Source organism: Mesorhizobium norvegicum (assembly GCF_004919685.1).
GTDB classification, from domain to species: domain Bacteria; phylum Pseudomonadota; class Alphaproteobacteria; order Rhizobiales; family Rhizobiaceae; genus Mesorhizobium; species Mesorhizobium norvegicum.
On record NZ_SMYZ01000141.1, the window covers coordinates 1 to 44,069 of the forward strand.

Consider the following 44,069-nt stretch of genomic DNA (forward strand, 5'->3'; position numbering starts at 1 on the left):
CATCGGCGACGTCGCCGGCCCGCCGATGCTCGCCCATAAGGCCGAGCACGAGGGCGTGGTGTGCGTTGAGAAGATCGCGAACTTTCCCGGCGTGCATGCCATCGACAAGCTCAAGATCCCCGGCTGCACCTATTGCAATCCGCAGGTCGCCTCTGTTGGCCTGACCGAAGCAAAGGCCAAGGCGGAGGGCAAGGACATCCGGGTCGGGCGTTTCCAGTTCGCCGCCAATGGCAAGGCCATTGCGCTGGGCGAAGACCAGGGCTTCATCAAGACCATCTTCGACAAGAAGACCGGTCAGTTGCTCGGCGCGCATATGATCGGCGCCGAAGTGACCGAACTGATCCAGGGCTTTGTCGTGGCGATGAACCTGGAGACGACAGAGGAAGAGCTGATGCACACCATTTTCCCGCACCCGACGCTGTCGGAGATGATGAAGGAAAGCGTGCTCGACGCCTATGGCCGCGCGCTCAACGCGTGATAAATTGAAAGCGCTGGTACAGATGGAACCCGGCGGCAAGGTACTTCGTTTGCGGATGCATTTTCGTCCATCACACAAGGAGAAGGCATATGCACTTGAATGGCGTCGGCTGGATTGCAGCCATCATCATCGGCGGCCTGGCAGGCTGGTTCGCCGAAATGGTCATGAAGAGCAACACCGGCATCTTGATGAACATTGTTATGGGCATCGTTGGCGCGGTCGTGCTGAACGCCATTCTGCAGGCTCTCAATTTCGGCCCGTTCGGCGTCGGCTGGATTGCCTATCTGATCACCGGCTTTATCGGCGCCTGCCTGCTGATCTGGGCAGGGCGCCTGGTGCGTCGTTGACATCACTGAAGAGCTGCTATGCGAAAAGGCTGTTGCGGCATGCGCCGCGGCGGCCTTTTTCTTTGCGTTGAAAAGTCTTAGATGAACTTATGACAGCGAACGCCTGACTGGCGGTCGCGAATGAACCAGGTTCCCCGATGGTCACTGTCCTCGATACGATCGCCAACGCACCGCGCTTGCGGCATCCGGAAAAGGCGCACAAGCCTGATCAGGATGTGCTGCGCAAGCCCGACTGGATCCGCGTCAAGGCGCCGATGTCGAAGGGCTATGCCGAAACGCGCGAGATCGTCAAATCGCACAAGCTGGTAACGGTCTGCGAAGAGGCCGGCTGCCCCAACATCGGCGAATGCTGGGAAAAGAAGCACGCCACCTTCATGATCATGGGCGAGATCTGCACGCGCGCCTGCGCGTTCTGCAACGTCGCCACCGGCATTCCGACAGCACTTGATGCCGATGAACCGGCCCGCGTCGCGCATGCCGTCAAGCAGATGGGCCTGACCCATGTCGTCATCACCTCGGTCGACCGCGACGATCTCGCCGATGGCGGTGCACAGCATTTCGCCGAGGTCATCCACGCCATCCGGGCGGCGACACCGTTGACGACGATCGAAATCCTGACGCCCGACTTCCTGCGCAAGGACGGCGCGCTGGAGATCGTCGTGGCGGCCAAGCCCGACGTCTTCAACCACAATCTGGAAACCGTGCCGTCGAACTATCTGACGGTTCGGCCGGGCGCCCGCTATTTCCACTCGATCAGGCTGTTGCAGCGGGTCAAGGAGCTCGATCCGTCGATCTTCACCAAGTCCGGCATCATGGTGGGTCTCGGCGAAGAGCGGAACGAAATCCTGCAGCTGATGGACGATCTGCGTTCGGCCAATGTCGACTTCATGACCATCGGCCAGTACCTGCAGCCGTCGAAGAAGCACCATCCGGTGATCCGCTTCGTCACCCCGGAGGAATTCAAGTCCTTCGAGACGATCGGCCGGACCAAGGGTTTCCTGCTGGTGGCGTCGAGCCCGCTGACGCGTTCGTCGCATCATGCCGGCGACGATTTCGCCCGGCTGCGCGCGGCACGGGAAGCGCTTCTCAAGAAATCGCTCTGATGCCTGTCGCCCAAAGTGACCTCGGTTTTGGGAGAACGACATGCATGAAGACAAAGAACCTGAAGCGCGTTGCATGAATCCGCTTCGCCGCGACGCGCTTTAGAGCAGGTTCATGCCGAAATTCGAAGCCACCCGCCGCGTATCCCACACGCCGGATCAGATGTTCGCGCTGGTCGCCGACATCGAATCCTATCCGCAGTTCCTGCCGCTTTGCGAAGCGCTGACGGTTCGCTCGCGCAAGGAGCGTGACGGACGCACCGTTCTCCTCGCCGACATGAGCATTGGCTACAAGGCGATCCGCGAAACCTTCACGACGCAGGTGCTGCTGAAGCCTGACGAGAACACCATCGACGTGAAATACATCGACGGCCCGTTCAAATATCTGAGCAATGTCTGGCGTTTCGAACCGGACGGCGCCGGCTGCGCCGTCCGCTTCTTCATCGACTACGAGTTCAAGAGCCGTATTCTCGGCGCGGTGATGGGAACCATGTTCGACCGCGCCTTCCGCATGTTCGCCGAGGCGTTTGAGAAGCGCGCGGATGTCATTTACGGTGCGGCGCCCTCGGCCTGAGGCTGGCCAAGCGCGCGCAGACCCAACTCCAGTGCGTGCTTGACCGTTTCCCGGCGGATGAAGTCACGACCCTTGTCGGCGAACAGTTTGTGTTCGGCGGTCACGGCCCGGCCGTCCAGGCCGACGCCGAACCAGACCATGCCGACAGGTTTGTCCACGGAACCGCCGCCGGGGCCGGCAATGCCGGTGACCGCCAGGGTGAGCCCGGCGCGCGAACGGGCCAGCGCGCCTGTTGCCATTTCGGTCGCCGTCTCGCGCGAAACCGCGCCATGCGCCTCGAGCGTGGCGGTGGAAACGCCGAGCATGTCGATCTTGGCTTCGTTGGAATAGGTGATGAAGCCGCGATCGACCACGGCGGAGGAGCCGGCGATGTCGGTCAGCGCGGCGATGATCATGCCGCCGGTGCAGCTTTCCGCCGTTGCCAGCATGATGCCGCGCTTCTGGCAGGCTTGCAGCAGGGCATTTGCGAGCTCGTTGTTGCTCATTCCGGCACCTCGCCGGGAAACACCACGCTGGCGGTGGCGATCGCCGCAATGCCTTCTTCGCGCCCGACAAAGCCGAGCTTCTCATTGGTTGTCGCCTTGATCGAGATGCGACCCGGTGAAATTGCCAGCATCTGCGAAAGGGCTGCGGTCATCGCCTCGCGATGCGGGCCGATGCGCGGCGCCTCGCAGATCAGCGTGATATCGGCATTGGCGATGCGCCCGCCGCGCTCACGTACCAGCCTTGCCGCATGCTCGACAAAGATCCGGGAAGCAGCGCCTTTCCACTGCGGGTCGGACGGCGGGAAATGCGTGCCGATGTCGCCGGCGCCGCAAGTCGCCAGCAGCGCATCGGTCAGGGCGTGTAGGCCGACATCGGCGTCGGAATGGCCGGACAGTTTCTTGTCATGCGCAATGGCGACACCGCACAGGGTGACATGGTCGCCGGGCTCGAAGGCGTGGACGTCGTAGCCATTGCCGGTTCTGATGTCGGGAAAGCGAACGCGTTCGCCGGAAAGCCGCTGGTCCGCCATCGCAATATCCCGTGCCCAGGTGAGTTTGACATTATCCGGCGAGCCCGGAACGATCTTGACCGGAATATGCGCCCATTCGGCGATCGCCGCGTCGTCGGTAAAATCCATCTTTCCCAGATGATGGGCTTTCTCATGCGCGGCAAGGATGGGCCAGAACGGAAAGCCCTGTGGCGTTTGCGCCGCGTGAAGCCCGCTGCGCGAAACGGTTTCGCCAACCACACCAGAGGCCGACTCGCGCTTCAGCGTGTCGGCGACGGGCAAAGCAGGCAACGCGCCCTCGCGCTCGCCGATGGCGGCGATGGTCCGGTCAATCAACTCCGCATCGACAAACGGACGCACGGCGTCGTGAATCAGAACCTGCGCCGGCGCGTGGCGTCTCAACGCAAGCAGCCCGAGCCTGACCGACTCCTGCCTGGTTGCCCCACCCATGACGGCAGTGACGCGCTCGGCGTTGGCACCTGCCGCCTGTCGGAACAGCTCGTGGTCGTCGGCATGGATGGCGACGACAATCTCGCTGGTTCGCGGGTGCGCCAGAAAAATGTCCAGCGTGTGTGCGATGACGGCATAGCCGCCAATGTGTTGATATTGCTTCGGCCCGTTGGCCTGTCCGGCGCGCGCGCCACGGCCGGCCGCAACGATCACCACCGCGACCTTGCCATCCGCACTCGAAACGTGATTTTCACTTGCGTCAGTCATTGAAGATTGGTCCTAGTCGCGGCCAATCCCGAAGGCCAGCATTTTCCCAATTGCGCCTTAATGTGGCGTCATTCCGCGTTGCACATTGCGGCGGTTCTGGCTAGAGAATGTGCAACGAATGAACATGCTTGGTTTTTGTGCATGGTTAACTTGACCAAATTGGCCGCGCCGCTCGATGTCGGTGGTGTGAGAATCCGCAATCGCGTGTTCCTCGCGCCGATGTCGGGGATTACAGACGAGCCGTTCCGGCAGCGCGCCCACGCGCATGGCGCGGGCCTGGTCGTGTCCGAAATGGTGGCCAGCGGTGAGCTTGCCAAGGGCAGGGCCGGTTTCAACCTGCGCATACGCCACTCCGGCCTGCCGGTCCACATGGTCCAGCTTGCCGGCCGCGAGGCGGCGCACATGGCCGAAGGCGCGCGAATCGCCGCCGGCGAGGGCGCCGACATCATCGACATCAATATGGGCTGCCCGGCCAAGAAGGTCACCGGTGGCTATGCCGGCTCGGCATTGATGCTGGATCTCGACCATGCACTGTCGCTGATCGACGCCGTTGTCGGCGCGGTCGAGGTGCCGGTGACGGTCAAGATGCGGCTGGGCTGGGACGAAGGCGCGCTCAACGCGCCGATGCTGGCGCGCCGCGCCGAGCAGGCCGGCGTCAGCATGGTGACCGTGCACGGCCGCACGCGCTGCCAGTTCTATCAGGGCAAGGCCGACTGGCGCGCCATCGCCCGCGTCAAGGAAGCCGTGTCCATCCCGGTCGTCGCCAATGGCGATGTTTCTTCGCCAGAGGAAGCGGCTGCTATCCTCGATCAATCGGGTGCCGATGCCGTGATGGTCGGCCGCGCGCACTATGGCGCGCCCTGGATCGCCGGCGGCATCGCGGCGGCAGCGGCAGGCGAGACGGCGACCAACGCCCCACAGAGCCCGACGGCACTGGCCGACTATGTCGTCTCCCACTACGAGGACATGCTGGCGCTCTACGGCGTCGAGAGCGGCCTGCGCCAGGCGCGCAAGCACCTCGGCTGGTATCTCGATCGTCATGCCGGCGGTGTCGCTGACGACAGCCGAAAGGCCATACTGACCGCATTCGAGCCCGCGCACGTCATTGCCTTGCTGCGCGGTGTGTTTTCGAGCGATCCGCAACCATTAAACCTGCGGAGTGCGGCATGAACGCCAACGTCACACAGGGCAGCGATATGGCGGAGGCCGCCCATATCGTGCTCAACACCATCCGTCGCCCGGTGATCATGGTCGATACGGACGGGTTCATCACCTACGCCAACGCCGATGCCGAGGATTTCTTTCGCTCGAGTGCGAACATGCTCGCCCGCAACACGCTGTCAAAACTCATTCCTTTCGGTAGCCCTTTGCTGACCCTGGTCGACCAGGTGCGCGAGCGTCGGGCTCCGGTCAACGAGTACCGGGTCGACGTGTCGTCGCCACGCCTCGGCATCGAGAAGGTCGTCGATCTCTACGTCGCGCCGGTGCCGGAATATCCGGGCTCCGTCGTGGTGATGTTCCAGGAACGGTCGATGGCCGACAAGATCGACCGGCAGATGACGCATCGGGGCGCGGCACGCTCGGTCACCGGCCTGGCGGCGATGCTTGCCCATGAGATCAAGAACCCGCTCTCCGGCATCCGTGGTGCCGCCCAGCTGCTCGAACTGTCGGCTTCCGACGAGGATCGCGCACTGACGCGGCTGATCACCGACGAGACCGACCGCATCGTATCGCTGGTCGACCGCATGGAGGTGTTTTCCGACGAGCGGCCGATCGATCGCTACCCCGTCAACATCCATGTCGTGCTCGACCATGTGAAGGCCATCGCTAAGAACGGTTTTGCCAAGAGAATCAAGATAATGGAGGATTATGATCCTTCATTGCCTCCGGTGTTTGCCAACCGTGACCAACTCATCCAGGTGTTCCTCAACCTGGTCAAGAATGCCGCTGAGGCGATCGGCAGCGACCCACAGGGCGAAATCGTGCTGTCGACGGCCTTCCGGCCCGGCATCCGCGTTTCCGTTCCGGGTACGCAGGATCGCGTATCGCTGCCGCTGGAGTTCTGCGTGCGCGACAATGGCTCCGGCGTCTCGGAAGATATTTTGCCGATCCTGTTCGACCCGTTCATCACCACCAAGCCGAACGGCTCTGGGTTGGGTCTTGCGCTGGTCGCCAAGATCGTCGGCGAGCATGGCGGCATCATCGAATGCGAATCGACGCCGCGCGGGACCACATTCCGCATCCTGATGCCGGCCTGGAAAGAAGCGCCATACGGCGCCGATGAAGACGGTGAAGGAGATCGCAAATGACGGTTCGCGGCAATATTCTCGTCGCCGACGACGATGCGGCGATCCGCACCGTCCTCAACCAGGCGCTTTCGCGCGTCGGTCACGAGGTGCGTGTCACCTCCAACGCTTCGACGCTGTGGCGATGGGTGGCGGCGGGCGAGGGCGATCTGGTCATCACCGATGTGGTGATGCCGGACGAAAATGCCTTCGACATGCTGCCGCGCATCAAGAAGGCGAGGCCAGAACTGCCGGTTATCGTCATGAGCGCCCAGAACACCTTCATGACGGCCATCCGCGCATCCGAAACCGGCGCCTATGAATATCTGCCCAAGCCGTTCGACCTGACCGAGCTGCTCAACATCGTCAACCGGGCACTTTCCGAGCCGCGGCGGCCGAAGATCGATGCGCGGCCGGAAGAGCAGCCCGACGCAATGCCGCTGGTCGGCCGCTCGGCCGCCATGCAGGACATCTACCGCATGCTGGCGCGCATGATGCAGACCGACCTGACGGTGATGATCTCAGGCGAATCCGGCACCGGCAAGGAACTGGTGGCGCGCGCGCTGCATGAATATGGCCGCCGTCGCGGCGGCCCGTTCGTTGCCATCAACATGGCGGCGATCCCGCGCGATCTGATCGAATCGGAACTGTTCGGCCACGAGAAGGGCGCCTTCACCGGCGCGCAGAATCGCTCCACCGGCCGTTTCGAGCAGGCCGAGGGCGGTACGCTGTTCCTCGACGAGATCGGCGACATGCCGATGGAGGCGCAGACGCGCCTGCTGCGCGTCCTGCAGCAGGGCGAATACACGACGGTTGGCGGCCGTACGCCGATCAAGACCGACGTGCGCATCGTCGCCGCCACCAACAAGGATCTGCGCACGCTGATCAACCAGGGGCTTTTCCGCGAGGATCTGTTCTATCGCCTTAACGTCGTTCCGCTCAGGCTGCCGGCGCTGCGTGAGCGCTCCGAGGACGTGCCAGACCTCGTCCGCCACTTCTTCAAGCTCGGCGAGATGGAAGGCCTGCAGACCAAGCGCATCTCGTCCGGCGGCATCGAACTGATGAAGCGCTATCCATGGCCGGGCAATGTGCGCGAACTGGAAAACCTCGTTCGCAGGCTCGCCGCGCTCTATTCGCAGGACGAGATTTCCGCCGAGATCATCGAGGCGGAACTCAAGACCGGCGAACGTCCGGTGGTGCCGGGCGGCGGCAACCTCATTCCCGACGACCTGTCGATTGGCCAGGCGGTCGAGCACTTCCTGCAGCGCTATTTCGCCTCGTTTGCCGGCGATTTGCCACCTGCCGGGCTTTATCAGCGCATCCTGTCCGAGGTCGAGTTCCCGCTCGTCCTGGCCTCGATGACGGCAACCCGCGGCAACCAGATCAAGGCCGCGGAATTGTTGGGGCTCAACCGCAACACGCTGCGCAAGAAGATTCGCGAACTCGGCGTCAACGTCTACAAATCATCGCGCCAGGGCTGAACCGTCGGGCTCTTTTCGGGGGACGGCTCGCGAAAGATTTCCGTCTCGGTCACACTTGTTGCATAATCGCCACAATGCGTTGCATACATCCGACGCAATCATGGCACTAGACGGCGACATGGCTCCGCAGGCACCGACAGCAAACCAACCGCTTTTCAGCGAACCCGGCACGCATGACGGGCGCCGGCTGCTTGCACTGCCCGGCGTGGTCGCGGTCGTGGGCGCGCTGGTAACGGCGGCGATCTCGTTCACCATTCTTGTCGGCGCCACGCCGATCACGCCAAACGAATCGACCACGCTGGCGCTGATTGCCCTCAACGCCGCTTTCGTCCTGTTCCTTATCGCGCTGGTCGGACGCGAAGTGCACCGCATCCTGATGGCGCGCCGGCACGGCAAGGCCGCCTCGCGGCTGCATGTGCGCATCGTCGCCATGTTCGCTCTGGTCGCCGCCATTCCCGCCATCATGGTGGCGATCATCGCGTCGATCACGCTCGACATCGGTCTCGACCGCTGGTTCGAGATCCGCACCAAGACGATCGTCAATTCGTCGCTGTCGATCGCCGACGCCTATGTCCAGGAAAACGCCCGCAACCTCCAGGGCACGACGCTGTCGATGGCCTATGACCTCGATGCGTCGCGCACACTCTACGGCCTTGATCGTACTGGCTTTCTCGACCTGATGAACAAGGAAGCCGTGGGCCGGTCGCTGGCCCATGCAGCGCTGATCAAGTCGGACGGCTCTTTCGTCATGAGCGCCAAGACCAAAACGGATTTCGCCATGCCCGAGCCGCCGGAAGGCGCCGTGGCCAGCGCTACCGACGGCAAGCCGGTGCTGATCGAGCCGAAAACGCGCAACATCATGGGCGCCATCGTCAAGCTGCGCGAGATCGAGGGCCTCTATCTCTACACCATTCGCCTCGTCGATCCCGAAGTGATCAAGGCGCGGCAGATCGTCAGGTCCAACACCGACGAATATCGCGGTCTCGAAGATAACAGGCGCACCTCGCAGGTTGCCTTCGCGCTGCCCTATCTGTCGCTGACGCTGATCATCATCCTGTCCGCGATCTGGACCGGCATTGCGGTTGCCGACCGTCTGGTGCGGCCCATTCGCCAGCTCATCGGTGCCGCCGACGAGGTGGCGACCGGCAATCTCGACGTGGCGGTTCCCGTCAGGCCATCGGACGGCGATGTCGCTTCGCTGGGCGACACGTTCAACAAGATGCTGCTCGAACTGAAATCACAGCGCAACGAAATCCTGTCGGCCAAGGACCTGATCGACGAACGGCGCCGCTTCTCGGAAGCCGTGCTTGCCGGCGTCACCGCAGGCGTCATCGGCGTCGATCCCTACGGCATCGTCACCATCGTCAACCGCTCGGCCGAGGCGATGCTGGCCATTTCCGCCAGCGCCGCCCTTGGGCAGAACCTGTCGGCCATGCTGCCGCATGTCGGCCGCGTCTTCGAGATCGGCCGCAAGTCCGGCAAGCCCGTCTATCGCGAGCAGGTGACCTTCTACCGTGCCGGTGCCGAGCGGACCTTCAACGTGCAGATCACTATCGAGGCCGGCGACGACGGCTCGGAAGAAAAATCCTATGTCGTGACGGTCGACGACATCACCGATCTGGTTCAGGCCCAGCGCTCCTCCGCCTGGGCCGATGTGGCGCGGCGCATCGCCCACGAGATCAAGAATCCGCTGACGCCGATCCAGCTGTCCGCCGAGCGCATCAAGCGACGCTTCGGCAAGGTCATCACCGAGGACCGCGAGATTTTCGATCAATGCACCGACACCATCATCCGGCAGGTCGAGGACATCGGCCGCATGGTCGACGAATTCTCCGCTTTCGCGCGCATGCCGAAGCCCGAGATGAAAGCCATCGACCTGCGCGAATCGTTGCGCGAGGCCTCGTTCCTGGTTGAAGTCAGCCGCGCCGACATTGCTTTCGAGCGCGTGTTCGGCAACGAGCCGCTCAAGGGCACCTTCGACAGCCGCCTGATGGCGCAGGCTTTCGGCAATGTGATCAAGAACGCGGCCGAAGCGATCGATGGTTTGGAACAGAAGGACGGTTCGCACGGCATAATCCGGATTCAAGCCGGGCGCCAGAATGGCGCGATTCGCATCGACGTCATCGACAATGGCAAAGGCCTGCCGCGCGAGAATCGCCAACGGCTGCTCGAGCCCTATATGACCACGCGCGAGAAGGGCACCGGGCTCGGTCTCGCTATCGTCAAGAAGATCGTGGAGGACCATGGTGGCAGGCTGGAACTTCATGATGCCCCTGCGGATTTCCACAATGGGCGCGGCGCGATGATCAGCATCATCCTGCCGCCTGCGGCCGCTGCGTCTCCACCACGCGGCGAAAGCAGGACGGAAAACGAAAGAGAAACTGAAAAGGTCGGTAATGGCGTCTGATATTCTCATCGTCGATGACGAGGAAGACATCCGTGAACTCGTCGCGGGCATCCTGAGCGATGAAGGTCATGAAACCCGTACGGCATTCGATGCCGACAGCGCGCTGGCGGCGATCGCCGACCGGGCGCCGCGGCTGATTTTCCTCGACATCTGGCTGCAGGGCTCGCGTCTGGACGGGCTGGCGCTGCTCGACGAGATCAAGACGATGCACCCGACCTTGCCCGTGGTGATGATCTCAGGCCACGGCAACATCGAAACGGCGGTCTCCGCCATCCGTCGCGGCGCCTATGACTTCATCGAAAAACCGTTCAAGGCCGACAGGCTGATCCTGATTGCCGAGCGTGCGCTCGAGACCTCGAAATTGCGGCGCGAGGTTTCCGACCTCAAGCTGCGCAGCGGCGAAACCTTCGATCTGATCGGCATGTCGTCGGCGATGAGCCAGTTGCGCCAGACCATCGAACGCGTCGCCCCGACCAACAGTCGCGTCATGATCATCGGCCCGTCAGGCTCGGGCAAGGAACTGGCCGCGCGCGCCATCCACACGTTGTCGGCCCGCAAGAACGCACCTTTCGTGACGCTGAGCGCCGCCAACATCACGCCCGAGCGCATGGAGATCGAGCTGTTCGGCACCGAATCGAACGGCGTCGAGCGCAAGGTCGGCGCGCTCGAGGAGGCCCATCGCGGCATCCTCTACATCGACGAGGTGGCCGACATGCCGCGCGAGACGCAGAACAAGATCCTGCGCGTGCTGGTCGAGCAGCAGTTCGAGCGGGTAGGGGGCACCAAGCGGGTCAAGGTCGATGTCCGCATCATCTCCTCGACCTCGCAGAACCTCGAGGCGATGATCGCCGACGGCCGTTTCCGCGAGGATCTTTATCATCGCCTGGCGGTGGTACCGGTCATGGTGCCGGGACTGGCCGAACGGCGCGAGGACATTCCCTATCTCGTCGACAATTTCATGAAGCAGATCGCCCGCCAGGCAGGCATCAAGCCGCGCCGCATCGGCGATGACGCGCTGGCCGTGCTGCAGGCGCACAATTGGCCGGGCAACGTCCGCCAGCTGCGCAACAATGTCGAGCGCCTGATGATCCTGGCGCGCGGCGACGACGTCGATGCGCCGATCACCGCCGACCTGTTGCCGGCCGAGATCGGCGATGTCATGCCGCGCACGCCGAATCAATCCGACCAGCACATCATGGCGCTGCCCCTGCGCGAGGCGCGCGAACAATTCGAGAAGGACTATCTGATCGCCCAGATCAACCGCTTCGGCGGCAACATCTCGAAAACCGCCGAGTTCATCGGCATGGAGCGCTCCGCTTTGCACCGCAAGCTGAAGTCGCTGGGCGTCTGACAGGCGCGACGTCCAGCCAGCCGCGCCTGGGCCAAGCATTTGCCGGTTACGGCGGCGGCGGAATCGCATAAGAAAGCCCGAGAATTTCTGAGGGGTCGCCAATGCCGCGCATTGCCTATGTCAACGGGCGCTATGTCACGCACGCCGACGCTGCCGTGCATATCGAGGATCGCGGCTATCAGTTCGCCGACGGCGTCTATGAGGTCTGCGAGGTGGCGCGTGGCTTCATCGTCGACATGCCGCGCCATCTGGCCCGGCTGAACCGTTCGCTGACCGAATTGTCGATCGCCTGGCCGGTCACCTCTCACGTGCTGCCGCTCATCCTGCGCGAGGTGGTCAACCGCAATCATGTCGCCAACGGCCTGGTCTATGTCCAGGTGACGCGCGGCGTTGCCAGCCGCGACTTTGTCTTCCCGTCTGCCGACACCAAGCCGTCCCTGGTGGTGACGGCCAGGAAGGCCGATCCTGCCGCCGGAGCAAAGCGAGCCGAGACCGGCATCGCCGTCATCACCGTGCCCGAGAACCGCTGGGATAGGGTCGACATCAAGACCGTCGGACTGCTGCCCAATGTATTGGCCAAGCAGAAGGCCAAGGAAGCGGGCGCCCAGGAGGCCTGGTTCGTCGACACCGACGGTAACGTCAAGGAAGGCGGGTCGTCGAATGCCTGGATCGTCACCCGAGATGGTGTCCTGGTCACGAGGCCGGCCGAGCATGGCATCCTGCGCGGCATCACCCGCACGACCATGTTTGAAGTGGCGGCCAAGCTCGGCCTGAAGATCGAGGAGCGCGGCTTTTCCGTCGCCGAGGCCAAGGCGGCACGCGAGGCGTTCGTCAGTTCCGCAACGACAATTGCCATGCCGGTGGTGGCCATCGACGGCGATACGGTCGCCAACGGGCACCCCGGCTCAATAACACTTTCCTTGCGGCAAGCCTTTTTTGACATTGCGGAAAAAAGTCCAGCCTGATAACCGCACAGGTGGAATGAACATCAATATATCTCGTTCTGCTTGTCGTTACTGACGACAAGACGGTGTTTGCGAGCTTGACATGCGCCCGTTAATTTGGCGCATTGGCTTGCAAACCGAAGGGGATCGGCGAAAGACAAGAACAATGGCGGAACGATCGCAAAACCTTCAGGACCTGTTCCTGAATTCAGTTCGCAAGAGCAAGAACCCACTCACCATCTTCCTCATCAACGGCGTCAAGCTGACCGGCGTGGTCACTTCGTTCGACAATTTCTGTGTGCTGCTGCGCCGTGACGGTCACTCCCAACTCGTCTACAAGCACGCCATTTCCACGATCATGCCGAGCCAGCCGGTTCAGATGTTCGATGGCGAGGAAAGCCAGGGCGCCTGATTGGCACGTGAGAAAGACGCGGACGCCACTGTTCGCGGAAAACCAGCGCATCATCCCGGGACGGAAGCCAAGGGCCCGACCCGGGCCGTTGTCATTGTGCCCGTCCTCACCCGCCACCAGCGCAACGACGACGAGACCAACCGCCCACGGCTGATGCGTTCGGCTGATGCTCGCCACGACGAGGCCGTCGGCCTTGCCCGCGCCATCAACCTTGATCTGATCCACACAGCGGTGGTCACCGTCAACGATCCGCGCCCAGCGACGTTGCTCGGCAGCGGTAAGGTCGCCGAGTTCGCCGAAATCGTCAAAGAGGGTGACGCGGAGGTGGTCATTGTCGACCATCCACTGACCCCGGTGCAGCAGCGCAATCTCGAGAAAGAGCTGAACGCCAAGGTGCTGGACCGCACCGGGCTGATCCTCGAGATTTTTGGCGAGCGCGCACGCACCAAGGAAGGCACGCTGCAGGTCGAACTCGCCCATCTCAACTACCAGAAGGGCCGTCTCGTACGCAGCTGGACCCACCTTGAGCGCCAGCGCGGCGGCGCCGGCTTCCTCGGAGGCCCCGGCGAAACGCAGATCGAATCCGATCGGCGGCAGCTGCAGGAAAAGATCATCAAGCTGAAGCACGAGCTGGAAACGGTGCGCCGCACGCGCGACCTGCACCGCGCCAAGCGCAGGAAGGTGCCGTTCCCGGTGGTGGCGATCGTCGGCTATACCAACGCCGGCAAGTCGACGCTGTTCAACCGGCTGACCGGAGCGGATGTGCTGGCGCAGGACATGCTGTTCGCCACGCTCGATCCGACGCTGCGCCGCGTCCGCCTGCCGCACGGCACGCCGATCATCCTTTCGGACACGGTCGGCTTCATTTCGGACCTGCCGACGCATCTGATCGCCGCTTTCCGCGCCACTTTGGAAGAGGTGGTCGAGGCCGACCTTGTCCTCCACCTGCGCGACATTTCCGATCCCGATACAGCCGCCCAGGCCGAGGATGTCGAGCGTATCCTGGCCGATCTTGGCGTTGACGCCGGTGATGCCAAGCGGGTCATCGAAGTGTGGAACAAGATCGACCGGCTCGACGAGGGCAACCGCAGCCGGCTGCTTGCCGATGGCGCCGACGCCAGCAAGGCGCCGCCGATTGCGGTGTCGGCGGTGACCGGCGAGGGTATCGATGCGCTGAAGGCGATCATCGAAACGCGGATGGCGGGCGAGCTCGAAGACCTGACGGTGACGATCGAGCCGGCACAGTTCGGCCTTGTCGACTGGCTTTATCGCAATGGCGATGTCGTTTCGCGAAGCGATAATGATGACGGCAGCGCCACCATCTCGCTCAAGGCCACGCAAAGCGCCCGCGAAGAGATCGAAAGCCGATTGCGTCGCAAGAACAACGGGTAAGGGAACTTACTTGGGGTCGGAACAAGAACTGTTCCCACGGCCATCTTCCGCGGTCGCCCTATACCCCTAGTCCCTTATCCACTCCGAAAACGCTTCCGGCAGCACGTTCGATCCGCAGATCACCGATGCCACACGCTTGCCGCGGTAACGTGAGGAGTCTTCCAGGATCGCCGCGATGCCAAGAGCGGCCGAGGGCTCGACCACGAGGCCGGCGTGCCGATGCAGCAAACGCATGCCTGCCTTGATGCTTGCTTCCTCGACAAGCGGCACGTGATCGGCGACGGCGAGCAAGTCCTGAAGGACTGCCGCAATCGGGAAGCGACCGGCGACACCGTCGGCGATCGTGTCGGTGCGGTCCGTGGTGACGACCGATCGCACCCGCCAGGACAGAGCCAAGGCGGGTGCTCCGCTGGGTTGGATGCACACCACCTCCGTTGTGGGCGACAAGCTCTTGACGACGTGGCCCACGCCGGTGGCCAGAGCGCCGCCGCCGAGTGCGAGCAGAATCGTGTCGATGCGATCGAACCCTTCTATGAGCTCCAGCCCGATGGTGGCCGCACCTTCGCAGGTGTCGAGGTTTTCGCTGTCCTCTACGAGTAAGGCATTGTCGCTGGCCGCGATGTCGCGGGCGCGCTGTCGAGCCTCCTCGATGTCGCCTTCGACCAGTTTGACGGTGGCTCCGAGCTGACGAATGCGATCGATCTTCGTGGGATTGGCGCTTGTCGCCGCGACCGCGGTTACGCCAATTCCACGTACCCGGCCACTATGTGCCAGCGCCTGCCCGAGATTGCCGGCGCTGGCGCAGACCGCGGCCTTGGGATCCGGGCTGCTTGCCAGACGTGACATAACGACCTCGGTCCCTCGTCCCTTGAAGCATCTGATGGGGTTTGCGGTCTCAAGTTTGATGATGACTTCGCAGCCCAGCACGTCGCCAAGCGCAGGACAAGCGAATTGGGGTGTGTCGCGAAACACGGATGAAATTTGCCCCTAGCTGCCAGAATGCGGTCGAGGTCGAGCCTTGTGCCTGGTTGCTGGACTTCAGGATATGCCGCAGATCTTTCAGTGACAGATCGCATGGGATAGTCCTTTGACATTGTATTGGTGCGTTGCGTGAGGTGTGCGCTATAGCGCACAAACGGGATGTGCGCTATAGCGCACAAATGCGAGGCCGGTCTTAAATGAAGCCCATCAGTCCCGTCGAAACGGGGAAGTTGCTGAAGTCGATCAGGCACGAGCTTGGATGGAGCCTCGATCAGACCGCGGAGCAGACCGGAGTCAGCAAGGCAATGCTGGGCCAGATCGAACGCGGCGAATCCACACCGACCGTTGCGACGCTTTGGAAGATCGCGACGGGCCTGCGAGTTCCGATGACCGCCCTGCTGGAGCCGGCCCGCGAAGATGGCGATGTGCTGCTCTTGCGTGATGCCGCCAGTCTGCGGGTGCGTCCGGCGCCGGAAGGAATGCAACGCGCCTTGTTGTTCCCTTATGAGGCCCGATTCGGTTTCGAACTATACGAACTAACATTCGCACCTGACTTTGAGAGTATCTCAGAGCCGCATGACATCGGGGTTGTGGAACATGTGACCGTCCTGCGAGGTGAGGTCGAATTGCTGGTCGAGGAAGATTGGAGGCTGCTCAAGGAGGGGCAGTCGCTACGGTTCCCTGCCGACCGCCGCCACGGCTACCGCAATCGGACGGAGAGCGAGGCTGTTGTCATGGACTTGATCCACTATCGGTTCATTCCGCAGAACGTTGCGGGTCGCGAAACGCAAGAGGGCTTCTGATCAGAAAGTACCGTACACGACGATCCGCTCGCTCATTACTTCGCAGTTTTTGCTTCCTGCCAGAGCGCTTCCATCTCGGGCAGATCAGCCTTTTCCAGCGTGTTGCCGGACTTTTCCAGGGCCTGCTCAACATAGTGGAAGCGCGAGCGGAATTTTTCGTTGGTGCCGCTCAGCGCTGCTTCGGAATCGAGCTTGAGGTGGCGGCCGAGATTGACGACGGCAAACAGCATGTCGCCGAACTCGTCCTTGATCGAGGCGGTGTCGCCTTTCGCCAGCGCCTCGCGCAACTCGCCGATCTCTTCCTCGATCTTGTCAAGGACGGGCGCTGCCTCGCTCCAGTCGAAGCCGACGCGGGCAGCCTTCTCCTGAAGTTTCAGTGCTCGCGTCAGGGCGGGCAGGGCGACCGGCACGCTGTCCAGAAACCCCTTGCCGTTGTCTTCCGGGTCGAGACCGCGGGCGAGGCGGGCGCTTCGTTTTTCCGCTTTCTCCTCAGCCTTGATCTTTTCCCACATGCCCTTGGCCATGCCGGCACTGCGGGCCTCCTCGTCGCCGAAGACATGCGGATGGCGACGGATCATCTTCGTCGTGATGGCCTGAACCACATCGCCGAAGCCGAATTCATCGGCTTCCTCGGCCATTTGCGCATGATAGACGACCTGCAGCAGGAGGTCGCCGAGTTCGTCGCGCAGATCGTCGAGATCGCCGCGCGCGATGGCATCCGCCACCTCATAGGCTTCCTCGATCGTATAGGGCGCGATGGTCGCGAAATCCTGCTCGATGTCCCACGGACAACCGGTCTTCGGCGCGCGCAGCGCCGCCATGATCTCGATCAGGCGCGAAATGTCTTTCGATGGCGTCATGTGGCGGATGCTACCCCGCGACTGGCCGCCCGGCCAACGCTGTCAGCCGGCGAGGGGGCATTGTCCACAGGTGTGCTGGGTGCCCAGCAATCAATCAAGAACGGAAACGATCGCCTTGGCGAGTTCGTCCATCCCGTCCTCGGGCAGGCCGGCCACGTTGATGCGGCTGTCGCCGACCATGTAGACGCCGTGCTCGGCGCGCAGCCGCTCGACCTGCGCTTCCGTGAGGCCAAGGCGGGAAAACATGCCGCGATGGCTGGCGACAAAATCGAAACGATCGGAATTGGACTGTCGGCGCAGCGCCTCGGCGAACTGGACGCGAAGCCTGAGCATGCGCAGGCGCATCTCTTCAAGCTCTGCCTCCCAGTCGGCACGCAAGGCGGCGTCTTCCAGCACGATGCGCACGGCCGCCGCGCCATGGTCCGGCGGCATCGAATACATGGCGCGCGCCGCCGACAGCATCTGGCTCATCGCCACATCGGCCTGGGCGCCATCCCTGGCCAGGATCATCGCCGCGCCGACACGGTCGCGGTAGACGGCGAAATTCTTCGAGCAGCTCGAGGCAACGACCATTTCCGGAACCTTCGCCGCCAGCAGGCGCAAGCCGAGGGCGTCGGCCTCGAGGCCATCGCCAAAGCCCTGATAGGCGATATCGACAAACGGCAGCAGCCCGCGCTCGACGACCAGATCAGCAACGGCTGCCCACTGGGCCGCATCCAGATTGGCGCCGGTCGGGTTGTGGCAGCAGCCATGCAGCAGCACGACGTCACCGCTCTTTGCCGTCCGCAGCGCGGCCAGCATGTCGTCGAAGCGAACGGCGCCCGAGGCAGCATCGAAATAGGGGTATTCGCGGATCTGCAGGCCCGCGGCGCGCATTACCGGCACGTGGTTCGGCCAGGTCGGGTCCGACAGCCAGATGGTTGCGTCCGAACGTGTCCGCTTGAGCAGTTCCGCCACCAGCCGCAGCGCGCCGGAGCCGCCGGGCGCCTGTGCGGCGCGGATGCGCGTCATGTCGGCGCCCGGGCCGAAAGCGAGCTTGGCCATCACCGTGTTGAAGCCGGTATCGCCGGCAAGGCCGAGATAGGTCTTGGTGTCCTGACCCTGCAACAGGCGCTTTTCGGCCTCGCGCACGGCGCGCATGACCGGTGTCTTGCCGTCGCGATCCTTGTAGACGCCGACGCCGAGGTCGACCTTGTCGGGACGTGGGTCGGCACGATAAAGGCCGATCAGGGCAAGGATCTTGTCGGCGGGGGCGGGCTGCAGGGTTTCAAACATCGAGACGGCTCCAATGGCGGCGGAGTGATACGCAAATCGGTCGCATTTCGCCAGCGCTTTTCCTGCCGCCTCAGCCTGTGCAATGTGATGTCGGTTTACCGTTCAAGGGATCGCTGCCCGATGCTCGTACGTCTGACGATGATCTGCAACGGCGCTACGGCGGCAACCCGGCAGGGGTCGTTTCCATCGGATGAACCGCTCGAGCCGCGCTCGATCACCCTTGCGAAGGCGATGCGCGCAACACTGCGTCGCGCCGACCGCGTGTGGACAAGTCCAGCACTTCGCGCACGCCAGACTGCCGCGGCGCTGTCGTTGGACGCCTCTGTCGAACCGCATCTGGCAGACCAGGACCATGGAAGCTGGGCCGGCAAGCGTTTTGACGAGATCCAGGCCGAGCACCCCGAGGGCATCGCCGCCTGGCTCACCGATCCCGATACGGCTCGGCATGGTGGTGAGTCGCTGGCCGACGTCGCGCGCAGGACCTCGAACTTGATGGACGGATTGATCGCCGAGCGCGGCCACACCGTCGCGATAACCCATGCCAGCGTCATCCGCACCGCGATCCTGCATGTTCTCGGTGCCCCACTCTCCGCCTGTTGGAAGATCGACATCGAGCCGCTGAGCATCACCGACTTCCGCAGCGACGGGCGCAGGTGGGTGTTGCGCGCCTGTGGTGTGACGGCGCCGAAACCTGCAAATCTCCGTCGGACGTGAAGTCGGTCACGAGGCGAGGGCAGAAGCGAACGATGTCCTGCAGCGAACCCCGGTTAAGAAAATTGGCAGGGCAGGGATTAAAATCCCCACATGCTCCGTAAACAGGACATGAAACCGTCGATGCCACGCTTTGACATCATAGGACAGCTCGGTTCGCTGCGCCGCTACGCGCGCTCGCTGACGCGCGACAGCACGGACGCCGAGGATCTCGTGCAGGACGCGCTGGTGCGTGCTTATGAGCGGCGCGGCACCTTCCGCTCCGGTGGAAATCTGCGCGCCTGGTTGTTGTCGATCGTCCACAACACCTTCATCGACAAAATGCGGTCCCGCAGGTCTGAAGCCGCGCGCGTCGAACAGGCCGGATATCTTGCCGAGGGCAGCACCCCGGCGCCGCAGGAACATTCGGTGCGCCTGGCGCAGGTGCGCGAGGCCTTTTTCAGCCTGCCGGAAGAACAGCGTTCGGCGCTGCACCTCGTCGCCATCGAAGGCCTTTCCTACAGCCAAGCCGCCGATGCCAGCGGCGTGCCGCTGGGCACGCTGATGTCGCGCATCGGCAGGGCGCGCGCAGCATTGCGCGAGATGGAGGCGGCTCCCGCGAAGGCGAAAAACCACCTCAGGATCGTTGGAGGCCCGTCATGACTGCAATTGTCGATCCCGTGACGGATATCGACCTCGACGCCTATGTCGACGACCAGCTCGACGTCACCCGCCGCATCGAGGTCGAGGCCTTTCTGTCCGCTCGGCCGGAGGCGGCAGCGCGCGTGATGTCCGATCTCAGAACCCGCGATGAACTGCGCGTGGCGCTTGCCGGCTCCAAGGGCATGGCGCGGCCCGCGACCGCCGATGCCGCGCGACGGCTGGAGAGGGGGCTTACCCGCGGCCGCATCTTCGGTGTGTTGCAGCGTGCGGCGGCGGTGGCTGCTTTCGTCGCCGCCGGCTGGCTGGCGAACGGCATCATCGGGCCGATGTCGGTGACCAAGGTCGTCGCCTCGCCGCAGCCGCCCGCCTATGTCGACGAGGCGGTGCGGGCCCACAGAACGACGCTGGTGCGCGAGAGCATGCCGTCGCAGTCCGAAGCGCCCAATTACAACACCGGCGAGATCCGCGCCGCGACCGCCATCGTCATGCCGTCGCTGCCCAAGGACTGGAAGGTCCGCGACGTGCAGATCTATCCGTCGCGCTTTGGCCCGAGCGTCGAAATGGCCGTCGAGACGAAAGACATGGGGCTGGTGTCGCTGTTCGCGATCCGGCCCGGAACCTTCGACGTCGTCAAGCCGACCATCGCGCCTTCGGGCGACATTTCCTCGGCCTATTTCCAGATCGGCGAGGTCGCCTATGCGGTGGTCGGACGAAGCGAGGTCCACGACCTCGATCGCGCCGCCGAGACGCTCGCCAAGACACTTTACTGATCGATCCACGCTTTACTGACCGATCCACAAAGGAGACTTCAAATGAACACCCCCAATCTGGGATACCGCGTCGGCGCCGGCGCCCAAAGCGGAGCCATCTTCGACGAGGGCCTGCGCCAGCACATGCTGCGCGTCTACAACTACATGGGCGTTGGCCTGGTGGTCACCGGCCTCGTCGCCTTCATGATCTCGTCGACGCCGGCGCTCTACGTGCCGATCTTCTCCAGCCCGCTGAAATGGGTGGTGATGCTGGCGCCGCTCGCCTTCGTCATGCTGTTCTCGTTCAAGATGCAGACCATGTCGGCGGCCAGCGCCCAGGCGATGTTCTGGGCCTTCTGCGCGGTCATGGGCCTGTCCCTCGCTTCCGTATTCCTGGTCTTCACCGGAACCAGCATCGCGCGCACCTTCTTCATCGCCGCGACCATGTTCGGCGCCACCAGCCTCTACGGCTACACGACCAAGCGCGACCTGACCCAGTTCTCGTCGTTCCTGATCATGGGCCTGATCGGCGTGGTGATCGCCAGCATCGTCAACATCTTCCTCGGCTCGACCGCGCTGCAGTTCGCCATCTCGGTGATCGGCATTGCCGTGTTCATCGGCCTGACGGCTTGGGATACGCAAACAATCAAGGAACAGTATGCCGAGAACTTCGACGCGGAATCGCGCCAGAAGCTTGCCGTCTTCGGCGCCTTCTCGCTCTATCTGAACTTCATCAACATCTTCCAGCTGCTGCTGAATTTCACCGGCGAACGCGAGTAATCCGGACCGTAGCAGGCAACATTTCGCATCTTGCCGTGGCCGGAGGGCAACCTCCGGCCACGGTTTTTCATTTGAGGCAGCATTCGCCATGTGCGCGGTGGATCGTTCATCACAGCTGAGTGAGGTGCGATATAGGTCTGCCGCTCTTGAGTTCAGGCGTTGCCCTTTGCTAGCCTGCCGGCCACGCCAGACAGCCGCGAGGACGCATGGAACAAGACAGCCTGACGCTTCACGGTGACGGCATCTCGGCGACTGTGGTCGGGCAGGGCGCCGAACTGGTCTCCCTGCGCGATGCCGACGGCACGGAGTTTCTATGGCAGGCCGGTCCGGAATGGCGGCGTCACTCGCCGGTGCTGTTCCCGATCGTCGGGCGGCTGAAGGGCGACCAGTTGCGCCATCAAGGCCAGACCTATCCGATGACCCAGCACGGCTTCGCGCGCGACAAGCCATTTGCCTGGGTGCAGAGGGAGCCAGGGTCCTGCACGCTGGTTCTCACTGATGACGCCGATACCCGCGCGCGCTATCCGTTCTCCTTTCGGCTTGAAGTGACCTACACGCTGGACCGCCGGCAGCTTGGCGTGACCTTCGACATCACCAACACCGGCAACGAGCCGCTGCCGGCATCGATCGGGGCGCACCCGGCGTTCAATTGGCCGTTGCTGCCGGATCTGGCCAAGACGGATTACCGGCTGACCTTTGCCGATGACGAGCCGGCGCCGATCCGCCGCCTGAAGGACGGTTTGCTGTTGCCGACGCCGCAGCCGACGCCTGTCGAGGGCAAGATACTCGCGCTCTCCGAACGGCTGTTTGACGAGGACGCGGTGATTCTGGATCGGCCTGCCAGCACCAGCGTGCGCTATGCCGCCGACCGTGGTCCGGCGATCGAGATGTCGTGGCAAGGATTTCAGGAGTTGGGCATCTGGTCAAAGCCGGGTGGCGCGCCGTTCCTGTGCATCGAACCCTGGCACGGCATTGCAAGCCCGGTGGACTTCGACGGCGATTTTGTCGACAAGCCGGGCCTGATGCTGATCGCACCTGCAGCAAAGCGCGTGCTGAGCTATCAGATACGGCTGCTGTGACGCCTTTGATCGGCAGATCCGGCCACACCGGCGGTGCCCAATGAAGCTGTATTTCAGCCGCAATCCCAATCCTCGACTCGCGGTCGCGGTGGCGCGCTATCTCGACGCGAAAGTCGACTTTGAATTCGCCTCGCCATTCGCTCCGGGGCAAGCGGAGACATATCGCCCGTTAAATCCCAACCTCTCACTGCCCATCCTTGTGGAAGGCGAGGGGAAAAGCCTCTGGGAGGCAGACGCCATAGCTTGCCGGCTCTCGCGCGGCGCGCATTCGGATTTCTGGCGCACCGGCGATGACGAACCCGAGATGATCCGGTGGCTCAGTTGGGGCAAGGAGCACTTCGCATTCGCTTGCGATACGGTGCATTTCGAACGTGGCACCAAGCAGCGGTACGGCATAGGCCCGATCGATCAGGAGCGGGTGGAAGAGGGGCTAAGACAGTTCCGCACGGCCGCTGCAATACTAGAGGCTGTGCTTGCCGAGCGGCAATGGCTGGTCGGAAATTCGGTTTCCTATGCCGACTTTCGAATGGCGACCTTTCTGCCGTTCAACGATGTCGCCAGATTGCCGCTCGATGACTATCCCTCTGTCTGCCGCTGGTATAGTCGGCTCGAAGAGATCAACGCCTGGCGCGACCCCTTCAGGGGACTGGATGCGCCCGAATTGCCGCCGGTCCGAGGGTGAGGCCGAGTCTGCGTATCCTCTCGGCAGCGGAGGGAACCTTGTCGGGCCGTCATGCGACGAGAGGATGCGGGCTTTCAAACCTGCCGCACGATGGTGCCGACCACATTGACGAGAAGGCGCGCGGCGGTCAGGGAGCGGGCTCTCGCCGCCCGGCTCAATCGGGCAGGCCGGCTAGCCGCAGTGCCTCGACATATCTGACGAAATAGGCCGGCCTGATCTGCCCCACCCGGTGCCTGAGGTTGGAGAGGGTCAATTCGGGATCGAGCTGCAGCGACAGCGCGATGTGCTTGCTCGCGGCATCCAGCCTGCCGGCCATGGCGTTGCTGGCTGCGGCCACGCGTAGACCGGTGAGATAATAGGGCTGCGCGCGGGATGCAGCCTCCGCGATCGGCCAGGCGGCATCATAGCGGCCGGCCACGAAATGGGCGAAGGCCGTGAAGCACTGCATGAAGAAAGTCAACGGATCGAGCGGGCTCAGCCGCCTTGCCCGCGACAGATGCTCGATCGCGATGTCCGGGTCGTCATGGCAGGCTTTTAGGCAGCCGCTGGCGCTCCATGCGGCAGCGCAGTTGGGGTTAAGCACGAGCGCCCGGTCGGTCAGTGCCGAACCGGCCTCGTAGTCGCCGATGACATAGCCCAGTGCGAGGCCGCTGAAAGCCAGCGCTACCGCGTCGTCCTGGCCGGCTATGGTGACGTTGCCGACCAGCCGGGAAACCTCGGCGGTCTCCTTCTGCCGGTCCGTCATCCAGCCGTTCGCCATCCGCCAAAAGTAGCACCAAGCGGCAGCGCCTTGTGCGGCGGCAAAGTCAGGGTCGAGCTCAATGGCCTTGTAGAAATGCGGCAGCGCCTCCTCCAGTCCCGCTCTCGTCCAGCGGTAAAGGCTCGCCATGCCGCGTAGGTAATTGTCGTAGGCGTCGAGACTCTCGGTTGGCTTGCGCTTGGCCCGCGCTATCTCGGCCTGTTCGAGCCTGGGCGAAATCGCACCTATGACGCTGGAGGCGACGAGGTCCTGCAGTTCGAACACGTCGGCGACGTCGCCCTCGAAACGGTCGGCCCACAGGCTCGCGCCCGTTGCTGCCTCGATCAGCTGGCCCGCGACGCGGAGCCGGCTGCCCGCCTTGCGCACGCTGCCCTCAACCACGTAGCGCACTCCCAGCTTCCGCGCCGCGCGCTTTATATCGACCGCCTGGCCCTTATAGGCGAAGGCGGAATTCCGCGCGATCACGAACAGCCAGCTCACATGCGACAGCGCCGTGGTGATCTCCTCGACCACGCCGTCGGTGAAATAGTCCTGCTCGGCGTCGCCGCTCATGTTCTGGAACGGTAGCACCGCGATCGACGGCTTTTCCTGTATGGAAACGGCGGGGCGCGCCGGTTCCGCCACCGTTTCCCGCCGCGGCGCCCTGGTTTCGGGCGGGCCGGAGCTGCTGGGCGCCTGCTCGTGCCGATGCTCTGCCTCAGGCGCCTCGATACGCTCGACCAGCGCTTGCGTCGCCTCCTCAGGGGCGACGCCGAGTTCGCGCTTCAGCGCCTCCTTGCAGGCCAGGAACTGGCGGAAGGCGTCGTTGGTTTTGCCGCGACGGCGGAAGATGCGGATAAGCGCCCGGTGGGCCTGCTCGGCGCATGGATCGAGCGCCACCAGCCGCTCCGCCAGCCTTTCGCAAGCCATTTCCTCGCGGGCGTCCATCTCCGGCAGAAGGCTCAGCCGCTCGGCGAGGTCCAGCGCCTTGCGGGCATAGTTCGCCCGAAGCGGCGCAAGCCATTCGTCGATCTCGCCGGGAAACGACAGACCGTCGAGCAAGTCGCCCCGGTAGAGGTCCGCCGCTGTCGCGAGGCTGGCGCCGTCACTGGCTTGGATATTCCGGTCGAACATCCAGATATCGGCCTCGTCGGCATTTGCCGCCAGCCATATGGTGTGGGCATTGCCTTCGACGCGTATGGCCTCGTCGCCGATGGCCGGAAACAGCCGCCTGATGTCGACCAGCGCCTGGCGCAGGCTGTTCCGCGCCTGCTGCTCGCCGCTGTCGGCCCACAGCATCGCCGCCACCCTCTCGCGGCGAAGGCCCTTGGGCCCGGCCAGAACGAGCGCGGCAAACAGCAGCGACGTCTTGCGCGTCGCGAAGTGCAGGGATTGCCCGCTTGAAGAGACAACCTCGATACCGCCAAGCAATCCGATGTGCACCCCGGCCCCCCTATAACAGCCTCGGGTAGAATATCACTTCCCGCCGCCGACTTAACGACGATTTAGCGGCTTCGGTAGTGGTTTCTCCTCCGGTTTCACGCCTGGATGAACATCGACAAAGCGCGCCGGTGGGACATTGCCCTCATGAATTCGAACGAGGGAGAATGAAAATGACTTCCATCAGCCTCAGGACCTTCCAGCCGACCTCCGGTTTTTTTCCAAGGTTTCAGGTTTTATCGACACGATCAACTGGAAGCTGGTGCCTGGACTGGGCCACAGCGCTGAATTGGAATCGCAAATCGATTGAAAGGTAGTGATTTGCATGGTCGGCTTGACCCTGCAAGCACAGGCCATAAAAGGAACGGCCGACCCGAGGGATGACATTCCGCATGTTCACCAAAATCCTGATCGCCAATCGTGGCGAGATTGCCTGCCGCGTCATCAAATCGGCGCGCAAGATGGGCATCGCCACGGTTGCCGTCTATTCCGATGCCGATCGCGATGCCGTGCATGTCGAGATGGCCGACGAGGCGGTGCATATCGGACCTTCGCCCGCGGCGCAAAGCTATCTCGTCCCTGAAAAGATCATTGCCGCCTGCAAGGAGACCGGTGCGCAGGCCGTGCATCCCGGCTACGGGTTCCTGTCCGAGCGGGCGGCCTTCTGTGAGGCGCTGGAAGCGGAAGGCATCATTTTCATCGGCCCGAAGCCCAAGGCGATCAGGGCGATGGGCGACAAGATCGAATCGAAGAAGTTCGCCAACGCCGCCAAGGTTTCCACCGTGCCCGGCTGGCTCGGCGTCATCGAGAATGCCGACCATGCCGAAAAGATCGCCGGCGAGATCGGCTATCCCGTGATGATCAAGGCTTCCGCCGGCGGCGGGGGCAAGGGCATGCGCATCGCCTGGGACCAGTCTGAAGTGCGCGACGGCTTCGACCGTGCGCGCTCGGAAGCAAAAAGCTCGTTCGGCGACGACCGCGTCTTCATCGAGAAATTCGTCGTCGATCCGCGCCATATCGAGATCCAGGTGCTGGCAGACGCGCATGGTAACGCGCTCTATCTCGGCGAGCGCGAATGCTCGATCCAGCGCCGCAACCAGAAGGTCGCCGAAGAGGCGCCGTCGCCCTTCCTTGATGCCGAGACACGCAAGGCCATGGGCGAGCAGTCGGTGGCGCTGGCCAGGGCCGTCGACTACCAGAGCGCCGGCACCGTCGAGTTCATCGTCGACAAGGACAAGAACTTCTATTTCCTTGAAATGAATACACGATTGCAGGTCGAGCATCCGGTGACGGAACTCATCACCGGCATCGATCTGGTCGAGCAGATGATCCGCGTCGCCGCCGGCGAGAAGCTCGCCATCAAGCAAAGCGACGTCAAGCTGAACGGCTGGGCGGTGGAAAGCCGGCTCTACGCCGAAGACCCTTACCGCAATTTCCTGCCCTCGATCGGCCGGCTGACGCGCTACCGGCCGCCTGAGGAAGGACAATTCGGCGATGTCGTCATCCGCAACGACACCGGCGTCACCGAAGGCTCCGAAATCTCGATGTTCTACGATCCGATGCTCGCCAAGCTGTGCACCTGGGCGCCGACGCGGCTCGCAGCTATCGACGCGATGTCGGAAGCGCTCGACAGCTTTGTCGTCGACGGCATTGAGCACAACATTCCGTTCCTGGCTGCCTTGATGCAGCATCCGCGCTGGCGGGAAGGGCTGATATCGACCGGTTTCATTGCTGAAGAATACCCTGACGGTTTTGCACCGGTCGTACCGAACGACGATGAGAAAGCCGTGCTGGCGTCGATTGCGACCGCGGTGGAGCTGCTGCGCCGTGACCGGCTCGACCGGCTGGGCGGGCGGTTGGCGCCGCATTCGGGAGCGCTGAAGCGCGACTGGGTGGTGAAGATCGGCGATGACTATCTGTCGGCGTCGATCCTCGAAGGCATGATTTCCATCCCGATGGAAGTCGATCTGTCGATCGAGGGCGGCAAGGCGCTGACCGTCGCATCCGACTGGCGGCCGGGCGATCTGATCTGGCGCGGCACGGTCGGCAAGCGCAAGGTTACGGCTCAGATCAGGCCGGTTGCCAATGGCTTTCGCATTGCCTGGAAGGGCATGTCGGTGACCGCGCGCGCCATGCTGCCGCGCACCGCCGAGCTGGAAAGGCTGATGCCCGAAAAGATAGCGCCGGACACGTCGAAACTGCTGCTTTGCCCGATGCCTGGCCTTGTCGTGTCGATTGCCGTTGCCGAAGGCCAGGCGGTCAAGGCCGGCGAGACACTGGCGGTGGTCGAGGCGATGAAGATGGAAAACGTGCTGCGCGCCGAACGCGATCTGGTGGTCTCGAAACTCAACGCCAAGCCGGGCGACAGCCTGGCCGTGGACGCGGTGATCATGGAATTCGCCTGAGAGATTGTTTGGAAACTCTACTCTGGCGGCCATCTGATGGCGTTTTCTGCGCTTCCCCGTTCTACTGCGTCGACGCAGTAGAACTGAGCTCACGGACCTAGTGTCCGCTCCGCTCCGGTTCTCGAAAACACCACCATATGACTCGCCAGAGCGAATTTCGAAACAATCTCTGCGGTCCGGGCAGGGCACCGGCAAGCCTGTGGTCAGCGGTCGTTTGTGCTGGACTGGTATCGCCCGGTCCCGGACAATACATCTCCACCGACTCAAGTCCTTCGGACAGCGCGAAAAACCATGGCAGATGACAGACTTCCCCGCGATCCCCTGAAGCGCGAAGCAGCGATTGCTGCGGCGCGGCCGGAGGCGCCTGCGCGGCCCTTCGTCCATCTGCGTGTGCATTCGGCCTATTCGCTGCTGGAAGGCGCCTTGCAGATCGGCAAGGTGGTGGCTCACGCGGTCAAGGACGAAGCCCCAGCCATTGCCGTCACCGACACCAACAATCTGTTCGGGGCGCTGGAATTCGCGCAGAAGGCGGTGAAAGACGGCATCCAGCCGATCATCGGCTGCCAGACTGCGCTCGCTTTTTCCGGCGAAAACAGCGATGGCCAGCGCGACCGCCGGCGGCAAGGCCCTGATATGCGGCCGGTCGTCCTGCTCGCCGCGACCGAAGCCGGCTATTCCAATCTGGTCAGGCTGGTCAGCCGCGTTTACCTCGAAACGCCGCCAGGCGAGGCCGTGCACCTGACCACCGAAATGATGCAAGGCTATTGTGACGGGCTGATCTGCCTCAGCGGTGGGCCGCGCGGACCGATCGGCATTGCGCTCAAGGAGGATCGCCGCGATCTGGCCGAAGCACGGCTTTTGACCCTCAAGGCGATGTTCGGCGACCGGCTCTATGTCGAGTTGGATCGGGTTTCCGGCTATGATCGCGTGATCGAGAAATCCTCGATCGATCTAGCTTATGCCCATGAACTGCCTCTGGTCGCCACCAACGAGGCGTTCTTCTCGGCTCGCGACGATTATGACGCGCATGACGCGCTGATCGCCATTGCCGAGGGTTCGGTCGTTGCCGCCGACAATCGTCGCCGGCTGTCGCCGGACAATTTCCTGCGCAGCCAGGCCGATATGGCCAGGCTGTTCGCCGACCTGCCGGAGGCGATCGACAACACGGTCGAGATCGCGCTGCGCTGCTCCTACTACCCGAAGAACCGCAACCCGATCCTGCCGCGCTTCACCGGCGGCGATGTCGCCGACAATGACGCTGCCGTGCAGGCGGAAGCCGACGAACTGGCCCGCCAGGCGCATGAGGGGCTCGACGCGCGGCTGGCCGTGCATGGGCCGACGGCCGGCTACACGGTCGAGCAATATCGCGAGCGGTTGAATTTCGAGCTCGGCATCATCACCAAGATGAAGTTTCCCGGCTACTTCCTGATCGTTGCCGACTTCATCAAATGGGCCAAGGCACAGGGCATCCCAGTCGGGCCGGGACGCGGTTCGGGCGCAGGCTCGCTGGTCGCCTATTCGACGACCATCACCGACATCGATCCGCTGCGCTTCTCGCTGCTGTTCGAGCGCTTCCTCAATCCCGACCGCGTGTCGATGCCCGACTTCGACATCGATTTCTGCCAGGATCGACGTGAGGAGGTTATCCGCTACGTCCAGCAGAAATACGGTCGCGACCAGGTCGGCCAGATCATCACCTTCGGTACGCTGCAGGCTCGCGCCGTGCTGCGCGACGTTGGCCGCGTGCTGCAGATGCCCTATGGCCAGGTCGACAAGCTCTCCAAGATGGTGCCGCAGAATCCGGCCAATCCGGTCAAGCTCGCCGAGGCCATCGCCAACGAGCCGCGCTTTGCCGAAGAGGCCGAGAGGGAGCCGATCGTCCAGACGCTGCTCGACATGGCGCAGAAGCTGGAAGGCCTTTACCGCCATGCCTCGACGCACGCCGCCGGCATCGTCATCGGCGACCGGCCGCTGTCGGAACTGGTGCCGATGTACCGCGATCCGCGCTCGGATATGCCGGTCACCCAGTTCAACATGAAATATGTCGAGCAGGCCGGACTGGTGAAGTTCGACTTCCTCGGCCTGAAGACGCTGACCGTTCTGGAGACGGCGGTGAAGCTGATTCGCCGGCGCGGCATCGAGATCGACCTGGCGACCATCCCGCTCGACGATCCCGACACTTACGCCATGCTGTCGCGCGGCGAGGTGGTCGGCGTGTTCCAGGTGGAAAGTGCCGGCATGCGCAAGGCGCTGATCGGCATGCGGCCCGACTGCATCGAAGACATCATCGCGCTGGTCGCGCTGTATCGGCCGGGGCCGATGGAGAACATCCCGACCTACAACGCCCGCAAGCATGGCGAGGAGGAGATGGCCTCGATCCATCCCAAGATCGACCATTTGGTGAAGGAAACGCAAGGCGTCATCGTCTACCAGGAACAGGTGATGCAGATCGCGCAGGAGCTGTCCGGCTACTCGCTCGGCGAAGCCGATCTGCTGCGCCGCGCGATGGGCAAGAAGATCCGCGCCGAGATGGACAAGCAGCGCGAGCGCTTCGTCTCCGGCGCGGTCGAGCGTGGCGTCGGCAAGCCGCAAGCCGACTTCATTTTCGACCTGCTGGCCAAGTTCGCCGACTATGGTTTCAACAAATCGCACGCCGCGGCTTACGCGGTCGTTTCGTATCAAACCGCCTATCTCAAGGCGCATTATCCGGTCGAGTTCCTGGCAGCATCGATGACGCTCGACATGGGCAACACCGACAAGCTCGCCGATTTCCGCCAAGACGCGTTGCGCCTCGGCATCGAAGTTCTGGCGCCGTCAGTGATATCGAGCTTCCGTCCCTTCGAGGTCGGTGAGAACCGCATCTACTATTCGCTGGCCGCGCTCAAGGGCGTCGGCGATGCGGCGGTCGAGCACATCGTTGCCCAGCGTGGCGAAAAGCCGTTCAAGAACCTCGCCGATTTCTGCGAGCGGGTCGATCCCAAGATCGTCGGCAAGCGCGTCTTCGAAAGCCTGATCATGGCCGGCGCGCTCGACTGCTTCGGCCACGACCGCGCGTCGATGATGGCGGGAGTGGAACGCATGATGGGGCTGGCGTCGCTGGCGCAGCAGAACGCGGTTTCCGGCCAGCATGACATCTTCGGCGCCTCGCTCGGCGCCCAGTCGCAGGCGCTCAATCTGCCGGCGACGGACCCGTGGCTCGCCGCCGACCGGCTGCACCGTGAATTCCAGGTGGTCGGCTTCTATCTCTCGGCGCACCCGCTCGACGAGTACAAGGCGGCCCTGCAGAAGATGCGGGTGCAGACGTGGGCCGAGTTTTCGGCGGCCGTCAAGCGCGGTGCCGCCGCCGGCCGTCTGGCCGGCACGGTGACATCCAAGCAGGAGCGCAAGACGCGCACCGGCAACAAGATGGGCGTCATCGCCTTTTCCGATACATCCGGCCAGTACGAGGCCGTGCTGTTTTCGGAAGGGCTGGCGCAGTATCGCGACCTGCTCGAGGCCGGCCGCTCCGTCGTCATCACCGTTGCGGCCGAGGACAGGCCGGAAGGCGTCAATTTGCGCATCAACTCGGTACAATCCCTGGAGGATGAGGCAAGCCGCATCCAGAAGGCATTGCGCATTTTCGTGCGCAACGCGGGGCCGATCAACACATTGGCCGGCCAATTGGCCGTCAGGGGCGAGGGCCAGGTCAGCTTCGTGCTGATCAAGGAAGAAGGCGAGGGGGAAATCGAGATCGAGCTGCCCAATCGCTACCGGATCTCCCCACAGATCGCCTCGGCGATGCGCGCGGTGCCGGGTGTGGTGGAAGTGGAACTGGTTTGAACTACATTCGTTGAGCACATTCGAAAGATCGTGAATTGGCCTTTCGAAAACAGGCACTTCGGCCGCGTCGCTGCCGCCGACAAAGGAACTGTCCCCATGCCCACTCGCGAACGTGTCGAAGCCTTTCTCAAGGCGGTGGTCGACGGCAGCCATGTCAAGGCGATCGCCGACTTCTACCACGACGATGCGACCATGCAGGAGAATCTCGGCGTCCCCCGTCGCGGCAAGGAAACGCTGATGGCTCGCGAGCAATCGGTTTTGGACCAGATCGAAAAGATGCATACGCATCCCGTCCAGACTTTTCTGGTCGACGGCGACACCGTCGCCATCCGCTGGACATTCGACAAGACCGACCGGGACGGTATCGTCCGCCGCCTGGAAGAGGTGGCACTTCAGCAGTGGCGCGGTGACCGGATCGTCACCGAACAGTTCTTCTACGACACGGTCACAGCCTGGCGCGTTGTCGGGCCCGACGGCAAGGTCGTGCAAAGCTGACACCTCCCGGCGGCCTTGGCCACTAGACGCCCATGGCTACGGACGCTACGCAATCCTCATGAAAGCGGCGGGCAAGGACGGATTGCAGGAGAATTCGGCGATGGCGCGGCTGCGCGACCGGCTGCGCAAGCTCTATCACGGGCGCACGCCGGCCGCTTTCCGGTTCCAGCTGGTGGCTGTCGTCATCGACCTCGCCATCATTGCCTTCTTCATCGCGACGCCGGTTCTTCAGGATAAGCCGTCATTCCTCTGGCTCGACTATTCGGCGGCCGCTCTCGTCGCCGCGGACCTGGTTGCCCGGCTGCTCGCCTCCAACGACATGCTGCGGCTGATGAAGCAGCCGACGTCGTGGGTCGACGTCTTCATTCTGCTGACGCTGCTGATGCCGACGGCGTTCGCCAATCTCGCCTTTCTGCGTATTCTGCGGCTGTGGTCGCTGTCGCGCAGCGGTTCGCTCTGGCGGCATTTCGAGATGCGCGGCCTGCGGCCCTGGCGCGAGGCCAGCCACGCGGTCATCAACCTTTTGACCTTCCTGTTTGTCATCACCGGCTTCGTCTACACCTTCTTCTTCCGCACCGGCGCCGGACTGGAAAACTATATCGACGCGCTCTATTTCACCGTCGCCACGGTGACGACGACCGGTTTCGGCGACATCGTGCTGCCCGGTATGGCCGGCAAGCTGACGGCAATCGTCACCATGATCATCGGCATATCGCTGTTCGTCAGGCTGGCTCAGGCGATTTTCCGGCCGGCCAAGGTGTTCTTTCCCTGTCCGCAGTGCGGCTTGCAGCGGCATGAGCCGGATGCCGTACATTGCAAGGCCTGCGGCCATCTTCTCAACATACCCGACGAGGGAAACTGACCAGCTGCGGTGTTACGACGCCGCCACTTCGGCCGGCCTTACCGTCTTTCGCTGAAGATTGAGCAAATTGCCCATCAGGATCAACGCCGCGCCGCCGGCGGTGAAGGCGTCGATCTGCTCGCTATAGAGCAGCCAGCCGATCAGCGCCGACAGTGGCACGCGCAGGAAATCCATCGGCGAGATGACGGTCGCGTCGGCATAGCCAAGCGCGCGGGCCATGCAGAAATGCGACGACATGCCGGTGAAGCCAATCAGCACGATCCATGGCCATAGCGCCAGCGGCGGGTTGCGCCATGTATAGAGCGCCGGAACGAGGCCGACCACAGACTGGATGACCAGCATCCAGAAGATGATGCGCACGACGCTGTCGGTCCGCGTCAGCGACTTGACCGTGACCACCGAGATGCCGAAGCAGACTGCGGCGCCGAGCACGACGAGATGTCCCGGATCGACCGAGCCGGCACCGGGGCGCACGATGATCACCACGCCGATCAGCCCCAGCACGATCGCTGCAAGCCTTGGCCGGGAGAGTCTTTCGCCGAGAAAAATCACCGCCAGGATAGCCGTCCAGATCGGTGTGGTGAATTCGATCGAGATCAGCACGGCCAGCGGGATCAGCGTCAGGGCGTAGAGCCAGGCCGCCTGGCCGGAATAATGGATGATGTTGCGGGCGATATGGGCGACGGGGCGCTGCGTGCGCATGGCTGGAAAGCCGCCGCTCATCATCACCAGCGGCAGGAGGATGAAAAAACCGATCACCGAGCGCAGTTCCAGCACCTGGAAGACGTTGAGCTCGGCTGTCGTGGCGCGGCCGGCGACCGACATCGCCAGGAACGATGCAATCGACAGCGCCATCCAGAACGCGGCCTTTGGAATCGAGGGGGTAGGTGCCATCCGCGCTATGTCGCAGGCCAGGGCTTCTGCCGCAATCGCTAGCCGTTGCCTTCTTCTGTGCCAGTCGCAACGGCTGGATGCTGCAAAAACAGTCATGTGGCGAGCGGAACCTGACACGGCAAAGGGCGTTAAGTCCCGATATTCAGCCGTGCATCGTGTTGCAGGCCGTCCCGCCTTTTCAAAGATTGACAAGGAGAGCTTCGATGAGATCATTCGCGCAATTCGCGCTTGCTGGCGTTCTATTGGTTGGGGCAGGTGCAGCGCATGCCGACGAGACCAAATTTCTCCAGTCGTTCAAGGGCAATTTCGCCGGCAAGGGAACTGTCCAGGTAACCACGGATGTGCCGAACGTTGGTGTATCTTGCAGCTTCAAGTCGAACGCGACCTCAACCTCGCTCTCGCTGGATGGCAATTGCCGCGGTCTCGTTGTGGTGTCGCGGGCCATCAGTGCCAATCTGAAGGTCACGGGTGCGAAATACAGCGGCATTTATGTCGGCTCTCGTACCGGGCCGGCACAGCTGACCGGCAGCCGTTCGGGCAACGCGATCAATCTTGGCATCCGCTGGGCCAAGGAGGTCAATGGTGACCGCAAGGCGCAGATGACGGTCGAGAAGAGAGGCGAGAACGGCATCCGGCTGACGGTCACCGACACCGACCCGAAAACCGGCAAGAGCGTGGTGACGAGCAGGATAGACCTGCAACGCACTTGATCCGCGCCGACCATTTCTGTTCTAGCCTGATCTTTCCAAGACCCGCGGTGCTTGCATGTCCCCCACCTTCACCGTCAGGCACGCCACGCCAGAGGACGAGTCCGGGGTGAGCGAGTTGCTTCTCGCTTCCTACCCCGGCCTGATGCGCACGGCATATGACCAGGCCGTTCTTGAACCCGCTCTGCCTTTGATCACTCGCGCGAACCCGGCACTGCTTTCTGCCGGCACCTACTATCTCGCGGTCAATGACGATGGCTTTGCCGTTGGCTGCGGCGGTTGGTCCCGGGAACGACCTGGAAGCTCCGAGGTGCAGCCTGAAGTCGCGCATATCAGGCATTTCGCCACGCGTCCCGAGTGGTTGGGCCGCGGGATCGGGCGCGCGCTTTACAGGCGTTGCGAGGAAGATGCACGGTCGTCAGGTGCGCGCCGTTTCGAATGCCAGGCAAGTCTCAACGCGCAAGGGTTCTACGCGGCATTGGGTTTCAGGCCGGTAGGGCGGATCGACGTGCGCATCGGCCCTGGGCCGATGTTACCCTCCGTCCTGATGCAGCGGGCCATTTGACGACCAAGCCGATTGAGGTCTTGCCTCAGTCCTCGAGTGGTTCCGGCGGGCGGGCGTCGCGGCCCTTGCCGAAGGTGTAGCCGGTTTCCACCGCCTTGCGGCCGAACTTGTCGCGCAGGGCATCGATAGCGCCTTCGGCCATGGCGCGCTTGCGCGACTGGATGTCGACCAGATCCGGCTGATCATCCACACGGTCGAGAGCGTCACCCTGCGGCCTGGAATTAATTCACCCCAGTGTCGCGCGAAGTTTCCTCCGCCAGCATGTCGCGCAGTTCGCGCTTCAAGGTCTTCCCATAGCTTGATTTCGGCAGCTCGGCGAGGAACCGGTAAGCCTTCGGCCGCTTGAAGCGTGCGACATGGTTTTGGCACAAGGCGTCAAGTTCGGCTGCTGTCGGGTTGCTGCCGGGCCTTGCAACGACAAAGGCGACAACCTCCTCTCCCCACTCGGCGTGAGGGCGGCCGACAACCGAAACTTCAGAGACGGCCTCGTGCTTCAGCAGCACCTCCTCGACTTCCCGAGGATAAATGTTGCTGCCGCCGGAGATGATCAGGTCCTTCGATCGGTCGAGCAGAGTCAGGAACCCGTCCTTGTCCATGACCCCGACGTCGCCCGTATGCAGCCAGCCGTTGCGTAGCGCGGCCGCGCTAGCTTCCTCGTTCTGCCAATAGCCGGCGAACACCGACTCACCACGCGCGCAGATCTCGCCCATCTCGCCGGCTTGCAGCGGCCGGTCGTCTGCATCCATCACCGCGCAGTCGACGACAGCTTGCGGGAAGCCCGCCGATCCGATCAGCGCCTCCCACCTGGGGTTCAAGCGGTCGGCGTAGAAGCGTTTGGCGAGCCCCGTGATGCACATTGGGGCCTCCCCCTGGCCGTACAACTGCGCAAGGCGCGGACCCAGCACATCCAGGGCGCGCTTGACGTCTTCCACCAGCATGGGCGCGCCGCCGTAGATGATCGTTTTCAGCCCTGACAGATCCAAGTCGCCAATTGCTGGATGATTGACGAGCCGGTGCACCATGGTCGGCGCCGCGAAAAGACTGAGTCTCTGATGCACCTTAGCCAGTTCAAGAATCTCCAGCGGATCGAAGCCGCCTGATTCGGGGATGATTTGAGTAGCCAAGCCCAACACATGAGGAAAGATGTAGAGCCCCGAGCCGTGCGACATGGGTGCGGCGTGCAGGATCGAATCGCCCGGCGCAATCGTGTCGATGTCAATGAAGTAGCTGGCGGACATTGCCAGTATGTTGCGATGGGTGATCATAGCCCCCTTCGGACGGCCGGTGGTACCTGACGTGTAAAAGAGCCAGCACAGGTCTTCAGGAAGGGCCGCCCATCGGCCTTCGATCGCTTCGCATTTCAGCGCATCGCTGTACTCGCTGCTCGCCACGTCGATGATGCTCCTTAGCCTCGGGACAGAGCGCCCCGCCTCGTTAAGCGCGCCGGCAAGGTCGACCGTCACGAATGCCGCCGTCGTGCCCGAATGCTCCAGCATGTAGGCTATTTCCCGGGGATGCAGCTTCGCGTTCATCGGCACGGCGACCAAGCCTGCTTTCCAGATGCCGAACATCACCTCGACGTACTCGGGCGCATTCTTCATCAGGAGTGCGACGCGTTCGCCTGCGGCCAGATTCAACCGGTTCTTGAGGAATCCGGCAATTGCCTCTGAGCGGGCTTTCAGCGCCGCATATGTGTGAAGCGCGCGGGGTCCGTGTGCAATCGCAACCGCGTTCGGTGCAATCCGGGCTGCCCGATCGAGAATGCCAGCGATAGACATGGACCACCCCCGGATCGATCATCAGGCCCGCCAGCAAACAACGGTGGAAGGCCGAGGTCAAGGCACTGCCACAATCGCCTCGGTAACTGCTACTGGCGCCGATCCCGGATCGGCAAGAACGTCATAATAGGCCAGATCGATATAAGCCGGATCGATTTGCGGCGCATCTGAAGGCCTCAATCCTCGATCGGCTCAGGCGGGTGGGCGTCGCGGCCCTTGCCGAAGGTGTAGCCGGTTTCCACCGCCTTGCGGCCGAACTTGTCGCGCAGGGCATCGATGGCGCCTTCGGCCATGGCGCGCTTGCGCGACTGGAGGTCGACCAGATCGGGCGGGTCGGCCTTGTCGTCGTCCGAGAGGTCGCTGACGCCGATGCCGAGCAGCCGATATTTCGTGCCGTCGGTTTCCTTGCGCAGAAGCTCCACCCCGGTCTGAAAGATGCGGTCGGCGAGCCGGGTCGGGTCGCCGAGCTGGCGATTGCGCGTGCGCAGCTTGAAATCCTGGGTCTTCAGCTTCAGCACCACGGTGCGCCCGGCAATGCCTGATTTCTTCAGCCGTGCCGAGACCTTTTCCGAAAGGCCCCTCAGCACCGCGACCAGCTCGTCCAGCGACGCGATGTCGGTATCGAAGGTGGTTTCGGCCGATACGCTCTTGGCGTCCTGGTCGGGATCGACGCGGCGGACGTCCTCGCCGCGCGAAAGGTGGTAGAGCCGGTCGCCCATCGTGCCGTAACGGCGCATGAGGTCGCCGCGATCCATCTGCTGCAACTGGCCGATGGTGCGGATGCCGTCGCGCTCCAGCGTGGCGTTGAACGCCTTGCCGACGCCCCAGATCATGGTCACCGGTTGCGCCGCCAGGAAGCCGACCGCCTCGGCTTCGCCGATGACCGAGAAGCCGCGCGGCTTGCGGAAGTCCGAGGCTATCTTGGCGAGGAACTTGCAGTAGGACAGGCCGGCCGAGACGGTGATGCCGACCTCCTTCTCGACCGCCAGCGCAAAGCGCGCCAGCACCACCGCCGGCGGCAGGCCGTGCAACCGTTCGGTGCCGGCGAGGTCGAGAAACGCCTCGTCGATCGACAGCGGCTCGACCAGCGGCGTCAGCGCCTGCATCATGGCGCGCACCTCGCGGCCGACGCGCACGTATTTTTCCATGTTGGGGCTGATGACGACCGCCTCGGGGCAGGCTTCGAGCGCCTTGAACATCGGCATTGCCGAGCGCACACCCTGGATGCGGGCGATGTAGCATGCGGTGGAGACAACGCCGCGTTTGCCGCCGCCGATGATCAGCGGCTTGTCCTTGAGCGCCGGATTGTCGCGCTTTTCGATCGCTGCATAAAAGGCGTCACAATCGATATGGGCCAGATGCAGCCGGTAAAGCTCGGGATGACGCGCAAGCCGGGGGCTGCCGCAGCGCTCGCAGCGGCGCGTCTCACTGCGCTGAAACGTCAGGCAGTCACGGCAAAAACCATGATCGGGATTGTTGACAGGGGCCGCCATCGCTGCGAACATAAAGAGAACAGAAGTAATGGTACGACAGTGCAAGGCCAGCGACAAGGCTGGCCTGGGGAGAACGCATGAGCACGACCATAGCGCCGCTTGCGCCCGAGCTTTGGGCCGATTTCGAGGACCTCTTCGGCAAGCAGGGCGCCTGCTACGGCTGCTGGTGCACGCACTTCCGGCTGGCTCCGGCGCTGCGCCGCGAGAGCAGCCGCGAACGCAACAAGGACCACATCAAGGCGCGCATCGAAGCCGGTCCGCCGCCGGGTTTGCTGGCATTCGAGGACGGCCAGGCGGTCGGCTGGATGCAGATCGGACCGCGCGCCGACGTGCCCGAATGGAACAATCAGGGCAGGGGGTCGGCACCGGTCGATCCTACCGACGCGGCGGATCCGGCCGTCTGGGCCATCTCCTGCTTCTTCATCCGCACCAAGGCGCGCGGCAGGGGCATCACGCATCGCCTCGTCGAAGGCGGCATCGGTTTCGCCCGCCAGAACGGCGCGCGGCTGGTCGAGGCGTGCCCGATCGACCTGTCTCGCGATTCGCGCTCGATCGGCCTGTTCGTCGGCTCGTCGCGGGTCTTCGAGAAGGCTGGTTTCGAGAGGCTTGTGGAACGCAAGGCGGGCCGGCCACTGATGCGGCTCGTGCTTTGATCGTGGTGGTCCGCCTGGGTGGCCTTGTTGATCTCACCTTGCGGTTGCAGCGGTAATTTCATACCAGACGAACGAAGCATTCCTTGAAGGCCAAAACGGAGAATTCGCGTGAACCGTACCCTGCCATTCGTGTTCCTTCTTGCGTTGAGTGCACCTGCTTTCGGTCAAACCGTCGACAGCCAGGGTGCGAAGCAATTGTCCGACGACCTGTCCCGCTATGTCGGCAAGCAGGCGATCGACAAAGGCATCCTGAAGGTTTCGCTCGAAGGCGGTGCCTACAAGATCGTCTTTGATTTCAAGGCACTTGCCGCATCATTCCCGGACCAGAAGCTGCTGAAGGTCGATTTTGCGCCCTATGCCTTGATAGTGAAGCCGCGCAGCGATGGATACTGGGATGTCTCGATGAATTTTTCGCAGAGCGCCTCCTTCGAGTTCAACGGGCCCGAGGGGCTGCAAAGCACGCAGTTTTCGATCAAGGACGGCAAGGGTTCCGGCGTCTACGATCCCAATCTGGCGGCCTTCACCAGCGGCACCAGTTCAATGGCCGGCATGACCATGGCATCGAAGGATGCCAAGCAGCACATGGAGGCCAGCACCGGGGCTGGCACCGCGACCATTGCCGCGACCAAGTCCGCGACCGGCGGCGTCGATTTCACGACCTCGCAAAAGGTGTCGAGTTTTGTCGAAGCGATCAATTTCGACGATCCAGAGAGCGGGTTGAAATTTCCGGTCACCGTCAGGTCGCCGGAACTGTCGGTCGAAGCCAGCGGCAAGGGCGTACGGACGAAGCCGTTGCTCGATCTCCTGGCATTTGCGGTGGCCAATGAAGACGAGGCGACGCTGAAGGCCAACCAGGCGCAGCTCAAATCGCTTCTGCTCGCCGCCTTACCGCTTTGGGAGCGTGTCGAGGGAATTTACGGCTTCAAGGATTTCGCGGTGGAAAGCCCGGTCGGCAATTTCGGCGCCACCCAGCTCAGCACCGCCTTCGGCACCGACGGCGTCGCCCAGAACGGTAAGATCACCTACGGCATCAAGGCGTCAGGGCTGACCGTGCCGCAGCAGCTTGTGCCGAGCTGGAGCGTCGCACTGCTGCCCACCGACATCGACCTGAACTTCGGCGGCGCCAATATCGACCTCGACAGCATGGCGAAGAAGGCGATCGAAGCCTTTGATCTCAATCAGGATCCGCCGCTGTCGGCCGAATTCGGCGAGCAGCTCAAAGCCGACTTCATGGCCAAGACGCCGAAGGTCGTGCTCGGCCACAGCACCGTGAAGAACAAGGACACGGAAATCGCGCTGGAAGGCGAGATGACGTTCCCCGGCGAAAAGCCCGAAGGAAACGTGACGGTCGATGTCACTGGCTTCGACAAACTTGTCGAAGGCCTGCAGGAGGCGGCGAAGTCGGAACCGGAGGTGGCGCAATATGTGCCCGTCGCCCTGATGGCGAAAGGTTTTGGCAAGACGCTGCCCGATGGCCGGCTGGAATGGATCGTCAATGCCAAGGCCGACGGTTCGGTCACCGTCAACGGCGTCATGCTCAAGCCCGCCGATCCGGCCGTGGACGACAGCATTGACGACGATGACAGTGGAGACGACAGCGGTGACGATAGCGGCGGGGCAGGCGCGAAACTCAACCCTTGAGGGCGGGGCTTAGAGCCCCAGCGCGCTTGCGATCTTCGGCGCGGCTTCGTGCCAGTCCTGGACGACGACGATGTCGTCCGGCACCGGCGGCAGGAATGCGCGCAGCGAATTGTCGGCCATCAGATGGATGAGATGCGCGTCAGCGACGGAGTTGCGCACCGACGCCAGATTGTGCGGCTGATCGTCGACGAAGACCACCGGCCTGGCGGCCTTGCCGCGAAGCTTGGCCACTGCCGGTCCCTTGGCCATTTCGGTGGTCAGAAGCGGGTAGTTCAGCCCGAGGGCATCGAGATGGGCGCGACGCACGGTACGGTGTCTGTGCGGCATGGCCGTCAGCAAGATGATTTCCGCGCGGTCGCCGAGTCCTGCCAGGGTCTCTGCCGCGCCGTCGGTAATGCTCTGCCAATCGGCTTGCGCGTCAAAGAAATCGCCCAGAAGTGCCGTGACTTCGGGCTGTTCGATCAGCCGGCCGCTGGCCGTCTCGGCGATGTTGCCAGTCAGACGGAAGGAAGCCAGCGTCAGGCCGAAGCCGCGCGCCTTGAGGAAATTCGGAAACGGACGGATGAATTCGAGCACGACGTCGTCGACGTCGAGCACCAGCAGCGGCCGGTCGTCGGCCGCCAGTTCCGCGATCTGGCGCGCGGTTTCGGGATCATCGCTCATGTCGAATGCTCGTGGTTGTCGTCGCCCAGCGGCAGCGCCCGCAAGGCCTTGCCGACGGCAGCCGGCGGCGTGCCGGTTTCCTCGGCAAAGCGCATCAGCGTTGGCTCGTGGGCGAGAATGAACTGCAGGACACCGGCCAGGAATCCCGGCTCGCTGGCTGCTTTGCGGATCGAATGCGCCTCTATGCCGGTGATTGCCAGAAAGCGCGGCAACAGCTCCGGATCGGAGGCGACGAAGCCCAGAGCCTTCACGGCAATCGATTCCGCTTCTTCGCGCATTGACGCTGCGTTTGCCATCACTACCTTCGGCGTGTGGAATGAGTCTCTCCCGCAGTAATGGCAAGAGTTGCTAGCGGCAAGCCATTAGAGCGTGGCGCGCCCTTTGGACGCGTAGGGACGAGGTGGAATTTGCGCTGTTTTCCAGCCGCGGATTTCCGTTTCGTCAATCATATTGCCGTAAAGTGAAGCAGGGTTTGATGCGTTCAAGCATGGGCGCATGACGGTCGCCTTCGAGCGGAAGGACTGCCGGGACGGGATATCGATGCCGAAGAAGGTCATGATCGTCGAGGACAATGAGCTTAACATGAAGCTCTTTCGGGACCTCATCGAGGCAAGCGGTTACGAGACCGTGCGCACCCGCAACGGTCTGGAAGCGCTCGATCTGGCGCGTCAGCACCGGCCGGATCTCATCCTGATGGATATCCAGCTGCCAGAAGTGTCGGGGCTGGAGGTAACCAAATGGCTGAAAGAGGACGACGAGCTGCACGTCATCCCGGTCATCGCGGTGACCGCCTTCGCGATGAAGGGCGACGAGGAGCGCATCCGCCAGGGTGGCTGCGAGGCCTATATTTCGAAGCCGATCTCGGTGCCGCGTTTCATCGAAACCATCAAATCCTATCTGGGTGATGCGTGATGTATCTTTTCAGCCGAGCCGGAGCCTTGTGAAATGACTGCGCGGATCCTCGTCGTCGACGACATCCCTGCCAATGTGCGGCTGCTGGAAGTTCGACTGCTGGCCGAATATTTCGAAGTGCTGACCGCCACAAACGGGCCGGATGCGATCGAGACCTGCGAGAACGGCAAGGTCGATGTCGTGCTGCTCGACGTGATGATGCCCGACATGGACGGCTTCGAGGTCTGCCGGCGGCTGAAGAGCGATCCGGCGACATCGCACATTCCGGTGGTGATGATTACCGCGCTCGACCAGGTTTCCGACCGGGTACGCGGGCTCGAGGCTGGCGCCGACGACTTCCTGACCAAGCCCGTCAACGACCTGCAGCTGATGACGCGCGTCAAGAGCCTGGTCCGCCTGAAGTCGCTGACCGACGAGTTGCGGCTGCGCGCGTCGACGACGCGCAACATTGGCATCGAAGAGCTTTTGAGCCGCAATTTCGCATCCGAGGACACGACACCGAAAGTGCTTTTGATCGACGAGCGCAAATCATCCGTGGAGCGCATCCAGAAGATGCTGCGCGACCGCGCCGACCTCGATGTCTCCAGCGATCCGCATGCCGGCTTCTTCCAGGCCGCCGAGACGTCTTACGAATGCGTGATGATCTCGACCGCGTTCGCCGATTTCGATCCGCTGAGGCTCTGTTCGCAGTTGCGCTCGCTCGATCGCACCCGTTTCGTGCCGATCATTCTTTTGGCGGAGGAGGGCGAGGAGGAACGCATCATCCGCGGCCTCGAACTCGGCATCAACGACTATCTGATGCGGCCGATCGACCAGCAGGAGCTGACGGCGCGGCTGCGCACCCAGGTGCGCCGCAAGCGCTACAATGACCAGCTGCGCGCCAGCGTCACCCAGACCATCGAAATGGCGGTGACCGACGGCCTGACCGGGCTGCACAACCGCCGCTATCTCGACAGCCATCTGCAGACGCTGTTCGATCGCGCCGTGGCACGGCGCCGGCCGCTGTCGGTGATGATCACCGACCTCGACCGTTTCAAGGCGATCAACGACGCGCACGGCCATGACGGCGGCGACGAAGTGTTGCGGGAATTTGCACGGCGGTTGCGCAAGAATGTCCGGGGTATCGACCTTGCCTGCCGTTTTGGCGGCGAGGAATTCGTCGTGGTGATGCCGGACACCGAGGGCGCGGTGGCCGAGAAGGTGGCCGAACGCATTCGCGCCGAAATTGCCCAGGCGCCTTTTGCCATCGGCCAGGACGGCAAGACGATCGAAGTCACCGTCAGCGTCGGCGTGTCGTCGGTGCTCAAGGGCGTGGATACGGTGGCGGCGCTGATGAAGCGTGCCGACCTCGCGCTCTACGAAGCCAAGAGCGGCGGCCGCAACCGCGTCGTCGCCAAGGCGGCGTAACGGTCCAAGCCTGATTATCCTGTCAACCCGACAGGGTTACCCGTTTACCTTAATCCAAGCGATTCGCGAGTCTTGGTTAAGAAACTGTTGATTTTCATATGCTCTTGCGCAAGTGTGCAGGCCAAGACGAAGCCGGCACGAGGATAGACCGCCGGCTCGATCCTCAGGAATACCCCATGATGCTCAGGTCCGCCGCATCTCCTGGGTCCGTGGGGTCGGCCGGCCGGCGCTGGCACATAGTGGCCTCCTCGTACCGCTGCCAAACGCCGACCGGCCCCCTTCTTTCCAAATCAACATCAGAGCTCCGTGCCAAAGCACGGAAGATTCTGGTCTTTTTAAAACAGCACGTGGAGCACCTGTCGATGTGCTCGCGCTGACGGAGCGCATGCTTTGGCGATCAGCGGAAACTCAATCGCTTCGTCGTCCACGGGCGGAGCAAGTAGCGTAGCGACGTAGCGCAGACCCTGGGATCCATGCCGCGACTCCAAGGCGTCGCTTCGGTGCAGAATTCTGCTCCGCTGTATTCCACGGCTGAGGTCGCGGCATGGATCC

Annotated in this window: 39 protein-coding genes and 2 pseudogenes; 29 read left to right on the forward strand and 12 right to left on the reverse strand. The window is 63.0% G+C overall.

Translation table 11 applies throughout. The annotated features are described in order from the left end of the window. From FCU66_RS38530 to FCU66_RS38545, 4 genes and pseudogenes are all read left to right on the forward strand, one after another. A pseudogene (locus FCU66_RS38530) lies at positions 1 to 478 on the forward strand (dihydrolipoyl dehydrogenase); the annotation flags it as partial. Positions 479 to 567: 89 nt separating this feature from the next. Then, positions 568 to 825: a GlsB/YeaQ/YmgE family stress response membrane protein gene (locus FCU66_RS38535; RefSeq protein WP_136622494.1), complete on the forward strand. Its 258-nt coding sequence runs from the start codon at positions 568 to 570 to the stop codon at positions 823 to 825. A gap of 137 nt (positions 826 to 962) precedes the next feature. Then, positions 963 to 1,928 (forward strand): lipoyl synthase, encoded by a 966-nt coding sequence (lipA, locus tag FCU66_RS38540; RefSeq protein WP_136622495.1) that lies wholly within the window; start codon positions 963 to 965, stop codon positions 1,926 to 1,928. Between the two features lie 112 nt (positions 1,929 to 2,040). Next, positions 2,041 to 2,499: a type II toxin-antitoxin system RatA family toxin gene (locus FCU66_RS38545; protein WP_136622496.1), complete on the forward strand. Its 459-nt coding sequence runs from the start codon at positions 2,041 to 2,043 to the stop codon at positions 2,497 to 2,499. Here the strand turns inward: FCU66_RS38545 and FCU66_RS38550 are convergent. Next, positions 2,475 to 2,984, reverse strand: coding sequence for a CinA family protein (locus tag FCU66_RS38550; RefSeq protein WP_136622497.1), 510 nt, complete (start codon positions 2,982 to 2,984; stop codon positions 2,475 to 2,477). The two genes, FCU66_RS38545 and FCU66_RS38550, sit on opposite strands and share 25 nt — an antisense overlap. Continuing rightward, positions 2,981 to 4,210 (reverse strand): bifunctional 2-C-methyl-D-erythritol 4-phosphate cytidylyltransferase/2-C-methyl-D-erythritol 2,4-cyclodiphosphate synthase, encoded by a 1,230-nt coding sequence (locus tag FCU66_RS38555; protein ID WP_136622498.1) that lies wholly within the window; start codon positions 4,208 to 4,210, stop codon positions 2,981 to 2,983. The genes FCU66_RS38550 and FCU66_RS38555 overlap by 4 nt, the downstream gene beginning before the upstream one ends. A 141-nt stretch (positions 4,211 to 4,351) precedes the next feature. Between FCU66_RS38555 and dusB the strand changes: the two genes are divergently transcribed. The 8 genes from dusB (at position 4,352) to hflX (ending at position 14,482) form a co-directional block, all read left to right on the forward strand. Further along, positions 4,352 to 5,380 carry a tRNA dihydrouridine synthase DusB gene (gene dusB, locus FCU66_RS38560; protein WP_136622499.1) on the forward strand — a complete coding sequence of 343 codons (1,029 nt, stop codon included), beginning with the start codon at positions 4,352 to 4,354 and terminating at the stop codon, positions 5,378 to 5,380. Further along, positions 5,377 to 6,519, forward strand: coding sequence for a two-component system sensor histidine kinase NtrB (locus FCU66_RS38565; RefSeq protein WP_136622500.1), 1,143 nt, complete (start codon positions 5,377 to 5,379; stop codon positions 6,517 to 6,519). The genes dusB and FCU66_RS38565 overlap by 4 nt, the downstream gene beginning before the upstream one ends. After that, on the forward strand, positions 6,516 to 7,976 hold the full coding sequence (gene ntrC, locus FCU66_RS38570) for a nitrogen regulation protein NR(I) (RefSeq protein ID WP_024505195.1): 1,461 nt from the start codon (positions 6,516 to 6,518) through the stop codon (positions 7,974 to 7,976). The genes FCU66_RS38565 and ntrC overlap by 4 nt, the downstream gene beginning before the upstream one ends. Before the next feature lie 118 nt (positions 7,977 to 8,094). Continuing rightward, complete coding sequence (locus tag FCU66_RS38575) at positions 8,095 to 10,383, forward strand: sensor histidine kinase NtrY-like (protein WP_168992212.1); 2,289 nt, start codon at positions 8,095 to 8,097, stop codon at positions 10,381 to 10,383. Next, the gene (gene ntrX / locus FCU66_RS38580; RefSeq protein ID WP_136622502.1) at positions 10,373 to 11,734 is read left to right on the forward strand and encodes a nitrogen assimilation response regulator NtrX; all 1,362 of its coding nucleotides are present in this window, start codon (positions 10,373 to 10,375) and stop codon (positions 11,732 to 11,734) included. Before FCU66_RS38575 ends, ntrX begins: the two co-directional genes overlap by 11 nt. A 101-nt stretch (positions 11,735 to 11,835) precedes the next feature. Continuing rightward, positions 11,836 to 12,699, forward strand: a complete 864-nt coding sequence (locus FCU66_RS38585) for a D-amino-acid transaminase (protein WP_136622503.1) — start codon at positions 11,836 to 11,838, stop codon at positions 12,697 to 12,699. Between the two features lie 145 nt (positions 12,700 to 12,844). Beyond that, positions 12,845 to 13,090, forward strand: a complete 246-nt coding sequence (gene hfq, locus FCU66_RS38590; protein ID WP_006202172.1) for an RNA chaperone Hfq — start codon at positions 12,845 to 12,847, stop codon at positions 13,088 to 13,090. Continuing rightward, positions 13,091 to 14,482 carry a GTPase HflX gene (gene hflX / locus FCU66_RS38595; protein WP_136622504.1) on the forward strand — a complete coding sequence of 464 codons (1,392 nt, stop codon included), beginning with the start codon at positions 13,091 to 13,093 and terminating at the stop codon, positions 14,480 to 14,482. Positions 14,483 to 14,548: 66 nt separating this feature from the next. On the opposite strand, the gene FCU66_RS38600 is transcribed toward hflX, so the two are convergent. Continuing rightward, positions 14,549 to 15,454: a threonine ammonia-lyase gene (locus tag FCU66_RS38600; RefSeq protein ID WP_206077186.1), complete on the reverse strand. Its 906-nt coding sequence runs from the start codon at positions 15,452 to 15,454 to the stop codon at positions 14,549 to 14,551. Between the two features lie 206 nt (positions 15,455 to 15,660). On the opposite strand from FCU66_RS38600, the gene FCU66_RS38605 reads away from it, so the two are divergent. Beyond that, positions 15,661 to 16,266 carry a helix-turn-helix domain-containing protein gene (locus FCU66_RS38605; RefSeq protein WP_136620622.1) on the forward strand — a complete coding sequence of 202 codons (606 nt, stop codon included), beginning with the start codon at positions 15,661 to 15,663 and terminating at the stop codon, positions 16,264 to 16,266. A gap of 35 nt (positions 16,267 to 16,301) precedes the next feature. Here FCU66_RS38605 and mazG read toward each other — a convergent pair whose 3' ends face one another. Further along, complete coding sequence (mazG, locus tag FCU66_RS38610; RefSeq protein WP_136620621.1) at positions 16,302 to 17,126, reverse strand: nucleoside triphosphate pyrophosphohydrolase; 825 nt, start codon at positions 17,124 to 17,126, stop codon at positions 16,302 to 16,304. A gap of 90 nt (positions 17,127 to 17,216) precedes the next feature. Further along, positions 17,217 to 18,401 carry an amino acid aminotransferase gene (locus FCU66_RS38615; protein WP_136620620.1) on the reverse strand — a complete coding sequence of 395 codons (1,185 nt, stop codon included), beginning with the start codon at positions 18,399 to 18,401 and terminating at the stop codon, positions 17,217 to 17,219. A gap of 120 nt (positions 18,402 to 18,521) precedes the next feature. Between FCU66_RS38615 and FCU66_RS38620 the strand changes: the two genes are divergently transcribed. From FCU66_RS38620 to FCU66_RS38645, 6 genes are all read left to right on the forward strand, one after another. Beyond that, positions 18,522 to 19,115: a histidine phosphatase family protein gene (locus FCU66_RS38620; protein ID WP_136620619.1), complete on the forward strand. Its 594-nt coding sequence runs from the start codon at positions 18,522 to 18,524 to the stop codon at positions 19,113 to 19,115. Positions 19,116 to 19,235: 120 nt separating this feature from the next. Continuing rightward, complete coding sequence (locus FCU66_RS38625) at positions 19,236 to 19,754, forward strand: sigma-70 family RNA polymerase sigma factor (RefSeq protein ID WP_246094201.1); 519 nt, start codon at positions 19,236 to 19,238, stop codon at positions 19,752 to 19,754. Continuing rightward, positions 19,751 to 20,524, forward strand: coding sequence for an anti-sigma factor family protein (locus tag FCU66_RS38630; RefSeq protein ID WP_136620617.1), 774 nt, complete (start codon positions 19,751 to 19,753; stop codon positions 20,522 to 20,524). Before FCU66_RS38625 ends, FCU66_RS38630 begins: the two co-directional genes overlap by 4 nt. A 42-nt stretch (positions 20,525 to 20,566) precedes the next feature. Further along, positions 20,567 to 21,283 carry a Bax inhibitor-1/YccA family protein gene (locus tag FCU66_RS38635; protein ID WP_136620616.1) on the forward strand — a complete coding sequence of 239 codons (717 nt, stop codon included), beginning with the start codon at positions 20,567 to 20,569 and terminating at the stop codon, positions 21,281 to 21,283. Positions 21,284 to 21,489: 206 nt separating this feature from the next. After that, positions 21,490 to 22,362 carry an aldose 1-epimerase family protein gene (locus tag FCU66_RS38640; RefSeq protein WP_136620615.1) on the forward strand — a complete coding sequence of 291 codons (873 nt, stop codon included), beginning with the start codon at positions 21,490 to 21,492 and terminating at the stop codon, positions 22,360 to 22,362. Between the two features lie 40 nt (positions 22,363 to 22,402). Next, positions 22,403 to 23,044 (forward strand): glutathione S-transferase family protein, encoded by a 642-nt coding sequence (locus FCU66_RS38645; protein WP_136620614.1) that lies wholly within the window; start codon positions 22,403 to 22,405, stop codon positions 23,042 to 23,044. A 154-nt stretch (positions 23,045 to 23,198) separates the two neighbouring features. Here FCU66_RS38645 and FCU66_RS38650 read toward each other — a convergent pair whose 3' ends face one another. Continuing rightward, entirely contained in the window at positions 23,199 to 25,226 is a 2,028-nt protein-coding gene (locus FCU66_RS38650; protein ID WP_136620613.1) for a BTAD domain-containing putative transcriptional regulator, read from the reverse strand. 389 nt (positions 25,227 to 25,615) lie between these two features. On the opposite strand from FCU66_RS38650, the gene FCU66_RS38655 reads away from it, so the two are divergent. From FCU66_RS38655 to FCU66_RS38670, 4 genes are all read left to right on the forward strand, one after another. Next, positions 25,616 to 27,628: an acetyl-CoA carboxylase biotin carboxylase subunit gene (locus FCU66_RS38655; RefSeq protein WP_136620612.1), complete on the forward strand. Its 2,013-nt coding sequence runs from the start codon at positions 25,616 to 25,618 to the stop codon at positions 27,626 to 27,628. A gap of 291 nt (positions 27,629 to 27,919) precedes the next feature. Continuing rightward, positions 27,920 to 31,447 carry a DNA polymerase III subunit alpha gene (dnaE, locus tag FCU66_RS38660; protein WP_136620611.1) on the forward strand — a complete coding sequence of 1,176 codons (3,528 nt, stop codon included), beginning with the start codon at positions 27,920 to 27,922 and terminating at the stop codon, positions 31,445 to 31,447. 96 nt (positions 31,448 to 31,543) lie between these two features. Beyond that, on the forward strand, positions 31,544 to 31,942 hold the full coding sequence (locus FCU66_RS38665; RefSeq protein WP_136620610.1) for a nuclear transport factor 2 family protein: 399 nt from the start codon (positions 31,544 to 31,546) through the stop codon (positions 31,940 to 31,942). 58 nt (positions 31,943 to 32,000) lie between these two features. Next, positions 32,001 to 32,804 carry a potassium channel family protein gene (locus FCU66_RS38670; protein WP_136620609.1) on the forward strand — a complete coding sequence of 268 codons (804 nt, stop codon included), beginning with the start codon at positions 32,001 to 32,003 and terminating at the stop codon, positions 32,802 to 32,804. Between the two features lie 12 nt (positions 32,805 to 32,816). Here the strand turns inward: FCU66_RS38670 and FCU66_RS38675 are convergent, their stop codons facing one another. Further along, entirely contained in the window at positions 32,817 to 33,698 is an 882-nt protein-coding gene (locus tag FCU66_RS38675; RefSeq protein WP_136620608.1) for a DMT family transporter, read from the reverse strand. A gap of 203 nt (positions 33,699 to 33,901) precedes the next feature. Between FCU66_RS38675 and FCU66_RS38680 the strand changes: the two genes are divergently transcribed. After that, the gene (locus FCU66_RS38680) at positions 33,902 to 34,408 is read left to right on the forward strand and encodes a hypothetical protein (protein ID WP_136620607.1); all 507 of its coding nucleotides are present in this window, start codon (positions 33,902 to 33,904) and stop codon (positions 34,406 to 34,408) included. 55 nt (positions 34,409 to 34,463) lie between these two features. Continuing rightward, the gene (locus FCU66_RS38685) at positions 34,464 to 34,970 is read left to right on the forward strand and encodes a GNAT family N-acetyltransferase (RefSeq protein ID WP_136620606.1); all 507 of its coding nucleotides are present in this window, start codon (positions 34,464 to 34,466) and stop codon (positions 34,968 to 34,970) included. Positions 34,971 to 34,995: 25 nt separating this feature from the next. Here FCU66_RS38685 and FCU66_RS38690 read toward each other — a convergent pair. From FCU66_RS38690 to FCU66_RS38700, 3 genes and pseudogenes are all read right to left on the reverse strand, one after another. Next, positions 34,996 to 35,154 (reverse strand): annotated as a pseudogene (locus FCU66_RS38690) (DNA polymerase IV); the annotation flags it as partial. A gap of 37 nt (positions 35,155 to 35,191) precedes the next feature. Further along, positions 35,192 to 36,748, reverse strand: a complete 1,557-nt coding sequence (locus tag FCU66_RS38695; RefSeq protein ID WP_136620605.1) for an AMP-binding protein — start codon at positions 36,746 to 36,748, stop codon at positions 35,192 to 35,194. A gap of 176 nt (positions 36,749 to 36,924) precedes the next feature. Further along, positions 36,925 to 38,253 (reverse strand): DNA polymerase IV, encoded by a 1,329-nt coding sequence (locus FCU66_RS38700; protein WP_136620604.1) that lies wholly within the window; start codon positions 38,251 to 38,253, stop codon positions 36,925 to 36,927. Positions 38,254 to 38,318: 65 nt separating this feature from the next. On the opposite strand from FCU66_RS38700, the gene FCU66_RS38705 reads away from it, so the two are divergent. Both FCU66_RS38705 and FCU66_RS38710 read left to right on the forward strand, forming a co-directional pair. Beyond that, positions 38,319 to 38,894 (forward strand): GNAT family N-acetyltransferase, encoded by a 576-nt coding sequence (locus tag FCU66_RS38705; RefSeq protein WP_136620603.1) that lies wholly within the window; start codon positions 38,319 to 38,321, stop codon positions 38,892 to 38,894. Between the two features lie 108 nt (positions 38,895 to 39,002). Next, positions 39,003 to 40,535 carry a hypothetical protein gene (locus tag FCU66_RS38710; protein WP_136620602.1) on the forward strand — a complete coding sequence of 511 codons (1,533 nt, stop codon included), beginning with the start codon at positions 39,003 to 39,005 and terminating at the stop codon, positions 40,533 to 40,535. 9 nt (positions 40,536 to 40,544) lie between these two features. Here FCU66_RS38710 and FCU66_RS38715 read toward each other — a convergent pair whose 3' ends face one another. Next, positions 40,545 to 41,198: a hypothetical protein gene (locus FCU66_RS38715; protein WP_136620601.1), complete on the reverse strand. Its 654-nt coding sequence runs from the start codon at positions 41,196 to 41,198 to the stop codon at positions 40,545 to 40,547. After that, positions 41,195 to 41,494: a DUF3572 domain-containing protein gene (locus tag FCU66_RS38720; protein WP_136620600.1), complete on the reverse strand. Its 300-nt coding sequence runs from the start codon at positions 41,492 to 41,494 to the stop codon at positions 41,195 to 41,197. The genes FCU66_RS38715 and FCU66_RS38720 overlap by 4 nt, the downstream gene beginning before the upstream one ends. Positions 41,495 to 41,693: 199 nt before the next feature. Between FCU66_RS38720 and FCU66_RS38725 the strand changes: the two genes are divergently transcribed. Further along, complete coding sequence (locus tag FCU66_RS38725; RefSeq protein ID WP_281285598.1) at positions 41,694 to 42,110, forward strand: response regulator; 417 nt, start codon at positions 41,694 to 41,696, stop codon at positions 42,108 to 42,110. Between the two features lie 33 nt (positions 42,111 to 42,143). Next, on the forward strand, positions 42,144 to 43,517 hold the full coding sequence (locus FCU66_RS38730) for a PleD family two-component system response regulator (RefSeq protein WP_109671486.1): 1,374 nt from the start codon (positions 42,144 to 42,146) through the stop codon (positions 43,515 to 43,517). The last annotated feature ends 552 nt before the right edge of the window (positions 43,518 to 44,069 follow it).

Coding starts and splice junctions, on each gene's coding strand:
- ntrC (WP_024505195.1), top strand. CDS start 6,516: ATGACGGTTCGCGGCAATATTCTCGTCGCCGACGACGATGCGGCGATC.
- FCU66_RS38620 (WP_136620619.1), top strand. CDS start 18,522: ATGCTCGTACGTCTGACGATGATCTGCAACGGCGCTACGGCGGCAACC.
- FCU66_RS38585 (WP_136622503.1), top strand. CDS start 11,836: ATGCCGCGCATTGCCTATGTCAACGGGCGCTATGTCACGCACGCCGAC.
- FCU66_RS38705 (WP_136620603.1), top strand. CDS start 38,319: ATGAGCACGACCATAGCGCCGCTTGCGCCCGAGCTTTGGGCCGATTTC.
- mazG (WP_136620621.1), bottom strand. CDS start 17,126: ATGACGCCATCGAAAGACATTTCGCGCCTGATCGAGATCATGGCGGCG.
- FCU66_RS38575 (WP_168992212.1), top strand. CDS start 8,095: ATGGCTCCGCAGGCACCGACAGCAAACCAACCGCTTTTCAGCGAACCC.
- FCU66_RS38695 (WP_136620605.1), bottom strand. CDS start 36,748: ATGTCTATCGCTGGCATTCTCGATCGGGCAGCCCGGATTGCACCGAAC.
- dusB (WP_136622499.1), top strand. CDS start 4,352: ATGGTTAACTTGACCAAATTGGCCGCGCCGCTCGATGTCGGTGGTGTG.
- FCU66_RS38730 (WP_109671486.1), top strand. CDS start 42,144: ATGACTGCGCGGATCCTCGTCGTCGACGACATCCCTGCCAATGTGCGG.
- FCU66_RS38645 (WP_136620614.1), top strand. CDS start 22,403: ATGAAGCTGTATTTCAGCCGCAATCCCAATCCTCGACTCGCGGTCGCG.
- hfq (WP_006202172.1), top strand. CDS start 12,845: ATGGCGGAACGATCGCAAAACCTTCAGGACCTGTTCCTGAATTCAGTT.
- FCU66_RS38630 (WP_136620617.1), top strand. CDS start 19,751: ATGACTGCAATTGTCGATCCCGTGACGGATATCGACCTCGACGCCTAT.
- FCU66_RS38680 (WP_136620607.1), top strand. CDS start 33,902: ATGAGATCATTCGCGCAATTCGCGCTTGCTGGCGTTCTATTGGTTGGG.
- ntrX (WP_136622502.1), top strand. CDS start 10,373: ATGGCGTCTGATATTCTCATCGTCGATGACGAGGAAGACATCCGTGAA.
- FCU66_RS38670 (WP_136620609.1), top strand. CDS start 32,001: ATGAAAGCGGCGGGCAAGGACGGATTGCAGGAGAATTCGGCGATGGCG.
- FCU66_RS38715 (WP_136620601.1), bottom strand. CDS start 41,198: ATGAGCGATGATCCCGAAACCGCGCGCCAGATCGCGGAACTGGCGGCC.
- FCU66_RS38535 (WP_136622494.1), top strand. CDS start 568: ATGCACTTGAATGGCGTCGGCTGGATTGCAGCCATCATCATCGGCGGC.
- FCU66_RS38665 (WP_136620610.1), top strand. CDS start 31,544: ATGCCCACTCGCGAACGTGTCGAAGCCTTTCTCAAGGCGGTGGTCGAC.
- FCU66_RS38550 (WP_136622497.1), bottom strand. CDS start 2,984: ATGAGCAACAACGAGCTCGCAAATGCCCTGCTGCAAGCCTGCCAGAAG.
- FCU66_RS38640 (WP_136620615.1), top strand. CDS start 21,490: ATGGAACAAGACAGCCTGACGCTTCACGGTGACGGCATCTCGGCGACT.
- FCU66_RS38635 (WP_136620616.1), top strand. CDS start 20,567: ATGAACACCCCCAATCTGGGATACCGCGTCGGCGCCGGCGCCCAAAGC.
- dnaE (WP_136620611.1), top strand. CDS start 27,920: ATGGCAGATGACAGACTTCCCCGCGATCCCCTGAAGCGCGAAGCAGCG.
- FCU66_RS38545 (WP_136622496.1), top strand. CDS start 2,041: ATGCCGAAATTCGAAGCCACCCGCCGCGTATCCCACACGCCGGATCAG.
- FCU66_RS38565 (WP_136622500.1), top strand. CDS start 5,377: ATGAACGCCAACGTCACACAGGGCAGCGATATGGCGGAGGCCGCCCAT.
- FCU66_RS38720 (WP_136620600.1), bottom strand. CDS start 41,494: ATGGCAAACGCAGCGTCAATGCGCGAAGAAGCGGAATCGATTGCCGTG.
- FCU66_RS38655 (WP_136620612.1), top strand. CDS start 25,616: ATGTTCACCAAAATCCTGATCGCCAATCGTGGCGAGATTGCCTGCCGC.
- FCU66_RS38605 (WP_136620622.1), top strand. CDS start 15,661: ATGAAGCCCATCAGTCCCGTCGAAACGGGGAAGTTGCTGAAGTCGATC.
- FCU66_RS38615 (WP_136620620.1), bottom strand. CDS start 18,401: ATGTTTGAAACCCTGCAGCCCGCCCCCGCCGACAAGATCCTTGCCCTG.
- FCU66_RS38625 (WP_246094201.1), top strand. CDS start 19,236: ATGCCACGCTTTGACATCATAGGACAGCTCGGTTCGCTGCGCCGCTAC.
- FCU66_RS38555 (WP_136622498.1), bottom strand. CDS start 4,210: ATGACTGACGCAAGTGAAAATCACGTTTCGAGTGCGGATGGCAAGGTC.
- lipA (WP_136622495.1), top strand. CDS start 963: ATGGTCACTGTCCTCGATACGATCGCCAACGCACCGCGCTTGCGGCAT.
- FCU66_RS38685 (WP_136620606.1), top strand. CDS start 34,464: ATGTCCCCCACCTTCACCGTCAGGCACGCCACGCCAGAGGACGAGTCC.
- FCU66_RS38700 (WP_136620604.1), bottom strand. CDS start 38,253: ATGTTCGCAGCGATGGCGGCCCCTGTCAACAATCCCGATCATGGTTTT.
- FCU66_RS38725 (WP_281285598.1), top strand. CDS start 41,694: ATGACGGTCGCCTTCGAGCGGAAGGACTGCCGGGACGGGATATCGATG.
- FCU66_RS38675 (WP_136620608.1), bottom strand. CDS start 33,698: ATGGCACCTACCCCCTCGATTCCAAAGGCCGCGTTCTGGATGGCGCTG.